Annotated in this window: 58 protein-coding genes (1 of these 58 running past the window's edge); 35 read left to right on the top strand and 23 right to left on the bottom strand. The window is 56.4% G+C overall.

Annotated elements, in window-relative coordinates; all coding sequences use genetic code 11:
• Positions 1–100: 100 nt before the first annotated feature.
• A complete protein-coding gene (locus ACYVJT_RS05690; protein WP_343955735.1) occupies positions 101–235 on the top strand; it encodes a type II toxin-antitoxin system VapB family antitoxin in 135 nt (44 codons plus the stop codon).
• Positions 236–563: 328 nt separating this feature from the next.
• A complete protein-coding gene (locus ACYVJT_RS05685; RefSeq protein ID WP_343955736.1) occupies positions 564–725 on the top strand; it encodes a PIN domain-containing protein in 162 nt (53 codons plus the stop codon).
• A 290-nt stretch (positions 726–1,015) separates the two neighbouring features.
• Here the strand turns inward: ACYVJT_RS05685 and ACYVJT_RS05680 are convergent, their stop codons facing one another.
• Positions 1,016–1,630, bottom strand: coding sequence for an LOG family protein (locus ACYVJT_RS05680; RefSeq protein WP_343955737.1), 615 nt, complete (start codon positions 1,628–1,630; stop codon positions 1,016–1,018).
• A 112-nt stretch (positions 1,631–1,742) separates the two neighbouring features.
• Between ACYVJT_RS05680 and ACYVJT_RS05675 the strand changes: the two genes are divergently transcribed.
• Genes ACYVJT_RS05675 through ACYVJT_RS05665 form a run of 3 tightly spaced genes read left to right on the top strand, consistent with a single transcriptional unit; the run spans position 1,743 to position 4,764 of the window.
• On the top strand, positions 1,743–2,756 hold the full coding sequence (locus ACYVJT_RS05675; RefSeq protein ID WP_343955738.1) for an alpha/beta hydrolase: 1,014 nt from the start codon (positions 1,743–1,745) through the stop codon (positions 2,754–2,756).
• Positions 2,753–4,102, top strand: coding sequence for an alcohol acetyltransferase (locus tag ACYVJT_RS05670; RefSeq protein WP_343955739.1), 1,350 nt, complete (start codon positions 2,753–2,755; stop codon positions 4,100–4,102). Before ACYVJT_RS05675 ends, ACYVJT_RS05670 begins: the two co-directional genes overlap by 4 nt.
• A complete protein-coding gene (locus tag ACYVJT_RS05665) occupies positions 4,099–4,764 on the top strand; it encodes a DUF6320 domain-containing protein (RefSeq protein ID WP_343955740.1) in 666 nt (221 codons plus the stop codon). The genes ACYVJT_RS05670 and ACYVJT_RS05665 overlap by 4 nt, the downstream gene beginning before the upstream one ends.
• A 274-nt stretch (positions 4,765–5,038) precedes the next feature.
• On the opposite strand, the gene ACYVJT_RS05660 is transcribed toward ACYVJT_RS05665, so the two are convergent.
• Positions 5,039–5,779 carry a TetR/AcrR family transcriptional regulator gene (locus ACYVJT_RS05660; RefSeq protein WP_343955741.1) on the bottom strand — a complete coding sequence of 247 codons (741 nt, stop codon included), beginning with the start codon at positions 5,777–5,779 and terminating at the stop codon, positions 5,039–5,041.
• Positions 5,780–5,881: 102 nt separating this feature from the next.
• Between ACYVJT_RS05660 and ACYVJT_RS05655 the strand changes: the two genes are divergently transcribed.
• The 6 genes from ACYVJT_RS05655 (at position 5,882) to ACYVJT_RS05630 (ending at position 11,681) form a co-directional block, all read left to right on the top strand.
• A complete protein-coding gene (locus ACYVJT_RS05655; protein ID WP_343955742.1) occupies positions 5,882–6,874 on the top strand; it encodes an ABC transporter ATP-binding protein in 993 nt (330 codons plus the stop codon).
• Complete coding sequence (locus ACYVJT_RS05650; protein WP_343955743.1) at positions 6,867–7,664, top strand: ABC transporter permease; 798 nt, start codon at positions 6,867–6,869, stop codon at positions 7,662–7,664. The genes ACYVJT_RS05655 and ACYVJT_RS05650 overlap by 8 nt, the downstream gene beginning before the upstream one ends.
• 114 nt (positions 7,665–7,778) lie before the next feature.
• On the top strand, positions 7,779–8,546 hold the full coding sequence (locus ACYVJT_RS05645; protein ID WP_343955744.1) for an isocitrate lyase/PEP mutase family protein: 768 nt from the start codon (positions 7,779–7,781) through the stop codon (positions 8,544–8,546).
• Between the two features lie 3 nt (positions 8,547–8,549).
• On the top strand, positions 8,550–9,452 hold the full coding sequence (locus tag ACYVJT_RS05640) for a PPK2 family polyphosphate kinase (protein ID WP_343955745.1): 903 nt from the start codon (positions 8,550–8,552) through the stop codon (positions 9,450–9,452).
• Positions 9,453–9,497: 45 nt separating this feature from the next.
• Positions 9,498–10,292, top strand: coding sequence for a hypothetical protein (locus ACYVJT_RS05635; protein WP_343955746.1), 795 nt, complete (start codon positions 9,498–9,500; stop codon positions 10,290–10,292).
• Between the two features lie 363 nt (positions 10,293–10,655).
• Positions 10,656–11,681 (top strand): phosphatase PAP2 family protein, encoded by a 1,026-nt coding sequence (locus tag ACYVJT_RS05630; protein WP_343955747.1) that lies wholly within the window; start codon positions 10,656–10,658, stop codon positions 11,679–11,681.
• A gap of 5 nt (positions 11,682–11,686) precedes the next feature.
• Here ACYVJT_RS05630 and ACYVJT_RS05625 read toward each other — a convergent pair whose 3' ends face one another.
• The 3 genes from ACYVJT_RS05625 to ACYVJT_RS05615 all read right to left on the bottom strand — a co-directional run bounded on the left by ACYVJT_RS05625 (position 11,687) and on the right by ACYVJT_RS05615 (position 14,736).
• Positions 11,687–12,787, bottom strand: a complete 1,101-nt coding sequence (locus ACYVJT_RS05625) for an NAD(P)-dependent alcohol dehydrogenase (RefSeq protein ID WP_343955748.1) — start codon at positions 12,785–12,787, stop codon at positions 11,687–11,689.
• 101 nt (positions 12,788–12,888) lie between these two features.
• The gene (locus ACYVJT_RS05620; RefSeq protein WP_343955749.1) at positions 12,889–14,154 is read right to left on the bottom strand and encodes a winged helix-turn-helix domain-containing protein; all 1,266 of its coding nucleotides are present in this window, start codon (positions 14,152–14,154) and stop codon (positions 12,889–12,891) included.
• Between the two features lie 15 nt (positions 14,155–14,169).
• The gene (locus tag ACYVJT_RS05615) at positions 14,170–14,736 is read right to left on the bottom strand and encodes a cysteine hydrolase family protein (RefSeq protein WP_343955750.1); all 567 of its coding nucleotides are present in this window, start codon (positions 14,734–14,736) and stop codon (positions 14,170–14,172) included.
• Positions 14,737–14,923: 187 nt separating this feature from the next.
• Here ACYVJT_RS05615 and ACYVJT_RS05610 point away from each other — a divergent pair, with 187 nt between their 5' ends.
• Entirely contained in the window at positions 14,924–15,475 is a 552-nt protein-coding gene (locus ACYVJT_RS05610) for an NADPH-dependent FMN reductase (protein WP_343955751.1), read from the top strand.
• A gap of 60 nt (positions 15,476–15,535) precedes the next feature.
• On the opposite strand, the gene ACYVJT_RS05605 is transcribed toward ACYVJT_RS05610, so the two are convergent.
• From ACYVJT_RS05605 to ACYVJT_RS05590, 4 genes are read right to left on the bottom strand one after another with little or no spacing between them, the layout of a single operon-like run.
• Entirely contained in the window at positions 15,536–16,243 is a 708-nt protein-coding gene (locus ACYVJT_RS05605; protein WP_343955752.1) for an MgtC/SapB family protein, read from the bottom strand.
• A gap of 51 nt (positions 16,244–16,294) precedes the next feature.
• On the bottom strand, positions 16,295–17,908 hold the full coding sequence (locus ACYVJT_RS05600) for a sulfurtransferase TusA family protein (RefSeq protein ID WP_343955753.1): 1,614 nt from the start codon (positions 17,906–17,908) through the stop codon (positions 16,295–16,297).
• A gap of 36 nt (positions 17,909–17,944) precedes the next feature.
• Positions 17,945–18,313, bottom strand: a complete 369-nt coding sequence (locus ACYVJT_RS05595; protein WP_343955754.1) for a DsrE family protein — start codon at positions 18,311–18,313, stop codon at positions 17,945–17,947.
• Positions 18,314–18,316: 3 nt separating this feature from the next.
• The gene (locus ACYVJT_RS05590) at positions 18,317–18,547 is read right to left on the bottom strand and encodes a sulfurtransferase TusA family protein (RefSeq protein WP_343955755.1); all 231 of its coding nucleotides are present in this window, start codon (positions 18,545–18,547) and stop codon (positions 18,317–18,319) included.
• Positions 18,548–18,745: 198 nt separating this feature from the next.
• On the opposite strand from ACYVJT_RS05590, the gene ACYVJT_RS05585 reads away from it, so the two are divergent.
• Both ACYVJT_RS05585 and ACYVJT_RS05580 read left to right on the top strand, forming a co-directional pair.
• On the top strand, positions 18,746–19,459 hold the full coding sequence (locus ACYVJT_RS05585; RefSeq protein ID WP_343955756.1) for a hypothetical protein: 714 nt from the start codon (positions 18,746–18,748) through the stop codon (positions 19,457–19,459).
• A complete protein-coding gene (locus tag ACYVJT_RS05580; RefSeq protein ID WP_343955757.1) occupies positions 19,459–19,977 on the top strand; it encodes a Na+/H+ antiporter subunit E in 519 nt (172 codons plus the stop codon). Before ACYVJT_RS05585 ends, ACYVJT_RS05580 begins: the two co-directional genes overlap by 1 nt.
• On the opposite strand, the gene ACYVJT_RS05575 is transcribed toward ACYVJT_RS05580, so the two are convergent.
• The gene (locus tag ACYVJT_RS05575; RefSeq protein WP_343955758.1) at positions 19,974–20,543 is read right to left on the bottom strand and encodes a hypothetical protein; all 570 of its coding nucleotides are present in this window, start codon (positions 20,541–20,543) and stop codon (positions 19,974–19,976) included. The genes ACYVJT_RS05580 and ACYVJT_RS05575 overlap by 4 nt on opposite strands.
• Here ACYVJT_RS05575 and ACYVJT_RS05570 point away from each other — a divergent pair.
• From ACYVJT_RS05570 to ACYVJT_RS05560, 3 genes are all read left to right on the top strand, one after another.
• Positions 20,542–21,177 (top strand): hypothetical protein, encoded by a 636-nt coding sequence (locus ACYVJT_RS05570; RefSeq protein ID WP_343955759.1) that lies wholly within the window; start codon positions 20,542–20,544, stop codon positions 21,175–21,177. The genes ACYVJT_RS05575 and ACYVJT_RS05570 overlap by 2 nt on opposite strands.
• Before the next feature lie 154 nt (positions 21,178–21,331).
• Entirely contained in the window at positions 21,332–22,069 is a 738-nt protein-coding gene (locus tag ACYVJT_RS05565; protein WP_343955760.1) for a DsbA family protein, read from the top strand.
• A gap of 3 nt (positions 22,070–22,072) precedes the next feature.
• Complete coding sequence (locus tag ACYVJT_RS05560; RefSeq protein WP_343955761.1) at positions 22,073–22,951, top strand: cytochrome c biogenesis CcdA family protein; 879 nt, start codon at positions 22,073–22,075, stop codon at positions 22,949–22,951.
• A gap of 86 nt (positions 22,952–23,037) precedes the next feature.
• Here ACYVJT_RS05560 and ACYVJT_RS05555 read toward each other — a convergent pair whose 3' ends face one another.
• From ACYVJT_RS05555 to betT, 3 genes are read right to left on the bottom strand one after another with little or no spacing between them, the layout of a single operon-like run.
• Entirely contained in the window at positions 23,038–24,594 is a 1,557-nt protein-coding gene (locus ACYVJT_RS05555) for a GMC family oxidoreductase (RefSeq protein ID WP_343955762.1), read from the bottom strand.
• A 24-nt stretch (positions 24,595–24,618) separates the two neighbouring features.
• Entirely contained in the window at positions 24,619–26,103 is a 1,485-nt protein-coding gene (locus ACYVJT_RS05550; protein WP_343955763.1) for an aldehyde dehydrogenase family protein, read from the bottom strand.
• Positions 26,093–28,366, bottom strand: a complete 2,274-nt coding sequence (betT, locus tag ACYVJT_RS05545) for a choline BCCT transporter BetT (RefSeq protein ID WP_343955764.1) — start codon at positions 28,364–28,366, stop codon at positions 26,093–26,095. The genes ACYVJT_RS05550 and betT overlap by 11 nt, the downstream gene beginning before the upstream one ends.
• Before the next feature lie 338 nt (positions 28,367–28,704).
• Here betT and ACYVJT_RS05540 point away from each other — a divergent pair, with 338 nt between their 5' ends.
• From ACYVJT_RS05540 to ACYVJT_RS05530, 3 genes are all read left to right on the top strand, one after another.
• Positions 28,705–30,393 carry an ABC-F family ATP-binding cassette domain-containing protein gene (locus tag ACYVJT_RS05540; RefSeq protein ID WP_343955765.1) on the top strand — a complete coding sequence of 563 codons (1,689 nt, stop codon included), beginning with the start codon at positions 28,705–28,707 and terminating at the stop codon, positions 30,391–30,393.
• A 116-nt stretch (positions 30,394–30,509) separates the two neighbouring features.
• Positions 30,510–31,307 (top strand): hypothetical protein, encoded by a 798-nt coding sequence (locus tag ACYVJT_RS05535; protein WP_343955766.1) that lies wholly within the window; start codon positions 30,510–30,512, stop codon positions 31,305–31,307.
• 99 nt (positions 31,308–31,406) lie between these two features.
• Positions 31,407–32,060, top strand: coding sequence for a hypothetical protein (locus ACYVJT_RS05530; protein ID WP_343955767.1), 654 nt, complete (start codon positions 31,407–31,409; stop codon positions 32,058–32,060).
• An 89-nt stretch (positions 32,061–32,149) separates the two neighbouring features.
• Here the strand turns inward: ACYVJT_RS05530 and ACYVJT_RS05525 are convergent, their stop codons facing one another.
• A complete protein-coding gene (locus tag ACYVJT_RS05525) occupies positions 32,150–33,493 on the bottom strand; it encodes an HNH endonuclease (protein ID WP_343955768.1) in 1,344 nt (447 codons plus the stop codon).
• Between the two features lie 202 nt (positions 33,494–33,695).
• Positions 33,696–34,829 (bottom strand): CaiB/BaiF CoA transferase family protein, encoded by a 1,134-nt coding sequence (locus ACYVJT_RS05520; protein ID WP_343955769.1) that lies wholly within the window; start codon positions 34,827–34,829, stop codon positions 33,696–33,698.
• A gap of 138 nt (positions 34,830–34,967) precedes the next feature.
• Between ACYVJT_RS05520 and ACYVJT_RS05515 the strand changes: the two genes are divergently transcribed.
• The 4 genes from ACYVJT_RS05515 (at position 34,968) to ACYVJT_RS05500 (ending at position 38,502) form a co-directional block, all read left to right on the top strand.
• Positions 34,968–35,777, top strand: a complete 810-nt coding sequence (locus tag ACYVJT_RS05515) for an alpha/beta fold hydrolase (RefSeq protein WP_343955770.1) — start codon at positions 34,968–34,970, stop codon at positions 35,775–35,777.
• A 64-nt stretch (positions 35,778–35,841) separates the two neighbouring features.
• Positions 35,842–36,366, top strand: a complete 525-nt coding sequence (locus tag ACYVJT_RS05510) for a PACE efflux transporter (protein ID WP_343955771.1) — start codon at positions 35,842–35,844, stop codon at positions 36,364–36,366.
• 87 nt (positions 36,367–36,453) lie between these two features.
• Positions 36,454–36,954 carry a thiol peroxidase gene (gene tpx / locus ACYVJT_RS05505; protein WP_343955772.1) on the top strand — a complete coding sequence of 167 codons (501 nt, stop codon included), beginning with the start codon at positions 36,454–36,456 and terminating at the stop codon, positions 36,952–36,954.
• 24 nt (positions 36,955–36,978) lie between these two features.
• Complete coding sequence (locus ACYVJT_RS05500; protein WP_343955773.1) at positions 36,979–38,502, top strand: S1C family serine protease; 1,524 nt, start codon at positions 36,979–36,981, stop codon at positions 38,500–38,502.
• Here ACYVJT_RS05500 and ACYVJT_RS05495 read toward each other — a convergent pair.
• Positions 38,499–39,728 carry an MFS transporter gene (locus tag ACYVJT_RS05495; RefSeq protein ID WP_343955774.1) on the bottom strand — a complete coding sequence of 410 codons (1,230 nt, stop codon included), beginning with the start codon at positions 39,726–39,728 and terminating at the stop codon, positions 38,499–38,501. The two genes, ACYVJT_RS05500 and ACYVJT_RS05495, sit on opposite strands and share 4 nt — an antisense overlap.
• 175 nt (positions 39,729–39,903) lie before the next feature.
• On the opposite strand from ACYVJT_RS05495, the gene typA reads away from it, so the two are divergent.
• The 5 genes from typA to ACYVJT_RS05470 all read left to right on the top strand — a co-directional run bounded on the left by typA (position 39,904) and on the right by ACYVJT_RS05470 (position 45,202).
• Entirely contained in the window at positions 39,904–41,817 is a 1,914-nt protein-coding gene (gene typA, locus ACYVJT_RS05490; protein WP_343955775.1) for a translational GTPase TypA, read from the top strand.
• The gene (locus tag ACYVJT_RS05485; RefSeq protein WP_343955776.1) at positions 41,762–42,295 is read left to right on the top strand and encodes a hypothetical protein; all 534 of its coding nucleotides are present in this window, start codon (positions 41,762–41,764) and stop codon (positions 42,293–42,295) included. Before typA ends, ACYVJT_RS05485 begins: the two co-directional genes overlap by 56 nt.
• Before the next feature lie 39 nt (positions 42,296–42,334).
• Complete coding sequence (gene fdxA / locus ACYVJT_RS05480) at positions 42,335–42,661, top strand: ferredoxin (RefSeq protein ID WP_343955777.1); 327 nt, start codon at positions 42,335–42,337, stop codon at positions 42,659–42,661.
• The gene (dapC, locus tag ACYVJT_RS05475; protein WP_343955778.1) at positions 42,661–43,794 is read left to right on the top strand and encodes a succinyldiaminopimelate transaminase; all 1,134 of its coding nucleotides are present in this window, start codon (positions 42,661–42,663) and stop codon (positions 43,792–43,794) included. Before fdxA ends, dapC begins: the two co-directional genes overlap by 1 nt.
• 133 nt (positions 43,795–43,927) lie before the next feature.
• Positions 43,928–45,202: a citrate synthase gene (locus ACYVJT_RS05470; protein ID WP_343955779.1), complete on the top strand. Its 1,275-nt coding sequence runs from the start codon at positions 43,928–43,930 to the stop codon at positions 45,200–45,202.
• A gap of 69 nt (positions 45,203–45,271) precedes the next feature.
• On the opposite strand, the gene ACYVJT_RS05465 is transcribed toward ACYVJT_RS05470, so the two are convergent.
• A complete protein-coding gene (locus ACYVJT_RS05465; protein WP_343955780.1) occupies positions 45,272–46,207 on the bottom strand; it encodes a transporter substrate-binding domain-containing protein in 936 nt (311 codons plus the stop codon).
• Positions 46,208–46,348: 141 nt separating this feature from the next.
• Here ACYVJT_RS05465 and ACYVJT_RS05460 point away from each other — a divergent pair, with 141 nt between their 5' ends.
• Together ACYVJT_RS05460 and ACYVJT_RS05455 are read left to right on the top strand one after the other, a co-directional pair.
• A complete protein-coding gene (locus ACYVJT_RS05460) occupies positions 46,349–46,681 on the top strand; it encodes a DivIVA domain-containing protein (RefSeq protein WP_343955781.1) in 333 nt (110 codons plus the stop codon).
• Positions 46,682–46,739: 58 nt separating this feature from the next.
• A complete protein-coding gene (locus ACYVJT_RS05455; protein WP_343955782.1) occupies positions 46,740–46,913 on the top strand; it encodes a DUF3117 domain-containing protein in 174 nt (57 codons plus the stop codon).
• A gap of 15 nt (positions 46,914–46,928) precedes the next feature.
• Here the strand turns inward: ACYVJT_RS05455 and ACYVJT_RS05450 are convergent, their stop codons facing one another.
• Positions 46,929–47,585, bottom strand: a complete 657-nt coding sequence (locus tag ACYVJT_RS05450) for an O-methyltransferase (protein WP_343955783.1) — start codon at positions 47,583–47,585, stop codon at positions 46,929–46,931.
• 197 nt (positions 47,586–47,782) lie between these two features.
• Between ACYVJT_RS05450 and ACYVJT_RS05445 the strand changes: the two genes are divergently transcribed.
• Complete coding sequence (locus ACYVJT_RS05445; RefSeq protein WP_343955784.1) at positions 47,783–48,763, top strand: anti-sigma factor family protein; 981 nt, start codon at positions 47,783–47,785, stop codon at positions 48,761–48,763.
• A 103-nt stretch (positions 48,764–48,866) separates the two neighbouring features.
• Positions 48,867–49,448: a twin-arginine translocase TatA/TatE family subunit gene (locus ACYVJT_RS05440; RefSeq protein WP_343955785.1), complete on the top strand. Its 582-nt coding sequence runs from the start codon at positions 48,867–48,869 to the stop codon at positions 49,446–49,448.
• Here the strand turns inward: ACYVJT_RS05440 and ACYVJT_RS05435 are convergent.
• Entirely contained in the window at positions 49,441–50,607 is a 1,167-nt protein-coding gene (locus tag ACYVJT_RS05435) for an Mrp/NBP35 family ATP-binding protein (RefSeq protein WP_343955786.1), read from the bottom strand. The two genes, ACYVJT_RS05440 and ACYVJT_RS05435, sit on opposite strands and share 8 nt — an antisense overlap.
• Positions 50,608–50,690: 83 nt before the next feature.
• Between ACYVJT_RS05435 and ACYVJT_RS05430 the strand changes: the two genes are divergently transcribed.
• Positions 50,691–51,374, top strand: a complete 684-nt coding sequence (locus ACYVJT_RS05430; RefSeq protein ID WP_343955787.1) for a YflT domain-containing protein — start codon at positions 50,691–50,693, stop codon at positions 51,372–51,374.
• Here the strand turns inward: ACYVJT_RS05430 and ACYVJT_RS05425 are convergent.
• Complete coding sequence (locus ACYVJT_RS05425; protein ID WP_343955788.1) at positions 51,371–52,927, bottom strand: aminopeptidase P family protein; 1,557 nt, start codon at positions 52,925–52,927, stop codon at positions 51,371–51,373. The two genes, ACYVJT_RS05430 and ACYVJT_RS05425, sit on opposite strands and share 4 nt — an antisense overlap.
• Before the next feature lie 143 nt (positions 52,928–53,070).
• Between ACYVJT_RS05425 and ACYVJT_RS05420 the strand changes: the two genes are divergently transcribed.
• A complete protein-coding gene (locus ACYVJT_RS05420) occupies positions 53,071–53,928 on the top strand; it encodes a PHP domain-containing protein (RefSeq protein WP_343955789.1) in 858 nt (285 codons plus the stop codon).
• Here the strand turns inward: ACYVJT_RS05420 and ACYVJT_RS05415 are convergent.
• The 3 genes from ACYVJT_RS05415 to ACYVJT_RS05405 form a co-directional block, all read right to left on the bottom strand.
• A complete protein-coding gene (locus ACYVJT_RS05415) occupies positions 53,925–54,776 on the bottom strand; it encodes a DNA-methyltransferase (protein WP_343955790.1) in 852 nt (283 codons plus the stop codon). The genes ACYVJT_RS05420 and ACYVJT_RS05415 overlap by 4 nt on opposite strands.
• A gap of 3 nt (positions 54,777–54,779) precedes the next feature.
• The gene (locus ACYVJT_RS05410) at positions 54,780–56,303 is read right to left on the bottom strand and encodes a DEAD/DEAH box helicase (protein ID WP_343955791.1); all 1,524 of its coding nucleotides are present in this window, start codon (positions 56,301–56,303) and stop codon (positions 54,780–54,782) included.
• Positions 56,304–56,483: 180 nt separating this feature from the next.
• Positions 56,484–56,533, bottom strand: the final stretch of a protein-coding gene (locus tag ACYVJT_RS05405) for a DUF3107 domain-containing protein (protein WP_343955792.1). Its footprint extends 175 nt past the window's final position; 50 of the gene's 225 nt are visible here — the last part of the coding sequence; the start codon falls outside the window, past its right edge; it ends in the stop codon at positions 56,484–56,486.

Genomic DNA, 56,533 nt, shown 5'->3' with positions numbered 1-56,533 from the left:
CCCAGTTTGGCTCAGCGTTGAAACATGCACGAAAATCTTGGACTTGCTGTCTTTTATAGGAGAAAAGTATTTATCAGTTATATAAAGGAAAGAATTCAGTATGGCAATAACAAATGTTGATTTAGACCCAAAACTCATCGAACGCGCCAGGGCATTGACCGGTGAACGGTCGAACAGGGCGGTTCTTGATTTAGCGTTGCGCAGGCTCATTGCTTCTAAACAGAAGGCGTCATGATCGATGGTATTGCGGGGCTGGAAGATTTCCCCGCAGAGCTTGGCGCTCCTGTCGAGCTACCTGCATCTAAGTCGTCGTGACCGATTATCTAGTGGACAATTCGGTTTGGGCAAGGCTGGCTACGGGCGATCCAAATATTGTCACGCGGTTGGGTCGGATCGAGCGGACGTCTGCTGATCTTTTTGTGACCTGTCCGCCCTAGGTGTTGGAATTCTGCCATAGCGCTCGTACTCCGGCGGATCATGCACACTACCGCGAACAGGTTTCTCTGGGGTTTCCACTTGAAAATGCTCCTGACGAATCTCTTGTACTCGACATACAAAGTGCAATGTGGAACTCAGGTTTGATCCGTGCAGCCGGCTCATTAGACATTCTTGTCGCAGGATATGCCATTGTAAATGACGCCACTGTGCTAACAGCCGACCACGATTTTGACCATATTGCCACCGTGATTGACCTGCGGCACGAGTATGTCACGCCGTCGAACTAGATGCCGTCATATCTGGAGCAAATCACATCTGTGCTCGAGAGGCGGGAGGAGACGCAAGCGCTGCGGGAAAGCCGAATCGAGCAGGGATAGGCCGAGTGCGACTGTTCGGTCTTCGTTCTACTTTTCTGAAAGGGGCTCCACCTTTGTGGGAGGAGGGTAAACGATCGGTCGCTAAAAAGAATACCTATCTGATCTTCGTGCCACGATTTCAACCTGGCAAGTTCAACCTCTAGCCGGACGATGCGGATGAGCGTGAAATCGATGTATGCAATGCAAAACTCGGTCGCCCACTACAAGCCCCGAGGCTCTGCGGTGGTGTCCATTGTTGCGGGCCACTTCGGTGCCTGAGGTTGCCACGCGGACATTGCGTTGAGTAGTGCTGTCGGGGTGGTTTCCACAATGAGTGTCTCGCGGAACCTGGACGAGATGAAACCTTGCTCCGTCATGTGGTCCAACATTTCGAGGAGCGGTTGCCAGAAACCATCGACATCATAGAGCGCGACGGGCTTGGCATGGAGGCCCAACTGCTGCCAGGTCCAGACTTCGAAAATTTCCTCGAGCGTCCCAGCGCCGCCCGGTAACGCCACAAAACCATCGGCGAGGTCTGCCATGCGAGTCTTGCGGATGTGCATATCTGGCACGACTTCGAGCGTTGAAAGACCGGGGTGCCCGATCTCGCCGTGCACCAGCGATTCAGGGATCACACCAATCACATCGCCACCTGCAGCAAGCGCACTATCTGCTACGACTCCCATGAGCCCGACTTTGCCGCCGCCGTAGACAATATTTGTGCCGGCCTTGACAGCAGTTCGTGCGAATTCTTCGGCTGCGGTTGTATATTCAGTAGAGGCCCCGTGGGCCGAACCGGTGAATACTGCAAGACGGTTGAGATGATGAGGTTGCATCTTGTCGAGAGTAGCATGACGGAGTGATAAGCTCACGGCGGGACAGCTCATAGCGCAGCTGAAACGCGCCGGGGTGGTACAAAGGTCATTCCGTAGGAGGAGGACGATGCACATGCCACCACAAGACGGGCAGACAGGTTCGCCGAACACCCGTCGCTCACTGGTGAATCGGCTCCTTCGAGCAATACTGGGCCTGTTTGCGGCACCACGGGTGAACATGCTCGAAGAGTACGAGAAGATCCGCCGTAGGCAACGTCGACTTGCCGCATCATTGGCACTGTCATCGCGGGCTGAGGACTGCGAGATGCCTTCTGATGACGGGAACCATCAGATTCCGGTACGGGTATTCCAACCAAAAGACCGTTTGCGTGATGACGTGTTGGTGTTCTTTCACGGTGGTGGTTGGGTCGTCGGCGACGTGGAGAGTTACACTCCGACATGTGACACGATGGCTGATCTGACCGGATGTGTGGTCGTCTCGGTGGACTACCGTCTGGCACCAGAACACCCCTTTCCTGCGGGTCTGAACGATTGTTATAGCGTGGTTCGGCACCTGCTAGACGACCCGAGTACGGTCGGCCTCGACGATGCCGACAACATTGTGTTGATCGGCGATTCTTCGGGGGCAAACCTGACCGCCGCCGTCTCGTTGCTGCTGCAAGAACGCGGCCATCGCGGCGCGACCCGACAAATTTTGCTCTACCCTGTGACCCACTGGAATCACGATCCGGCGACCTCACCGTTCGACTCGGTGCGCAAACACGGAAAAGATTACCGACTCACTAATATTGAAGTCGATGATTACTTCAAGCTCTATCTGACCGATCAACAACAACGCTCCAATCCACTCGTGTCACCATTGGAAGCCAAAGACCTCGCCGGCCAGCCCAGCACGCTGGTGATCACCGCCGAGCTGGACTTACTGGCGGATGAAGGCGAAGCGTACGGTCGAGCACTTGAACAGGCTGGTAATGCGGTTCAGATACATCGGGTGGACGGCGCGCTACACGGTTTCATCGCGTTGCCACGCGTCTCCCGATCTCTGCGGGAGGCCTACGAGGTGATCAATACTTTTCTTGGTGAACCAACCGTTGACGAACAACCCGGTTCTCAGGAGTCGGCATGACTCGACGGAACTGGGTGCGACTCGATAACGCGTCCAACATTTTCCTGGCAGCCCGTAGCGAGACGGATTCCAAGGTGTTCCGTCTCAGTGCCCAGATGGATCACGAGGTGGATCCGCAGATGTTGCAGACCGCCTTGGACAGGACATACGACCGTTATCGGCTCTATCACGCGGTTCTTCGACGTGCCGTGTTTTGGTACTACCTGCAAGACAGTGATCTTCGCCCGTATGTCACCGCCGATGACAAACCGACGTGCGCACCCATTTATGATGCGGATCGACGCGGGCTGCTGTTTCGGGTCATGCACCACGACGAACGCATCGTGTTAGAAGTCTTTCATGCACTGTCCGATGGTACCGGTGCCCTGTGGTTCCTGACGGATCTTGTCGCCGAATACCTCCGCGTGCGCTACCCGGAGCAACAACGGGCCCTGGAGAACACCGGACCCATCAACCTGGTGCCGCAATCGGGGCAGGTCGATGACGGGGCAACAGAGCACGAACTGGTCACCGACAGTTTCGCGCGCTACTTCCGGGGCCGCCGGGACAAACAACCCAACGAAACACCTACCGGCCCTCGAGCGGGGGGTGCCGCGAAGAAGGTGCACCGCGTCACCGGCACCCGCACTCCGGACTTTCGCACTCGGGCTGTTGAACTCACGATGCCCGCCAAACAAGTGCTCGAGCTGGCGCGCGCCGAAAGTATCTCGCTGACGATGTACCTGACGGCACTGTTTTTCGAATCCATTCGGGTATCCTCGGATGGTTCGGACACCACCCGTACACTCTCGGCGTCGGTTCCAGTGAACTTACGTCAGTTCTTCCCCTCAACGTCACCGCGAAATTTCTTCGCCACCGTTCGGGTCGAACACACCTACGGGCACGGAGCTGACGACGTCGGCTCCGTGGGTAGGCATTTGGATAGCCAATTTAGACCAAAAGCAACCCCCGAAGCGCTAGAAAAGAAACTCCGCAGATTCATTCGGTTCGAAAAAATGCCATTGCTGCGGATCGTGCCCCGCCCGCTTAAAGATGTCATCCTGCGCGGCATTAACTGGGCCAGTAACCGCGGGCTCACCGTGGCCATGTCGAATCTGGGCCGTGTGAATCTCGGGGAGCCGGCTGATTCACACGTCCAACGCATGGCGTTTCAAGTCTCTGCGGTGAGACCGCAGCTCTCCGTCATGTCGCATGCAGGTCTGCTCACGGCAACGTTCACCTCCCCGTTCATCGAGACCGATCACATCCGAGCATTCGTACGCTTGCTGACCGGCCAGGGGATCGATGTGCAGGTCGCGGCCGCACGGGTCACTGAGGCAGAGCTCGAACAGGAGACAGACACATGAGACGCTGCACTGAATGTGCCGCCGACATCGAGGGGACATGGACCCGCTGCCCCCTGTGTGATGCCACTGTCGTTGGGGAATCGGCTCGCAGCCCGTTTCCTGCAGTGCCCCTGACGTTTTCTCGGCGCCGCGTGTTGCGGATCCTGTTCCTCAGCTCGCTTGCCGTCATCGTTGCCTCATTTGCTGCCCAGCTTCTATTAGGGCGTGGCCCAGCGGAGTTTGGTGCCCTGCGTTCCGTGTGGCTGGGAGTTAGCGCCATGTGGCTCGTCGCGCTGACCGCTATACGTAAGCGTCATAATGTTGCCAAAAATACCGTCTACATTGTGGTGTTAGTGGGGGTGGTATGTGTCTACTGGGACTACCTGACCGGCTGGTACGGCTGGTCAATGAATTACGCTGTCCCCATCGTGTGCGCGTCGTCGGTCGTTGCCCTCCTGATCACCGTAAGAGTACTGCGGATGGAAGTCGGGGAGCACATCGTTTACAGCGGTCTGACGATTCTGCTGGGCCTGGTCCCGATCGGCTCGTTGATTTTCGGCTGGGTGACCAACCCGGTGCCTTCAGCAATTTGCGGTGGCATCAGCGTGGTCGCGCTGGTGCTGTTGCAGATCGCCCGCGGTGCAGAAGTCCGCCACGAGCTCGCAAAGCGTTTACATTTGTAACCACAAAGATCCGAGCACTTCGCCAGTAAATCCGACGCCACACCTGGTCGAGCGTTCCATTGAGTACCCGACTAACTCGAATCATCGTGTTGGTGAGATACTGCAGCTGTGCGACACGTTGTGCATCGTAGGGCCAGTCATCTTGAACGCTACTCCCAGCGTTGCTATCCACCAAGAGTCTTGGGCATCGCGTGGGTCAGTTCAGTGAGTTCCTGTCAATCGAACATCCTTGTGTAACGTTCATCTTGCTCACGGCGATCCCACAGCCGTCTTATCAGTCCTGAACGGTGGGATTTCCTAGCGCCCTCAGTAGACGATCCTGGATGTGCGAATTGGTGGTTCTGTCGGCCCCGGCTTCAGCTGGTTGGTCGGCGTGCTGCGCAGTCTTGACAGGCCCAGCCTCATCGGTGGTTGATTTTGTCGCGAGCAACCGTTGCATGCCGACTCCTAAGAGGTCGTCGTCGACCAGGTCGGTGCCACCAAGGACGAGGAGCCCCGAACCTTGATCAAGGGCCGTCAGTAATGTGCCGAGCTGTTGCGGTGTTAATTCATCGTCCACGATCTGTGAATCGTGTGCCACCTGAGTGTATTGATCAACAACATCTTGCATTCGTTGTTGAAGTTCGGCGCTGAGTTCTTCGTCTCGCGCAGCGACGGCAATGAACTCAAGCGTTGCTAAAGCAAACCCGCGAATGACCTGGTCTAGTTCGGCCTCGTCTGCTGTCTCGAACACGTCTGCGGAAGATGTGTCGGGGCGCGGCGTATCTGCCGATCCTGTCGGTTGAGACCAGACGGTTTCAAGATTTGCATCCATGACGGCTAAGAACAGCGCAGCCTTACCCGAAAAATTCGAATATACCGCGCCCTTGGAAAATCCGGCCTGACGAGCAATTCGCTCCAGATTTGCGGCGTGGTATCCCAGCTCGGCAAAAACTTCACGCGCCGCTTCGATAAGAGCAGCACGGGTCTGTTGCTGACGCTGTTGGCGAGATGGCGGTTCAGGCAAATCTGTCATGCACCGATTCTAGGACAGAACCGTATGCAGCAATGCGTTGACATCCCCACAGTATCCACGTACCGTCAGTATCTGAATACTGTTGGTATCTGAGGATGTTGTATGGATAACACGCTTACTATCTCTGGTCTCACCCGACGCTTCGGCAAGGTCGTAGCTAACGACGATATTTCTCTACGCATTCGCCCCGGTGAGGTGGTCGGCTTGCTCGGTCATAACGGGGCAGGTAAGACGACGCTTGTTTCACAGTTGGTTGGGTTGCTGCGTCCTGATGCCGGATCGATTCACCTCGGTGATATAGATGCGGTAGCCCATCCTGCGGCCGCACGCCGACAGGTGGCGGTGCAATCTCAATCCCAAGCTCCGATCGACGGGCTGACACCCCGTGCAGCGATTGAAATTGCGTGTCGACTGCGGGGACTTTCGGCTGCTGAGTCCAAGATGACCACAAAAGCCATTGCAGAAGAACTGAATATCGAGGGTTATCTGGACCGGCGCGCTTTGCCTGAGGGAGGCGGCCTGTCGGGAGGGATCCGGCGACTCACGTCATTCGCGATGGCCGCGGCTGCACCCACACCGCTACTGGTCCTTGATGAACCCACCAACGATGTGGACGCGGGGCGCCGAAGATTTCTCTGGAACGCCGTGCGGCGTCGGGCTGATGAAGGTGCCGGCGTACTGCTGGTAACACACAATGTCACCGAAGCCGAGCGGATCGTCGATGATCTCGTCATTCTTGACCGAGGAAAGGTCGTTGCCTCAGGATCACCTGCCCAGCTGCGGGGAACTGAAGATCATGATGTGCGGCTGGAGTTGCACTTGCCGTTCGCTGATGCCGATCCATTAGCATCCGAGACTCCCGCCGCAGGGATACCGCCGGTCAGATCTCAGGCACGGAGGGGCCGCCATCTCATACTGAGGCTAGCCTCGGAGTACGCAGGTCAGGCTGTTGTATGGGCCAATGCTCTGCGAGCCACCGAGCAGATTACCGGGTACGGACTGGCTCCAACCAGTCTCGAAGACGCCTACCTGGCATATACCTCGGCAACTCATAATACGTACAGCTCATCGGAACAGGGTGACGTTCATGTCTAGGACAATCCAAGGCTCGGTGCAACAAGCTCAACGTGTTCGCCAGCTGCCACGAGCGAATCTGTGGGCGAGCTTCTCCGCGCTCATGAGATGGCAGCTGTTGCAGGTTGGAACAATGCTCCCTTTGATCGTGGTCGTGCAAGGCATGCTCGCAGCGGGGATTGTGGTCGGTTTTGGGTTTATCATCCCGGATATTACTGATGCCACAGCCCTGTTTTTATCGACCGGCGCCCCAGCAATGCTGCTCTTGACCATTGGTCTGGTGTTAGTTCCGCAGGCTGTCGCTCGAATGCGGACGGATGGCACGTTTGAATTTATGCGGTCTCTTCCGGTTCCGAGGCTGCTGATGTTGGCAGTTGAGTTGACCGTCTGGTCAGCCATTGCCCTGCCCGGGGTGGCGATCGGAATTCTCGTTGCCCAATTACGCTACGACCTGAGTCTTGCTATCGATTGGGGCGTCTTGATTGCTGCTGCAGTGTTGGTGACGGTCATGGCCACTGCCATAGGCTATGCCATTGCCGTGACGCTGCAACCCATGTTGGCCCAATTGATCAGCCAGGTACTCGTCTTTTTCGTCATGTTGTTTTCCCCGATCACTTTTCCGGCGTCACAGCTACCCGAATGGTTTCAAATCCTGCATGACTATCTTCCAATTCAGGCAGGTGCTGATCTATTGCGGGCCGGATTGGCGTCGCAGGTTTATGAAGCGGGGGCCCGCGACGTCATAGTGTTATTTATTTGGTGTGTAGCAGGCGTCGCCATCACGCTCAGAGCGTTGATGCGTCGCAAGTAATGACGGCCCTGACAACGGTTCGGAGCCAAGTTGCTGCACCTCGCTGCGACGCAAGTATGGCGTCGGCTACAACGTGGAACGTAGGGTGGGCATTGCAATCCTGAGGAGGTTCAAATGTCCAACATCAGTGCACTTGCCCAATCTCTCGCTGAACAACACGAATCCGGCGATGTACTCGTGATGCCAACCGTCTGGGACACCTGGAGCGCAGCGGTCGCTGCCGATGCGGGATTTAGTAGTCTGACTGTTGGAAGTCACTCGGTAGCAGATGCTGTCGGCAGCTCAGACGGTGAGAACATGGATTTCACCCACTACATCGAGGTCGTCAAAAAGATCGTCGAGTCCGTAGATGTTCCCGTGAGCGTTGATGTGGAATCCGGGTATGGACTGGCACCGTCTGAGTTGATTCAACGCTTGCTCGAGGTCGGTGTAGTAGGCGCCAACATCGAAGATGTGGTCCACCGTGACAATGGTCGTGTCCGTGATCGTGAGGAGCATGCTGACTATATTGCTCGCGCACGCGCTGCTGCGGACGACGCCGGGGTGCAGTTCGTCATTAACGGTCGCACCGATGCAGTGAAACTCGGTACCGATGTTTTCCCTGATCCACTGGAGGAAGCAGCAGAGCGGATCACACTGATGGAACAGGCTGGAGCCCGTGCGGTTTATCCTGTAGGCCTCTCCACTGCGGAGGAAATCACACGACTCGTGGAAGAAGTCTCGGTCCCAGTAAACGTAACAGCGCATCCCGTGGATGGTCACGGTGCTGGCGACTTCGCGGTGTTGAAGGGTCTGGGCGCCCGACGCATTACGTTCGGTCCGCTGTGGCAGAAATGGCTGTCAGCAGTTTCAACCGAACAGCTGTCACAATGGAAGAGCTAGCCGGTGGCAGATACAACCAGCACAGAAGATTCATCTCGGCTTTTTCATGATGCCTTACGTACGTTCGGGTTCGACGACGGTACTTTGCGTCCGCTCACCAGATTAAATCGTCGGGCCACACCGGGTTTCGAAACGAAAAACGGTAAATCCAAGAGTAAATCTGCCGGGAAACAACGTTTCCAAAACAACACCGAGCGGCTCGAAGAGCTCCAAGAACTGTTCTTCGCCAATGCTCAAGCAGCAGGGTCGAAACGCTCAGTGCTCTTACTCTTCCAAGGTATGGATACCAGCGGCAAGGGAAGCACGATCAAGCGCATTCTGGGCTGCATGGACCCACAAGGTGTGCAGCAGGTTGGGTTCAAGAAACCTACCGATGAAGAACTTCAGCACGATTTCCTGTGGAGGATTCGCAAGCACACCCCGCAACCCGGCGAGATCGCCATATTTGATCGTTCCCATTATGAGGATGTGCTGGTGCATCGCGTGGATAAGCTTGCGTCGCCGTCCGAGCTAAAGCGCCGCTACGGTGCTATTCGACAATTCGAAAAAGACCTGGCAAACGACGAGACCACAGTCCTCAAGATCATGCTGCACATCAGCCCTGAAGAGCAATACGAACGACTTTCAGACCGGTTAGACCGCCACGATAAGCGTTGGAAATTCTCGCCAGCTGATATTGACTCCCGCGAGCAGTGGGACGAATATATGGAAGCGTATCAAATTGCCATTGAGGAAACCGATAAAAAGCACGCTCCGTGGTTTGTGATCCCGGCTGATCGGAAATGGTATGCGCGGCTTGCCGTGCAAGGGCTGCTCATTGAGACATTGGAGTCAATGACCTTGGAATGGCCAGCGGCTTCGTTTGATATAGAGGAACAACGACGTCGGCTGGACGCAAGCCGGTAGTGCCCTTGACTCGTAATCGACTAACTATTTGTGGACAATAGTGCCATGACAAACCAAAGCCACTGGCCCGGTGGGCCGCCACCACCGCCTCCAGAGACCACCAAAAAACGCAGGGGAGTCAATAGCAAAGAGACTCCCAGCTGGGGAACAGATCTCAAGCACACCGTCATTGGGGCTGTTGCGATGTCCGCGTTTTGGACGCTTCTGATGTTGCTCTCCGCGACCGGGATGATGAAAACCGGCTCTAGGCACGTTATCGAGCCGGAACCACTATGGGCCGCCTTCCTTGCAGCAGGCGGCACGGTGGCATGGGGCTTCGGGCTGGTGAGTGCTAAACGCAATGACAACGGCTTCCGGCCCACCGGGCTGCCCAGCTTTCTTTTGTCGGCGGTCGTACTAGCGACCTTGATCCAGGCCATCCTGGTGTTGCTCTGGCCGCTAGTCGTCGACGAGATCGCCTTTGCTAATACAGCTTTCATTGCTTATGCGTCGGATCCTCAAGCATTTGTGCTCATTTCGGTATTTCTTCTAGCGTTGTATGCCTGGACCACGACGTGCAGTCTCGGTTTTGCAACGGACCGTATAAGTACGAACCTCTTGGGCGTTCTTGGCATCTTTGTCGTAGGCGGCGTTGGCGTTTGGCGGGCGATCGTCATCTTTGGAAATCCACTGAATGAGTCCAGCATCGCTGTGTGGGCGGTCATCGCACTACTCGGCCTGATCCTCTTATGGGTTCTAGCTACTGTCACAATGAAGAAACAACAGGGGTCAAAACTCGGTCAGCCAAACGGGTACTTGGGTAACACCATGGTTTGGGATCGCTCGTCCAGAAAATATTAAGCCCGACCTGACACCCTTGTTGTGAGGACGATGAAAAGGAGCACGAGATGTTGAACTGGCTACTACGAGCCCGACGGATGCGCGGAGACGCCCGCGCTGCACAACGAGGTCCGAAGGCGATGGGAAAGCGTGCAGGCCGACGCGGTCTACAACGTCTTGTCCGGAACCTGTTTCGCTAGGTCGAAGCAGCTCACATATTTCGACACGCCCATTCTTGGGATATTCCCAGACCGGTGCGGTGGTGCGCTAGAAAGCTCATAATAGGGGTGTTTTGCCCCTCACGTAGATTACAAGATGCTCGATGCGGGGTATCTTACGTAGATGAATTCTGTGCGACATCGGCCTTACACTTTCATTATCATTGTGGCAATTCTTACCGGAGTTGCCGCAATTGCTGCCTCTCTACATACTGGCGTTCCGCTCCGGGACCCCGAAGGATTTTTGGGTCCCGCCTACATTCGGCTGCCGCTTCTCGCAGTCCTACTGTTCGGCGTGGGTCTCATTCCTGCCGCCATCCGTCGATGCGGTTGGCGAGCCATTCCGCGTGGCATAGTTGAAGTTGTCAAACAGGAATGGACCCTGAAGCGACTGCTCTACATTGGCACGGGTCTCTTTGCGTTTTACCTGTGTTATGTCGGGTACCGAAACCTCAAGAGCGTCTTGCCGATCTACACGGATGGCGTGCTGTGGGACACCCAGCTTGCGCAACTCGACCGATGGATGTCTGGTGGTACGAACCCTGCGTTTGTGTTGCAGGATTTCTTCGGTGTGGGATTGACCGCTGAAGTGCTCTCGCTGTTCTACCTGGCGTACATGCCACTGATACCTCTGTCCATCGGTGTAGTACTGGTCATGTGTCGAAATCTCATTACCGGTGCTTGGTTCGTGACAGCTATCAGCCTCAACTGGGTTATGGGCACGATCAGCTACTACGCATTTCCCGCAGTGGGACCGATCTATCACCAGGAGCAGTATTACCAAGCCCTGCCTGAAACCGGTACCAGTTCCCTGCAGGCTGCGCTGTGGGACAACCGGTTAGAGTTTTTGGCCGACCCCATCACGGCTGATGCGATACACGGTGTGGCCGCCTTCGCCTCACTTCACTGCTCAGTGACCTTTGCAATGGCGTTATTCGCCCAGAGAGTTGCTTCGAATACGGCATTACGCTGGGCTGCCTGGATCTTCTTTGGTACAACGTTCATCGCCACCGTCTACTTTGGATGGCACTATTCGATCGACAGTATTGTTGGCGTGGTCATTGGCTGGGCATGCGTCGCTATCGGACAACGGGTCACCAGCAAGTACCCGTCTGGGAGTCGAGCGTCGAAGCCTAGCGTCGCAGATAGTGATGAAGTTGTTCCGAGTCCAGGATCCGCAGCGGTCTCATAACGTTGTTAGAACGTCACGATTGGTTTGATCGTTTTGCCTGATGCGGAGTCGTCAAATGCCTGGTTGATCTCATCAAGCGGGTAGGTCTGGACTATTTTTTCGATCGGGAATTTGCCCTGACGCCACAAGTGCACCAGTTTGGGAATAAGATCCTGTGGAACAGCGTCCCCTTCGATGATGGTCTGGAATGACCAGCCCTTGAGCAGTGAGGCACCAACTTCGAAGCTCACCTCATCACCCATCTTGGGCGCACCCACGAGTCCGACGCGGCCGTTGATGCCAACCGAATCGGCGGCCTGGCGAGTGACTGCGGTGACACCGGTGGTATCGAGCGCGACTTCAACGCCACGGCCTCCGGTAATCTCCGCGATACGTTCAGCAAGATCCTCATCACCAGAATTGATGGTGTGGGTTGCGCCGTACCCCTTGGCAGCTTCTAACCGTGAGTCCACAAGATCAATGGCGATGATCGTGGTTGCACCGATTGCAGCTGCAGCCATGATTGCTGAGGAACCGACCGCGCCAGTGCCGAAGATCGCGATAGTTTCGCCTGCCGCAACTTTGAGCGCGTTGATGATGGAGCCAGCACCGGTCATCAAACCACAGCCGAGTGGGCCGAGGAGTTCCAGGGGCGCATCATCATCGACGGGCACCACGGAGCGCACGGAGACGTTCGCGTATGTGGCAAATGATGATTGGCCAAAGAAATTCGATGAGACTGTATTGCCGTTTTCCGACAGGGAAGTGGTCTTATTTGGCCGGACCCCCGAGAAGTTGTAGTCATAGAAATTTTTGCAGTAGGCGGGCCGACCGTTCAGACACTGGGCGCATTCACCACATGAATTGAAGCCGAGAACAACTCGGTCACCCACGTTGATGGTGTTGACGTTGTCGCCAACAGCTTCGACGATGCCGGCGCCTTCGTGACCAAGTACGGCAGGTAGCGGGGTGGGGTAGACCTGGTCTCGCACGATCGCATCGGTGTGGCATACACCGGTTGCGGTGAGCTTGACTTGAACTTCTTCGGGGCGGGGATCGTCGAGTTCTAGGGTCGTGATCTCGAACGGTTCGCCTTTGCCACGAGTAATAGCTGCAGTGATTTCCACGGGAACCTCCAGAAGATTCGTGAACGAGTATCTCGATTGCTTCAGTTAGCAACCCTGCATTTCACGTTACGCCCGTGATCGATGCGGCGTCTAGGTTGAGTTCACGTGATGAGCGTGTTGTAGCTCAACAGTTCGTGCAGGTCTGCTGAGAGATCTCCAGGAGCGGCATCTTCAACGACGACGTCGCCCGCACCGAGCCAGCTCGCCATCGTGGTCAGTTCGGCGATGAGTTCCTTGCCTCTAGTTGTACGATCCGGCCAAGTGGCTCGTGCCGCGTCGTCTGGACCTGGCGGTTCGGCATAAGCAGCACGCACTACCAGGACGCCATGTTTCCGGTCGTATTTGAGATCTACTCTGGCAACGAGATGTTCACCGAGCAGAAACGGCAGCACATAGTAGCCGTAGGTGCGTTTGTGTGCGGGCGTATAGATCTCGAGCCGGTAGTGCATGCCGAATAATTCCAGTAGCCGACGACGTTCGAAAACCAATGGGTCAAAGGGCACCAACAGCGCTCGAGCGTTTGTACGGCGCGGGACCCGGGTCTGGGAGTGCATCCAGAGTGGATGGTTCCATCCCGTCACTGTGACCGGTAAGAGTTCCCCGTGGGCCTGCAGTGCGTCAACGGCTCGACGGGTCTCTCGTTGGTTGAGGCGGAAATAATCCGCAAAACAGCGCACAGTGCCAATGCCGTGAGCACGAGACGCGATCCGGACAAGTTCAATGATGGCTTCGTCTTTGGCCGGTGGTATCTGGCTGGGAATGTCCGGTGGTAGAGCGCGCGAAGTGAGATCATAGACGCGTTCAAACTGGGCGTTGCGTCGGGCCGGTGTGAGTTCACCTGCGTCAAAAAGAATCTCTAATGCGGTTTTGACGGGACTCCACTCCCAGCCCCACTGACCATGTGGGCGTTTTGCGTGTGCGGCATCTGCAAAGGCTTCAATTTCGCGGCTTGTCAGTGGACCGTGATCCGCCACAATATCGCGTACGAGGCGAAATAGCTCGGGGTGTTCAGCTGCTAATGCTTCAGGATCCATACCTGGCCAGCGGCGTCGGTTCCAGGTCAAGAGAGGAAACGTTGTGGCAGGCACATAGGAAGCCTCATGTGCCCACGTTTCGAGGATGCGCCGTGGTGCACGAGCCGAAGCCCGTCCAACCAGCCCGATATCGTAGGGGCCAAGTCGTGCCAGTAGCGGCAGCAAATGCGCTCGGGCGACGATGTTGACGGAATCGATCTGGAGTAGTCCGATGCGTTTGATCGTGTCGGTGATGTGTCGTAGCGACACAATGTCTGGCCGCTGTCGGTCCAATCCCTGCGCTGCGATGGCAACCCGGCGGGCCTGGGCTAAACTGAGCGTGCGAACGGTCATATAGTTGCCATGAACTTACGCCTGGTTCCAGGATTCGAGGATGTCCTCTATTGTGGCGATCGAAGCCTGGCGATCCTCTTCAAGCTGTCGTAATTGGGCGTCGTGGTAGTCCTGGCGGTGGTCAGCAACGGCGTCGGTGACAATAGTGACCCGAGTATTATGCGCATAGGCATCGCGGCTTGTTTGGGCAATACAACCATGGGTCGAGACCCCGGCGATGACGATCCTCTTGATGCCAAGATTCGTCAGGCGCAACTGGAGATCGGTGCCAAACCAGGCGCTGTCACGCGTCTTTTCCACGCGAGTCGTTTCTTCCGTATTGAGCCCGGAAATGACCTGGGTGCCCTCGTCACCTGCAAAGAGAAAGCCCTCACCAGCTTCGAGCATATTCAACGTCCACGTTGATTCGTCGCGGCTGTGCACGGTGGTGATGACAAACACCGGTACGTCGGCTAGCCGCGCCGCATCACGAAGTCGATTGGCGGCCGCTTCCAGCTCGCCCTCACATTCGGCTAAGCCTTCTTCATCAAAGAAGGCCTTTTGTAAGTCCACGAGGAACAATGCGTCACGGTTAGCTTTCATGGGGTCAGTCTAAAGGAAATGCGTAGCTGCTTGTTTGCGGCGATTCAGCCATACGATTCAAATTTGAAACATGCTCTCGAATTCGGGCATATTGGTGGATTGTGTGACGAGCGGTCGGATGCGTGACAACGGCCGACGATAGAGTAAATCTTCAGATGAATCATACGTATAGAAGGAGTAAGACCATATGAAAATCGGTATCATCAACGGTTCGATTCGTGCCGAGCGTGCCACGGACCCTGTGGCCAAATTTACCCAGCAGGTTGCTGAACAACGCGACGGTGATTTCGTCTATGAGTACGTTGATCTGGCTGAATTCAATGTTCCGCTGTTGACCTGTGCGCTACATCCGATGGTCGCCAACAAAAAGCATGAGGACTCGAATGTTCAGAAATGGTCAGACACCATCGATGCTTTTGATGGTTTCGTCTTTGTCACTCCGGAGTACAATCACGGCGTGCCTGGCGGCTTCAAGAATGCCGTCGATGTGCTCGGTCCGGAGTGGGTCGGCAAACCTGTCGCATTCGTTGGTCACGGTTCAGTTGGAGGAGTTCGGGCCATTGAGCAGTGGCGTCAAATTGTCGCAAACTTCTCCATGCCGGTTGCTCGGGCTGAGCTGAACTTCAACATGTTCTTCGATTGGACCGATGGTGAGTTCACTCCGGTAGAACGCCATACAACTGAGCTGCACGGACTATTCGACCAGCTCGAAGGGCTAGTCACCACCAACCGCGGTTAAGGTTTCGGATCGAGCCGTGCTGTCTTCACGATATTCCCGAAGACAGCACGGCTTGAGTCTTTAATCGTGATCTTGATCCTCGGCGCGGACTTCCAGCACGCCTTCGACCTCACTGAGTTGCCGGAAGAGCGATTCTGGAGGCTTCTGCTTGCCGTGTGTGAACTCCATGGTGGCATCTACGACGTGGCCAGCTTCGGTTCTTTCCCGCTTGGTCTGGTTCAACGACACTTCGTAGCCGGACTCGGAGGCCACGTGGAGCACATCGCGTAAGACACCATAGCCATCGGCATAGCGAACGCTATACACTTCGGTTCGGTGCTGGGTGGGTATACGTCGGATCAGTGCCGTCAGAAGAGTCACCGCGAAAATATAGAGCACTACTGTCAGTGCAGCAATGACCGGCATACCTGCACCACAGGCCATGCCGACCGCCGCGGTCACCCAGACGGATGCTGCCGTCGTCAGCCCGGACACGATGTTGCGTCGTACGAAAATCACGCCGGCACCCAAAAAGCCGATACCGGTCACGATCTGCGCAGCAATGCGGGAGGGGTCGAGTATGACGTCATCGCCGATGACGTGGCCAAAACCATAGGACGAGACCAGCGTAAACAGCGCGGAGCCCATGCCCACCAGAATGTGTGTGCGGGTACCGGCTGATTTTTGGCGTAGTTCGCGTTCTAAGCCGATGATGCCTGACAGGACAAATGAGCACACCAGTAGAACTGCTTCGGTGCCCAGGGTGTCCGGGAGCCATTCAAAATCCATAATCTTTAGGTTACGGGGTTCGCAGATTCCTGCCGAGCCCAGGCGGACTCATCAGGCATGTACGGTATATGTTTCCCGCAAATGGTCCCGGGCCTGAGCCAGCAGACTGAGATCGCGTTCAGCCGCCCGTGCCGATTGGATCGGATTATCTGCAAAGGTCGCGAAACCGCAGTCAGTGTTGAGCAGGACACGATCGTAGCCGAAGAAATCGATGGCTTGCTCAGCACGATCAATGACGTCCTCCACCGTGTCGTTCTCCGCGTCTTTCTGATTGAGCACCCCGACACCAACACGCTGGTCGTCACGAATGCCGGTCAGAGCTGCGAGTTCTCCAGCGCGTGGCGTGGCCAGCTCCAAGACCAGAGTGCCGACGTTGATCGACCGAAATAGCGGTACCAGCGGTTCGTAACCGCCTGATAGAGCCGATGACTCATCGGTGGTCCAGTTGCCACGACAGACATGAAGGGCAAGACGTTCGGTCGGGAAACCTTCGGTGACTTGTGCTAACAGATGTTGCGCGAACGTGAGTTCCTCGTCCTGGGCGCCACGTTCACCAAGTGCACCACACATGAACGTGCGCCCGCCTTGGCCTTGCTCGCCATAGAGCACTTCGGTGAGAACTGGCTCGTCTAACTGAACCAGGGTGGCGCCTTGAGACAGGAGGTGGGCCACTTCTTCGCGCAGGATACGCACGACATCTACCGCGAGTTCGTCACGGTTGTCGTAAGCCCGGTCCGAGATGCATTCCATCCACATGGTTCGCGTCAACAAGTAGGGGCCAGGCAGGCTCACCTTGACGGGCTGTTTCGCAATGCCTTGCGCGTATTGGACTTCGTGGACGGTCAGCGGATTCTTCCGGCCGAGCGGTCCGAAAACAGCTGGATGTCGGACGTCTCCAGCCGGCACATCAAGGGCTTGCAGCTCCTGGTTGAACTGGTCTGGGTCATCGACGTACGGCAGCAGATCCGTCACGGGGATCAGCTGACAGTTTTGCAAAATCCCACCGACGAATGATGAGTAATTATCGCGACGCTGTTCGCCATCGGTCACCACATCGATGTCGGCACGTTTTTGTGCAGCGATCGCTACCTGTACCGCGTCATCGGCGTCAGCTTCGAATTGTTCGGTACTGAGACGCCCCTCGAGATGCTGATGTAGGGAAGACAAGAGCCATCGTGGCCGCGGCCAACTGCCCAAACTCAGCACAGATAAGGGCTTGATCGGTGCGACCGCGACCGGTTCTGGCAAGCTGTGTGGAATATATGGCTCAACTACTTCTTGGGTGATGGCCATTTGTGTTTTCTTCCGCAGGTTTTTCACCCTTAGCGGTTGCAGCGCGATGTCCGGCTCAGCATAAACCGGTGCGTTGACATCTGCAGGTGGCTGATCGTGATGTTCCGGTGGGGTGAAAGTCCCCTTGCTCACGAGGAAGCGCCAGATGCCCGGTTCGGTGTGGACATTGACCAAGTCATTTTTTGTCAGACGACACCACGAAGGCAGATCAACTTCGACGGTGGCATCCCGGGACACTATTTCTATAAGCTCGCCGGGGTGCAGCGGATCAATATGCTGACGAATGAGCAAGAGCAAACCGTTGCCACAATCCAAATCCCCACCGTCGAAACTGTCAGTTGGCGGGTAGGGATGCACTGTGGAAGGGGACATGTTGGAACCTTTCGACACGGCGGAATAAAACGGCGGTTAGTAGCTGACGCTCGGGGTCCCGTCTGCCAGGAACTCGACCAGTTTTGCGCCACCGACCACGGTTGCACCATCGATGAGGTTCTCCGGTTCAATGCCGCGCTTTTTCACACATGGTGCGCAGACGTATACCTGGCCGTCGGCAACTACAAAATTCGACATCAGTTCGGCAAGCGGTGCAAAGCCCTCTTCATGGATATCGTCGGCGTAGCCTTTCTCTGCGAGCCGGACTCCTTCGGTCGACAGGAACACCATGGTGTCCTGATCCGACCCCGCGGCAGCATTCGCCACAACGAAACCTACGGTTGCCTTATCCGTGTCGTTTTTGGCATGTGTAATGGAAACACAAAATTTTCCGGTTCCGGACATCAGCTATTCTCCTTTTGCTTGAATGAAATAGTCGGGGTGTTCGTGAAAGAGCAGCGTGTTGTGGGTGAGACGACACCACGCAGGAATATCGTGCGGCGCGCCCGGATCGGTCGCGGTGAGACGGATAACGAATCCGGGTTGTGCTTCGTCACGTAGTTTCAGTTTGAGCTTGACGACGAGTTCGCCACACCCCATATCACCGGCATCCCAGGCAATATCAGCTTCAGGTCTCACTACTTGTGTAACGCTCCTTGCATACGGTGGAGTCCAATGTTCCACACCGGACTCAGCCTATGCTGCATGCCACGGGTGCTCAAGAGCCCAAGGCCTAGAATTTTATCTCAAACGCGCCGAAAACGTTTCGGGCAGAATGGGATGCAACGCGCCGCGGCGCGGTTTCAACAACGATGTATCTGAAGTCTCGCCGGCATCGTGGTCACCGTCGGCATGGTGGGTGCAGGCTTGGCCGTGGCCGGTGCACCGATTACGTCTGGCGGGATCGGCAAATACGTGTCCAAGGATGCGGTCGAAGGCATCAACATTGCAGGGATTGGGCTGGAATACCTCCTGCCATTGGTAGCCACCGGTTCTGTCCTCTTGTTGCTGCGATTCCTCTGGGTGGTCCTGGCTGAAGAACGCGAGCCACAGCGAAGCGTCGATGGCGAATTGCTCTCCTGGCTGGGCGTCTGTGTGGCCGGGATCGTCGTGCCGTGGATCATCGGTGCGCAGTGGTCCCCGTTAGGAATGCCAGCATGGAACGACCCACAAACACTGTGGGATGCAGCCTGGCCCATCGGGCTGGGACTTGCTCTCGGTGGACTCTTCTGGTGGCTGGACACACGCGGTTGGCTTCCACAGCTCACACGTGACGAGGCTGCGGTTCCAGCCGGCGATCTCGTGGCAGTCGAAGAATCGATGGCGCACACCCTGCAAAACCGCGGTGGCGAAGCCTTAGACACCGCACATACATACACCGGTAAAGTACGCGCTGCTACGGCAAAGCTCTTGACCACCATGACCGAATACACCAACGCCTCACTGCAGAAAACCGAGGCTAGGCTGCGCCAGTGGCCCCGGTTTGGTGCCGGCATCGTCGTGCTTGCGACGCTGGTTTTGGTCCTGAGTTTGTGGATTGGAGGAGCATAATGCGCTGGGCTATCAGTACGTTGCTGCGCGGCATGGTCTTCGGCATTGTCTGGGTTGCACTGTCAGGGGCATCGAGTGACACGCTGGTCTACGGCATCGTTGCCGTGATCGCAGCCACCGCGCTGAGCCTGGGCCTCATGCCGCCAGGTCAACCACAACCCAAGCTATGGTTTGCGCGAAGCTGGGGCACCATCGTACTGGCTGCCTGGTTCCTCCAACAGTCCCTGCGCGGGGGACTTGATGTGGCCCGTCGTGCGCTGACTCGACGCGTTGATATTGCCCCAGAAGTTGTCGACGTCGACGTAGAGTTACCTGAAGGACCTGGACGAGAAGTCTGTTACCTGCTGATGAATCTGCTTCCCGGCTCAATGGTCCAGCGGGTGAAAACAACTGAACAACACACCGTGGCCGAAATTCACACCCTCTCAACCGACCTGAAGCCGCAAGACCAGTGGACGCGACTGCAAGACCGAGTCCAACAGGCCTTTCAAATTCAGCGTTTGGACAGCAAACACTAGTTGCGTTGCAGCGTGTGAGCTTCCCGCGTCCCTGCACCCTGTAACCACACCTCAGCTTCTTCTGGCGCGCGCTCAGGTTCGGTGATCACCACGACGTTTCTACGCACCTGGGACCAGCCCTCAGGGAGCTCATCGACGTGCGTATCGTCCGGGATGAGAAACGCCTCGACAGGTGTGTCCAACTGGACGACCATCGGTTCCAAATCGTTTGGTCCATGACATTGGGACGTGGCGTCGTCGGTTTCAGTATCCACCGCGATAAAGCATAGCCCCTGCGCTACGGTGTCGTCGTGGTCGGTTCGGGCCATATGGAACTCGGTCGAGCCGTTGACGCCGAGATACCGGAAATAGTGGTCTGCGATATTGTTCAGTGCCGGTTCGTTGAGTGCGACGTCGGGTATATCGTTCTCGCGAGGTTGCTCTGTGAACCGTAAATATTCCGAAGTCACGCTGTGCTCGGGTGTCGTATCCGTCTGACAAGCGGTGAACACGAGAACACTCGCGCAGACTCCGGTGACGATGGTGCTTCCGTGATGTCGCTTCGTTGAGGTGAGTGGGAGTGACATGTCCCTCAGCTTATCCAACCTGCAGATACAAAACGGCGCTCCCAAACACGAAGTTCGGAGCGTCGTCGGTGACGAACTCAGTAGTTACTGGTCTGCTTTGATCAGTTCAGCAGCACGTTCGCCCATGGGCATCACGATGATGTTCGGACGATTGACTTTTCAGTACTCTACAAGTGTAGAGTGCTCCTGCCATCTGCCTCCATGGCTACTACGGTCGTTACTATGGACGCGGACGAACGTGGTCATGGTCGGCGGTGGCATTAACGACTCCGTGGCACTATCGACAGCTGATCTAGGAACAGCCGTATCGCAGGGGATACAAGTATCGTTGCAATCCGCCGGTGCTGTGCTCGTACGCTCAGACCTCTTAGCCGTCCCAGAGGCAGTATTACTATCACGGCAAACATTACGTACTATCAAACAAAACCTGTTCTGGGCATTTGGCTATAACACTGCCGCCCTGCCGATTGCTGTGGCGGGACTGCTGAATCCGCCCATCTCAGCCTTTGCTATGGCCTTGTCCTCAACCCTGGTCATCACCAATAGTATGCGACTGGCCCGGTTTGATCCGCGCAAGACGATTTCGCGGGGCACTTCGAACAGACGACAAGGAACGGGTATAACCGGACTGTGACCCTAGCGTATTGCCTGCGCTTCGCAGAGCATGAGCGGCACAGACTGGTGAACTATGCTGAATAGTAACTATCTACTATAGTCGACCAGGTAATAGACTCGACGCGTCTGAAACGCGCGCCTGGTGTAACCGCTGGTATGACAAGGAACGACCTATGACCCCATCTCGCAATGCCACCTCCGCCCGTTTGTGGGTGATGCCGGTGCTCGTGACTCTCGGTATTGTCGCGGCACTGATTGCCGCCTTCTTCTGGGGCAGATCCACCGTATCACCGCAGGCGGATCCCGGTAATCAGCCTCCACAACAGCAGGGAACCGAACAAGCCCAGGCAGTACCCGATGAGGTCGTGGATCAAGTTATCAGCCGGGACTCCGATGACCCGTTGGCGATCGGTGCAGTGGATGCTCCTGTGGTCATGGTGATGTTTTCGGATTACCAGTGTCCGTTTTGCTCACGCTGGACGCACGATACTCTGCCTGAGATGCAACAGTTCGTCGATGATGGAGAGCTTCGAGTTGAGTTCCGAGACATAAATATGTATGGCGAAGATTCGCGACGTGCAGCTACGGCGTCTGTGGCCGCAGGCATGCAAGACCAATTCGAGGAATATCACGATCTGCTCTTCCCAGATGGTGAAACCCTCGAAGACTTCTCAACGGAAGCGCTTGTCGAACTCGCGGCTGATAATGGGCTAGACACTGAACAGTTCGAAGAGGATATGGAATCTGAGCAGACAGCAGACATCGTTGCTGAAAATGAAGAGCTCGGCCAAAGCATAGGCGCAACTTCCACACCGACCTTTCTCATGAACAACACCCCTATAGTCGGAGCGCAACCTTCCGAGGTGTTCATTGAGTCCTTCGAAGAAGAATTAGCGGCAGCTGAGGAGTAACCCATGGATATTGGAATTGTCACTGCACTGATCGGCGGGGCGCTCGCATTGTTGAGCCCATGTGGAGCACTATTGTTGCCCGCCTTCTTTGCTTCAACCGCAGGCTCTGGTCCGCGTCTTTGGATGCATGGCGCACTATTTTCAGTGGGACTGCTAGTGGTCCTCGTACCGCTGGGACTCGGCGCCGGAGCATTGGGCACACTCTTCGCATCGCACCGTGAAGTCATCATCATTGGTGCCTCCGTGCTCATGATCCTGCTGGGCTTGGTCCAATTGCTCGGTTTTGGTTTTGACCCATCCCGGTTTGTTCCCGGCGCAGAGCAGCTGCAAAAGCAGGCAAATAAACGCAGCGGCTGGATCAAAACCCTGTTGCTGGGTGCAGTCAGTGGGGTCGCTGGCCTCTGTGCCGGACCGATCCTGGGCGCTGTCCTCACGCTGGCGGCAGCGAAAAATGATATCTGGGCCGCCGGAACGTTGTTGGGCATCTATGGACTTGGCATGGTCGTACCGCTGATGATCCTGGCAAGTGTGTGGGGTCGACTGAGCCCACGAGGCAAGTCCAGGCTGCGGGGCAAGACCTTTACGGTCTTTGGACGCGAATTCCACGCCACGTCGGTGATCACCGGCGCGATCATTATTTTGGTCGGTATCCTATTCTGGACCACCAATGGATTGATCAATATGCCCGAACTACTCCCGGCAGGAGCATCCGCTTGGCTGCAAAATTCCACGGCGGTTTTGAGTAACCCACTCGTGGATGCAGCACTGTTGCTTGTGGTCGTGGCCATCATCTTGGGATTCTGGATTCGTGCGCGCTACCGCAAGGCCAATTCGGAAACCCAATCAGCTCAGGACACAGATACCGCAACGGAATCAGTATAGACAAAGTAGTTCCAGGTTATCCCGCGACATACAAAACGGCGCCTCGAGTACACAACTCGGGGCGCCGTTTGCAGTCCTAAGTGATGTTACCTGTCTGCTCTGATGAGTTCAGCGGCACGTTCACCCATGAGCATCACGGTGATGTTTGGGTTGACGGCCGGCAGCTGTGGCATGGCTGAAGCATCCACGACCCGCAGTCCGGTGGTACCTTTGACTCGTAGATCAGGATCCAACGGTGACATCTCATCGTCAACCGGGCCCATACGGCAGGAACCCGCGGGGTGGTAGACGGTGTTGTGGGTCTTGGAGACGTATGCGGCGATGTCTTCATCCGACTGCACATCGTCACCGGGGAACAGCTCGCGGCCGGCATATTCGGACATGGCAGGCTGGGCAACGATTTGACGGGCCAGTTTGATACCCGCGACGGCGACACGCATATCGTGACCTTCTGGGTCAGTGAAATAGCGTGGATCAACCTTGGGTTTATCAGCCCAGTCGCGCGAGCGCAGACGAACCGTGCCGCGTGATCTGGCGTGCGTCACGTTGGGCGTTAGAGCAAAGGACTCATCGGCCTGTGGGTAGCCGTGGCGGCGGGTGTGCATGCCAAACGGCACCGAACCGTAGTGCATCATCAGATCAGGCAGATCCAGGCCCTCTTCTGTGGGGGAGAAGATGCCGATTTCCCACCACTGTGTGGCTTCCCGGGTCATTTCGACATTGGACTCCCACGAGATCACAGCTTCTGGGTGGTCTTGCAAATTGGAACCGACCCCAGGAGCGTCAACGCGAAGTTCGACTCCGGTTTCTTTCAGGTGCTCGGCTGGTCCGATACCCGACAGCATCAGCAGTTTCGGAGTGTCTATGGCACCGGCCGAGACCACAACTTCGTTGTTTGCCGTCAGCGTTTTGGCACGGTCGAAGGCGTTGTCAATGTATTCGACACCGGTGGCACGATTGTTGTCATCGAACAGGATGCGGGTCACGTGGTGATCGGTGAGAATATCCAGATTTTCACGATCCATGATGGGGTGCAGGTAAGACACCGACGATGAGGAGCGAGTGCCGTCTTCCTTCGAGTTAATTTGGAAGAACCCGGCACCATTCACCACGGTTTCGCCGCTGTTGTACTGAACCTTTGGAATGCCTTGTTCTTCACACGCATTCAACAAAGCCACACCCACTGGGTCACGTGGTGGTGCATCCATCAGGTTCACTGGACCGTCGGTGCCATTGTGTTTGCCGTTGCGTTCGTTGGTCTCGAGGCGTTTGATCAACGGCAGCATCGTCTCGGCATTCCAGCCTTCGGCGCCCAGCTCTTCCCACAGGTCCATGTCTTCGGCTGGTGGGTGGAAAGCGATACAGGAGTTATGCGAGGAACAGCCGCCCAGCACCTTGGCGCGGGCGTGGCGCATGAATGAGTTCCCGTTTTCCTGCGGCTCGATTTGGTAGTCCCAGTCCATGCCGGATTCCAACAGCTCTGGCCAGCGGTTGAGCTGCAGCACTTCGTCTTTATCAATATCAGTTGGCCCTGCCTCTAACAGGGCGACTGATACGTTCGGATCCTCACTCAACCGGGCAGCTACCACAGCTCCGGCCGAGCCACCACCGATGACGAGGTAGTCGTAGTTGGATTGTTTCACGTTCTGCTCCATTCGTAATGCCGCTTATTTCTGTGGGAACCAGCCGGAGACAGCCGGTTCGGTGTTTTCGTAGATGTGTTTGGACACGGTGTACTCTTCCATGCCGGTTACTCCGAGTTCGCGGCCGATGCCGGACTGTTTGAAACCGCCCCATTCGGCCTGTGGCAAGTATGGGTGGTAGTCGTTGATCCAGATGGTACCGTGACGCAATTTGCGTGAGACACGGTTTGTCACACCCGAATCTGAGGACCAGACGGCACCGGCTAGCCCGTAGTCGGTGTCATTGGCAATCGCGATGGCTTCGTCTTCGGTCGAGAAGGTTTCTACGGTGATGACCGGCCCGAAGCCTTCTTCCACAACGGCCGGGTTGTCTGCGGTGCACTGATCCAGCACCGTTGGCGCGTAGAAGTAGCCGTTTTCGTGTTCTGGTCCGCCCCAGTGACCGCCGGTACGTAGGCGTGCACCGGCTTCGACGCCGCGGTTGACGTAGTCGGTGACTTTGTCGCGGTGCTCCGAAGAGATCAGCGGGCCAGTTTCGGCTTTCTCATCGAATGGTCCACCCATCACAATATTTCCAGCGCGACGGACCAGCTCATCGACAAACTGTTCGGCGATCGTATCTTGGATGATTAACCGGGTGCCGGCCGAGCAGACGAGCCCGGAATCAAGAAAGCCCGCATTGAGCGCATTGTCGAGTGCTGCGTCGTAGTCGGCATCGGCAAAGATCACGTTCGGGTTCTTGCCCCCGAGTTCCAACGCCACATCTTTGACGGTATGGGCAGCTGATTCGGCGATCTTGCGTCCGGTCACCACACCACCGGTGAAAGAGACCAGGTCAATGTCTTTGTGGGTGGACAGCGGTGCACCTACGGTGCCGCCGTCTCCCAAGACCACGTTGGCAACGCCTGCCGGCAGGCCGAGTTTATCCATGACATCGACGATGAGCATGGTGGTGTGCGGGGTCAGTTCTGCAGGTTTGATGACAAAGGAGTTGCCTGCAGCAAGAGCCGGGGCAATTTTCCAGGAGGCTTGTAGCAGTGGGAAATTCCACGGGGTGATCATGCCAACGACGCCGATGGGCTCGTGCACCACCCGCGAGACGACCGTGGGATCACCAGCGTCGACTAGACGGCCGGGGTAGTGGTCCGCGATTTTTCCGAAGTGGCGGAAGGCCGCAGTGATATCGTCCATATCGCCTTCGGCCTCGACCAGGCGTTTGCCGGTGTCCATGGCTTCGGTACGAGCAAACTCATCTTTGCGTTCCTGAATGCCATCGGCAACTGCCAAGAGGAAGTCGCCACGTTCAGCCGCTGGGCGATCGGCCCACACGCCTGATTCGAAAGCGCGACGAGCTGCAGCAATCGCACGCTCGGTATCTTCGGTGGTGGCCTCAGAGACCACGCCGACTTCGCTGCCATCGCCCGGGCAGTAAATGGTTCGGGTGGCGGCATTGGATGCAGGGACCCAGGCACCATCAATGAATAGGGTTTGAACTTTCTCAGCGCTCATTGCGGGTATCTCCTTGAGCAGATTGGGTGGTGTCGTCATCGGAGGTGGATGCGTTCTCTGTGGAGACCACAGGAACCGCGTTGGTCGACGTATCGAGTTGGTCGCTGTCGGCCCATTCTTCAGGAATGTTGACCTCGACCAGGCCAGATGGTGAGCCTTTATCGCCGATCATGGACATGTACATCATGTGGGCATCATATGCGTCCAGGATATCGGAAATGACCTGATCCTTGGTGTAGCCCATAATGTCTTTGCCCTGTGAGCCAGTCAGCGTGAAGATCTCAACTTTGAAGAAGATTTCTTCAACCGCTGCCAGGTTGGCGGCATAGTTTGGCACGTTGTGTGCAACGGGATATGGCTGGTATTTGAATTCATCCTGATTGTTGGGGAAGTGCACCACCAGATCCACGTACGGGATGGGGTAGTCGGGGTGGACACCTCGGTGACAATGGACGTCGGCCCCGAGATTGCGCAATTCTTCGGCAACCTCCTCGACAGCAGGAATTGCCACGTCGTTGACGAATTTTGCGGCCTGCGATTGCGTGGCAAACGACATCCGGCGTCCCAGTCGTTGACGCCACGTGGATGATGGTTTGCCGTTACTATCACGGATGCTAGATAGCACCCCGGGCATCGTGGCTCGTTTGGAATCGAAGCTTTGACGTTCCGACCTCAGGACCTTGAACAGGCTGATCATCATCAGGTAGACGACGATCGAGAATGGGAGGCCGATCATCACCGTGGCGGCCTGCAATGTGTAGACGCCGTCGATGAAAAGCATGGCTAGCGTCAGTGTACCGGTGACAACCGCCCAGAAGATTCGCAGCCACGGGGCGCCGTCGGAGTCACTGGCCGAGGGCTTGGACGTGAGGTTGGCCATGACCAAGGAACCCGAGTCTGCCGAGGTGACGTAGAAGAGCAACCCGGTCACCACTGCGAGACCGACAGTGAAAGCCGCGCCCGGATATTGGGTGAGTAGCGTAAAGAACCCGGATTCTGGCAGGTTGATGGCTTCGTTGAGGAAGGCTTCATCACCGCCACGGAAGAAGGCTAGTGCACCGTTACCGAAGATCGAAACCCACAGCAGAATGAAGCTAAATGGAATGAGCAGCACACCGAGCACAAACTGGCGCAGGGTACGGCCGCGCGAAATGCGAGCCAAGAAGAGGCCGACGAAGGCAGCCCACGCAATCCACCATGCCCAGAAGAACAGGGTCCAGTCCTGCATCCAGTCGGCGGATGAATAGTCGGGGTGGCCGTCGGTGTAGCCGAAGGTGTTCATCATCATGGATGGGAAGCGGCTGAAGAAGTCGCCGATATTTTGTACCAGCTGGTTCATCAAACGTGGTGTGTCCCCAGAGAATAAGACCCACAACATCAGCCCAACAGCCAATATGACGTTGAGTTCGGAGAGACGGCGGATGCCCTTGTCGACACCGGTGATCGTGGAGATGATCGTAATGCCGACGGCCAGCACCATGAGTGCGATTTGGACGGCAATGCTCTGCGGGATACCGAAAATGTAGGACAAACCGTAGTTGAGGAAGACCACCCCGATACCGAGTGATACGGCGATACCGAAAATCGTGCCTAGCACGGCTGCAATGTCAACCGCGTGGCCGGGGGCGCCTTTGATGCGTTTACCGAATATTGGGGCCAGGGCCGAACGAATACTCAAGGGCATATGGTACCGGTAGGCAAACAGACCGATGCCCATACCCATGAGGGCATACAGCGCCCAACCGGGAATACCGTAGTGGAACATGGTCCACAGCGGAGCCATTCGTGCAGCTTCATCCGACATGCCCTCGCCCTCTGGTGGGGTCAGGAAGTTTGTCGCCGGACCAGAAATGCCGAAGAACATCAGATCAACACCGATGCCAGCGGCAAAGAGCATGGCCGCCCACGTAAACATATTGAAACGTGGTTTGGAATGATCCGGCCCGATCTTCACGCGGCCCACTTTTGACAGTGCAACGATTAACACGAAGACCACCACGATGCTGACGGTGAGCACGTAGTACCAGCCTAGATTGGTACCAGCCCAATCCATTGCGCCAAAGATCACGGTCTCTGCTTGTCCTGGTAACAACCAGGCCCACAGAACGAATGCCACGATGAGCACCGCTGAGATGATAAAAACCGGCTTATTGACGGGGGAATATGTGGGTTTATCTTTTGGTGTGGTGTGAGTGCCGGGAACTCCCGGATCTCGCGTGGTCGCAGCGTGCGTACTATCAGGAGATTCAACAGAATCAGCCATGATATTCCTCTCGTCGGTGTTAAAAAAGAAGTCGGATCGACCGCAGAAACTAGTCAATCGAAGCCCGAGCTAAAAATACATAATCTATCGCCACCATAGAGCGTGAAATCAACTGAAATCAAGATAGAACATTTGATCCTTAGGTCAAGCACATGCGGTCGTGAGGAGGACTATATTGCGGGCTACTCGATGGTAACAAAATGTGGTGTGTGCCTCCGAGTATGGTTGCTCACGCCGCTATCGTGCGGTACTGTGTGGTGTCATGAAGAAATGATCCTTTTCCTCCCCGCGTCCGAGGCCGTTGCCCGGCGGGGTACGAATCTTTCCCAAGGATCATTTTGTCTAAAAATTCTGCGCACCTCTCCGTTGACGGCATCTCAAAAACGTTTCCCCATCGACGCGTATTCACCGATATCACATTTGCCGTCCCATATCGGGATCGCATGGGCATCATCGGGGAAAACGGCTCGGGAAAAACCACCCTGCTGCAAGTTCTCGCCGGTGAGCTCGAATCAGACGCTGGAACAGTCAACGTCTTCACCGCCCACGACACAACACACCCCGTTGGTCTGTTGCACCAGGAGCCACCATTTGACGCCACGATGACCGTGCCCCAAGTCCTGGAAGCCTCCGTTGCACACCTGCGACAGGCTGAAGCCGACGTACATACCGCAGCCGAAGCCCTGGCATATGGTCCGCACGACCAAGCGGTGGTTGACCGGTATACCAAGGCGTTAGACCGCGCCGAGCAGCTCGGTGTCTGGGACATTGATGCACGCACCGAAACGACCATCGCCGGGCTCGGACTGAAGACCGTTGACCGAGAGCACACCATCGGCGCATTGTCTGGTGGCCAACGAGCCAGACTTGCAATGGCCAGCCTGTTGCTTAGCGCACCGGAAGTCCTCTTGCTCGATGAACCCACGAATCATCTGGATGATGCCGCCATCCGATATCTGGGCACGGTCATCGCAAACTGGCACGGACCGGTCCTGATCGTCAGTCACGACCGCGCCTTTCTTGACGAGACCGTCCTCTCGATCTTGGACCTCGACCCGGCACCGCGACCCTATGCGCTCGGTGCGGCTGAAGATGAACTAACCACCCTGGGCGTGACCCGCTTTACCGGCACCTATTCTGACTACTTTCAGGCACGACATGACGCACGCCAGCGGTGGCAACACCAATATGCAGAGGAACAGGCACAATTGAAACGTCTACGAGCCGCTGTTGATGAGCATCAAGTCGTCGGGCATGAAGACTGGCAACCACGAACCGAAGTTCGAGGAGCACAAAAATTCTATGCAGACCGCAATGCGAAAGTCGTGGCACGCCGCGTCAACGATGCCCGTGCCCGGCTGGCTGAGCTCGAAGCACGCCAGATTGTGAAGCCGCCGAAACCCTTGACCTTCCAGGGTCTCACAGCCGCAATGCAGCAGGACCATCAGGCCGGTGACATCGACCAGCCGATCCTACGCGCCGATGATGTTGAGGTAGTGAACCGACTTGGGTCAACCTCGATCACGATCTCATCCAGTGACAAGGTGCTGATCACCGGAGCAAACGGGTCAGGCAAATCCACCTTGTTGCAGGTTTTCGCAGGATCCTTGAACCCGACCCGGGGCAGTCTCCATCGCGCATCAGGCGTCAGCGTCGGAATGCTTGCACAAGAAAGCCACTTTGACGACGTCGACGATGAGACTGCCAGCGCAGTATATGCGCAAGCCGTCAGACCGGACCTGACGGAGCGTGTGCCGCTGAGTACCTTCGGTCTGCTGCACCCGAGGGACGAGCACCGACCCGTCGCAACCCTGAGTGTTGGACAACAGCGACGCTTGGCACTAGCAATCTTGCTGGCTGACCCGCCAGAAGTCTTGCTGTTGGACGAGCCCACCAACCACTTATCGCTGACATTGGTGACAGAGCTGGAGGCCTCGATCGAGCATTATCCCGGCGCCGTGGTCATTGCGACGCACGATCGCTGGCTGCGCAATCATTGGCAAGGTCATCAGTTACACCTTGGGTGATGCGATGTAGTTTGGCGATGTTGTTGGAGAGGGTCTCGGTATCTGGCACACTGTATTTAGAAACTTTCATCGATCGCCGATCTGAAATCGTCGTATCTCACACTTTCGAGGAGATCATGTCTTACCCACAGTCCCCGCAAGGGCCATCGCAACCACACGGTTACTCGGGGCCGCCCGGCCCAGACAGTTCCCTGCCACCCGCGGCCCCACAGGGTAAGCTGCGCAAGAAAAGGCGCCGGGGGACTGGTCTGCTGACGGCTGGTTTGATCACGTTGGGTGTGAGCATCATCGGTGGGATTATTGCCCTGATCATGTTTGGGGGTTCGACGATGACTAGCATTGAGGATTTTTCCGAGTCAGCATACGACGTGACTGAACCCGCTGTGGTCGACGGTCTCGGCGACAACCAGTGGTACCTCTACCAGGATCCGAATGCGATCTCTCAGGCATCATGCGAGGTCACTGACCAGCAGGGTAACGACGTGACCAACGGCTCCGCCCAGATGAATATAACGAATAGTGAATACGATCTGAGCTCTGTCCAATCGTTTGAATCCACCGCTGATGGCGTCTATGAGATCCAATGCTCAAGTTATCCCGTGGTCTTGGGCGGTGCAGTGCCACTAGGCGGCATCTTCGGTGTCCTCGGTACAGTATTAGTTGCAGGGTTCCTCTTTGTCGTTGGAGCTGTCCTGACCATCATTGGACTCGTCATGCGCTCAAATTCTAAGAAGAACGACATGCCACCAATGAACCCTCCTTATGGTGCAGCGCCACAGCCCGGGTACGGTTACTCTCAGCAACAACAGCCATACTATGGCCAGCAGTCTCCACAGTACGGTGGCGGACAACAACCACCACAGTATGGCGGTGGACCAGCCGGTGGTTACCCGCCCAATCAGTCACCAAACTAACCACGTGGACATGTTCCATAATTGATCGAAAAATACCGCAGGGGCCGTCGCGTCTCTGCGGTATTTTCGTCAACGACCACATCATTGAGGAACGTACTCATGACCGACACCAACACACTCGATGTTCCTGGCCCGAGGCGACGTCACGTTGTGGGGTACATCCTGGGCAGCATGGCCGTCGCCGTGCTGGGGTTGGTGACAGCAATTGCGATGTCCGTTTCAGGAATTTTGAATACGTACACCGAAGTTTCGGAAACATACGATGACATTTTCGAGACTGGACGAGAGATCGGCCCCAGCGCTACCCCGGTCGAACTTGACGATGCGAACTACACGTTGTTGTCCTTTACAACGTCAGACGAGTTCCCTTCCCTGGGTGAACAAGCGGGCCTGTGTACGATCACCGATGAATACGGGGAACGCGTTGCAATCGAAACCTCTGCGCAGCCCGTTTCAGCGCAAGATATGCCAGCGGCAGACCACGACCTGCAACACGCAACACATGCCGTTTACGCTCATTTCGAAGCCACCGAAGGAACTTACGCATTGTCATGCCAGCAATTTGGTGTGCTCAGTGATGACGCGAACTACAGCATGGGCGGCACCGCCGTGTGGGGTGTGGTAGTCGGGCTTGGCAGCGTGGTCATTGCAGGTGTGTTGTTCTTGGTTGGTGTCATCAATCACGCACGCAATCGCAAAATGCAACCGCCGAAATCGCGGAAGCTCATCACCTACGACCTGGACTACTCCTAGTACTCCAGTTGTCCTTATGTTTGTGGGTCGACGTTGTCGGAACGGATCGGGCAGAGCTGTCCGCTATCTGGGTCGCGGATGGCGCGTTTTTAGGCGGCGGTGGGCCAGCTGATGTCGATGGTGGTGTTTTGGAGTGTGGGTGGGTCGCCGCTTTTGTGGTGGGCGATTTGGGTGATGGGCGGTTTTGTGGGCACAGTGTATTGATGCCCGGTGGGGGTGGTCACAGTCAGGTGATCAGGGGTACCGGTGTAGGTCCAGCCGCGGTTTTCTTTGCGTTGGTTACACCGTTTACATAAGCCCAGGCCGTTGGCCCAGCTGGTTGTGCCGCCTTTGGCCCAGGGGTGGCGGTGATCAATGTCTTGGGCGGGGCTGTTGCACCAGGGGGTTGCGCAGGTATCGTCGCGGAGTTTCAGCATTTTCGATAACACCGTTGGAAAGCGACGCCGCACCGAATCTAAAGCCACGAGTTGTCCGTCGGTGGCACGGGTATACAGACGCCGCAGAAACTTTGCCGCGTCTGGGTTGGCTAACCAGTCTTTGACCATACCCGCCGGTAGCGGGCCCTGGCCCAGGACCCAGCCCGGTAGGTCGTCATCACCCAATAGTGTGGAATCGTGCATGATGACCACCACTTCAGCAGTGACCGCACCAGCGGTGGTTTGACCAGTGAGTAATTCTACGAAGGCATCGGCCATGACCTGATCCCGGCCCAGCTGCTGGTCTGCGCTGTCACTTTCGGCGTCATTGGTGGTTCGGGTGGCGGCGAGGCGTTGATCAGTGGTCTTGGTGAGCGCATCCATCACGGCGACACCTTGGTGGGTGGGTAGCTCTGCGGTCAGGTACATCATGCCTTCACCGGCCGGGTCTAGACAGATTCGGCGTCGGCGGCGGGCATTGTCCGCAGCCCGCTGATTAGCTGCCTCACGATCTAACCGGTAGGCATGGCCCTGAATCAGATTGCGCAGTCGTGTGCTGGAGGCTTGGCCGAGTTTGTCGTTGATGGCTGCATCAATCTCTCGGCGGTGGGCATCACACAGGTGATTGGTCTGCTCAGCCACAATTTTAGCGTGGTACTCGCTGACTTGTCCGGTCTCTAACGCAGCAAGTGTATGCGGTAATACGGTGCATAACGCGGTAGCAGTATGCGTCAGCCCAGCGCCGACAAACGGGGACTCGCCGCGGGCTAACCCGACTTCGGCTTCGATGCCTTTGATCTGCATCGAGGTGGGAATATTACTCGCGGTCTCGTGTGTTTGGCGTTGCTCCACGAAATGATGGGTAGCTTTGGCTTGGACGGCTGATAGGGCCCGCTTAGCGCGTTCAATGCTGTGGATGCGATCAATATTGTCTGCCTCGGATCCAGCAGGTGGCAGCGAGGCCAGGAACGTTGTAAATTCCTGCACCTTCTCTGCCACCAACACCGCTGTATCCATACCCTTAACCCTACTGAGCCGGACGGACACGATAAGAAAACCGGCTCCCAGTGGATAAACCAACGCACACGCGACACTGTCGAATCGAATATAGTATTCACGACGCTTTCAGCACACAGCGGTTATTCAAGCCCGCATCAATACCAGCCCAGCAATATCACTCCAGACCACGCGGTCACACGGTACAAATACGGCTGTAGTGCTAGGCCTGCACCACTACACCGTCGCGCAGTAACTCATCAATGGCCTCGGATTCGAATCCGAGGCGTTGCAATACCGCGACTGTATTGGCACCCGGTGCCGCTTCTTCACCGATCGGTTTCAAAGGTGTGTCAGAAAATACCGGGGCGCTGCGCGGCTGATGTCCATTTTCATACGGTTCAAAGACGGCTCGTGCTTGCATGTGCCGGTGATGTGGAGCCTCCGCGAGACTCAATACCGGATAGACGCAGGCATCCTGATCTTCAAAAATTTCAGCCCATTCATCCCGAGTTTTTGTCAGAAATGCTTCGGTGAAGGCAGCGCGCATCGCTGGCCAGGCCATCTCGTCTTGCTGATCAAATTCCAAGCCAAGCTCGGTCAATAGCGTCGCGAAAAACTGTGGTTCTAGAGCCCCGACAGATACGAACTTGCCGTCCTGACATTCGTAGGTGTCATAGAATGGTGCACCACCATCGAGGAGGTTGGCCTCGCGGGCATCCTTCCAAAAGCCTTGGGCGTGTAATCCGTAGATCATGTTGCTCAGGGAGGAAGCACCATCGACCATGGCGACATCGACGACCTGACCTTGACCCGTCGTCGACCGAGCGACGAGTGCCGAGAGCACGCCGGTTAGTAAGAACATTGCACCACCGCCAAAATCAGCGCCAATGTTGAACGGCTGACGTGGCTTATCAGCCCCTCCGCTGGCGTGCAGCGCGCCGGTGAGCCCCAGATAGTTGATGTCGTGGCCTGCCCGTTGTGCAAGCGGCCCGGTTTGCCCCCACCCCGTCATCTGGGCATATACAATCTTAGGGTTGGCATCCCGACATGCCTGCGGGCCAATGCCCAGGCGATCGGCTACGCCCGGGCGATATGGATCGATGACGACATCGGAGGCTGCCACGAGTTCGAGAAACGTTCCGGCGGCTTGTGGGTGTTTCATGTTCAACACCAGGTTTTCGCGAGACCGATTCAGCGAATCTGCGTCGGTGACTCCCAGCCCTGAGCCTCCTGGGCGATCCACACGCAAAACTTCGGCACCCATTTCGGCCAATACCGAGGCTGCATACGGGGCAGGCCCAAGCCCTGCCAATTCAAGTACTCTGATTCCTGCAAGGGGTCCCTGTGTCGTCATGACGGCCTTTCCACGATGGCAATACGTTCGTATAGCAGCATAGTGAACAGATCTGTGACGCGCACAACGTCAAAGTTTATGTCGCCAAGGTGACGACCGGCTCGGGCGAAACGGCTGCAGAATTACTAAGCTGGCATCATGCAAAACTGTTCGGATCCAGCTGCCCGCATCCACACGGAACGCGTCGAGGGTGGTGCCAGACGCGTCGTGTTCCTCCATGGACTGATGGGACGCGGCAAAAATTTCACGAGCATTGCTCGGGGCCTGATTGACACCACCACGTCCCTGCTTATGGATTTGCCCAACCACGGTGCATCTTGTTGGACCAGCGATTTTGACTACATCGAAATGGCGGATCTCGTCGCCGATGAATTGCGGCGAGATTTTTGTCGAGATGAACCCGCTGTGGTGTTAGGTCACTCAATGGGCGGCAAGGTCGCGATGGTGCTCGCCCTGCGTCATCCGGATGTGCTGGCAGGCTTGATCATCGAAGATATTGCTCCACTTGATTCCAGCACCAGCGAGTTCGAGCACCTTCTTGGCACATTGCTCAAGCTTGACTTAGACAGCCTGACAGCTCGCACCGATGCCCACGCCGCACTCAAAACCGATATTAATGATGACGCCGTGCGCGGTTTTCTGCTGCAGAACCTCGTGCGCGACGGCCAGGGCGGGTTCCAATGGGAACCCAATTTGCAGATGCTCTTCGACAACCTTGGCACACTGTCAGGTTTTCCCATGATCGATGGTGTTTTTGAAGACCATCCGGTGTTGTGGATCAAGGGCGAACATTCGAATTACGTCACTGATGAAGCCGGTGAAGTGATGCGCGAACTCTTCCCGATGACACGCAAAATTCAAATCCGGGATGCTGGACACTGGATCCACGCCGAGCAGCCCAAACGCTTCATCGAAACCCTCGATTACTACGTTGCTGGACGTTACTGAGAGCACCGTTCTGCCTATGACGAGCAAGCATGGCATATTCGTACCAGTTTGATAGCCTAACGTCGTGACTACACAAGAAGACACTGCTGCACGCGTTCCTGCGATACCCGTGGGCCCCGGTGGCCGCGATGCACTCATCGGCCGCCGCATTTTTCCCTCACCGTTGGGTCGTCGCATCACCTATGCAGTGATATTCGAATTGCTCGCGATTGCCTTTACCACCGTGATCCTTGCGCTGCTGGGCAACGATTCCGGTCCGGCCTTCATTGTTGGCGTCATCTCATCGACGGTGGCGCTGACCTGGAACCTCATATTCAACTGGGCGTTCGAAGCCTTTGAACGGCGAATCGGGGTGACCGATCGTCCTTGGTACATGCGTGTTGCACACGCCCTCGTCTTTGAAGGGGGCCTTATCCTCATGCTCATCCCGGCCATTGCCTGGGTACTGGGAGTGAGTCTCTTTGAGGCATTCATGCTCGAGATCGTGTTACTGGTCTTTTTCCTGATCTATACGGCCATCTACGCGTGGATCTTTGACCGTATCTTTGGTCTACCCGAGCCTGCGGCGAACTATCCTCGAAAAGCCTAGGCACGTGCCGCGTCACCAACCAGAAAAATTGGCGTGTGCGATGGACATTCGTCGATAAAAGTTAACTTGGACGCCTAAGGTAGAGACATGACTACTACACAATTCAAAGGTAACACCGTCAATACCGTCGCTGACATACCAGCAGTCGGCTCAGCTGCCCCGGACTTCACCCTCGTGGGCACCGACATGTCTGAAATCCAACTCTCAGACTACGCAGGCAAATGGGTGCTGCTGAACATTTTTCCATCGTTGGATACCGGCGTGTGTGCCGCAAGCGTGCGTGAATTCAACGAGCGTGCGGCAAACCTCAAGGACACCGTCGTGTTAAACGTCTCTATGGACTTGCCATTCGCTCAGGCTCGTTTCTGTGGTGCAGAAGGTATCGAACGTGCCCATAGTGCCTCCGCGTTCCGTTCAAGTTTTGGCGACGACTACGGTGTGCGCCTGACAGATTCGCCGATGGCGGGACTGCTCACCCGAACCGTCATCGTCATCAACCCTCAGGGCGAAGTCACCTATACGCAGCTCGTTGATGAAATCACGACCGAGCCAAATTACGACGAAGTGATGGAACACCTCGGTTCCTAACCTCATTCAAAAAGAAATGACTCCGTGAATCAGAACAATTTTCCCGATCCCTCGTCGAATCACCACGACGAGCACGATCCTGACCGTTCTGACCAACCGCCAGCGCCCGGATCGTCACCACGCGATCCGGGTTCTGACGTCCAACAGCCCTATGGGCCATACGGTCCCCAATACCTTCGCAGGGATGCCTATCATCCCAACCCCTATGCTGCAGCCGAGGGGGAGCGGGGTGATCCGCGAAATGATCCACGCTGGGTCTATTCACAGCACGACTCGCGTGACGAAACACGAGAAATCCCATACTTCGATCATTCCGGTCACCCCGGTGTCGACGAAAGTTACTATCTGCCCTACGGCGTGACACCCCAACGACGTCGCGGACCGCTAAATTTTTTCATCACCACCGCCGCGCTGTTGGGCGTCGTGTTTCTGGCGATCACGTTGTTATCCCAAATCTTCGACTGGGATCGCGATGACAATCCGATCCAAGATCTCTTTTCTTCCCAGCCCGAAGCCCCCGAGGTGGTGCCCGAAGGCCAAGCTACCGTTGAGGGTTTGGTCTCAGAATTAGACCACGTCCACAATGGCGTTGATGTTAATTGGGAGGCTGGCGGCCAACATACGGGCTCAGGCCTTGATCCAGGCCAAGAAGTTCGCTCGGCACCAGGGGTGTTCATGGTCGATACCCAGGTGTATCAGTACCTCGGTTTCGGCACCGGCATGGTTGTCAGCTCCGACGGGTTAGCCATCACCAACTATCATGTCGTGGAATCGTCCATGTCAGTGTCCATCACCATGGCCGACACCCAAGAACAGTACTCTGCAGAAGTGCTCGGCCGAGATGCTGACCGCGACATCGCCGTCCTGAAGATCGACACTGACGAGCCCATTCAGGTCGCGTCGATCAACCCTGAAGGAGTCGATACGCGAGATACTGTTGCGGGTGTTGGCAACTCCGGGGGCCAGGGATACCTCACCTCAGTGGTCGGAGAAGTCCGAGGCCTCAACGAAACCATCCACATCGAACCGGTCGAACCGGGCTCACCCGACCAAACGCTTGAAGGACTCATCATGATGACTTCGGATATCGTGCCCGGCTATTCCGGTGGTCCTACCGTCGACTCCAATGGACAAGTCATTGGTGTATCCACCGCCGCCAGCCAGGAAGCTCAAACTTCCGAAGATACGTTCGGTTTTGCGGTGCCCATTGTCGACGCGCTCGAAGTCGTAGAACAAGTGCTAGCCGGTGACGAATCCGATGGGGTAGTCATTGGGGCCGGGGGAGCGCTTGGGATCGTCGTGACGTCCCAAGAAGGCTCTGGTGCCCGGGTGATCGAAGTATCGGACAGGTCTGCGGGTGACGCGATCGGGTTGCAGCCCGATGACGTCATCGTTGAGATCGACGGAGAAGAAGTCGTGAATTCGTCGTTTATTTCACGCTACGTCCGGGACAAAAACCCGGGCCAAGAAGTCGAGGTGGTCTGGCAAACCTCCGACGGCAATATGCAACGCGCCGTCGTCACGCTGGATGAAGCCGAAATCAACTAAAGCTCGTCATCCACATTGACATCGCGAGCCGCCAAAGCGCCCGCAATAGCCATGAGTACGCCCACGACCAACAGTGCGATCAAAGTGATCGTCCAGGTTTGGGTTGCCGCATAGAGCACGCCCACCAACATTGGCCCGAGCCCGGCTAAAATGTAGCCGACCGGTTGGACGAACCCAGATAGCCGGGCTGTCACGTCAGGCTCAACACTGCGTGCCGGGAGCAACGAGATGGCCGTAGCAAACGCCATACCGCCGATGCCCAGCAGGATGACCCACAGCCACCTGCCCTCTGCCGGCCACAGCAACAACCCCAAGTAGCCCAGCGCACTAAGCACCCCGAATGCCACCGGCCAGGTCCACAGGTGCTTCGCGCGATCCACCACGGTAGGCATGATCAAGCTGCCAACCAACCCAATAGCGGCCGTGGTCGCCAGCAACAGACCGGCTTCACCTGGTTCGACTCCGGCATCGCGAAAAATCTGCGGCAACCACCCAAATTGGACGTATACCTGGGTTGATTGCAGCCCAAAGAACGCGGTCATGGCCCAGGCGGTGGGGGAGCGGAAGATCTTTTTGGACGGACGGTCTTGTATCGGTATGTGGGGATAGTCATACCCGATGCGCCTGGTCACCAACCACCAGAGCACCACGGGGACGAGCGCCACAACACCCCACGTTGACAACGCGGCCCGCCACCCGGTGTCGGGGTTGAACACGTCGGCGAAGTATTGTGCCAGTGGCGCGGTAGCTGCGGCTCCGATTGCACCGGCTGCGACAACACACACGGAGTACACGGTCATCAGCGACACTGTGTATTGCCTGCCGTGAACTTTGATCCAGGCCGGCATCAGCACATTGGCAATGGCAATCCCGGTCAACCCGATGATCGACAACACCAGAAACGGCCACGAGTTTTCTACCCACGCACGCAACCCAATGCCAAACGCCAGCGCGAGAGCCGATAACAGCAGCGTGGTGGAAATCCCGAACCGTTTGCCAATACGAACCGCAAACAATCCGAGGACGCCGAATATGAGCCCGGGCAGCGAGGTCAGAAACCCTAGCGTCCCGCCGCCAAAATTCATCCCGTCGCCAATTTCTGCCAGCAGCGGGCCAACCGAACTGGCCGCCGCTCGCAAGTTGAGTGCCAACGCCAATACGGACACGAACATCAACCCGTAACTCAGGTATCTGGGTGTTGATGAGGGGGAAGTGCTTTGGGACATAGGCACAGTTCTACCCGCAATGTACTGTTTCGTCACGTACTACGGCGCGAGGCGGATCTTCTTGCAGTGGGTCCGCTGTGCTTTACACTGGTACCGTGGTCGTTTCGTGCACAACCCGAGGTAACTTCGGCCCAATGTAAACCCTTCATTTTCTACCTTCAAACGAGGTATGCCCATGACCAACCAGACCACCACACGTAATGATCTCCGCAACGTCGCCATTGTCGCCCACGTAGACCACGGTAAAACCACCCTGGTCAACGCCATGTTGACCCAAACCGGCGCCTTCGGCGAACACAAAGAAGTTGACGATCGTGTGATGGACTCGGGCGAGCTTGAAAAGGAAAAGGGCATCACCATCTTGGCCAAGAACACCACGGTGTTCTACTCCGGTCCATCTTCAGATGGTGAGAACGTGACGATCAATGTGATCGATACACCTGGTCACGCCGACTTCGGTGGCGAAGTGGAACGCGGGCTGTCCATGGTTGACGGGGTCGTACTCCTCGTGGACTCTTCGGAAGGGCCACTGCCACAGACTCGCTTCGTGCTACGTAAAGCGCTTGAAGCCAAAAAGCCAGTCATCCTGTTAGTCAACAAAGTGGACCGACCAGATGCACGCATTGACGGTGTGGTCTCGGATTCCATGGACCTGCTATTGGGCCTCGCCGAAGACGTTTCGGAAGATGTGCCCGACCTTGATTTGGATGCGGTGCTGAATGTGCCGGTCGTCTTTGCTTCCGGGAAGGCCGGTGTGGCTTCGACCGAGCAGCCCGCTGATGGCCAGTTGCCAAATAGCGAGGATCTCGAGCCGCTCTTTGCCACCATCATGAAACACATTCCTGCACCGACCTACAACGAGGACGAAGTGCTGCAGGCTCACGTCACCAACCTGGACTTCTCGCCGTTCTTGGGTCGTCTTGCCCTGCTGCGTATCCACAACGGCACCCTGAACAAGAACCAGACTGTTGCCTGGTCTTCGGAGAACGGCATCAAAAATGTGAAAGTCACCGAACTCTTAGAGACCAAAGGTCTGGAGCGAGTTGCCGCAGAAACAGCGCGTCCCGGTGAAATCGTTGCCGTGGCCGGTATCGAGGACATCATGATTGGTGACACGCTGACCGATGCTGAAAATCCGAAACCGCTGCCACAAATCACCATTGACGATCCAGCGATCTCGCTGACCATTGGTGTGAACACCTCACCGTTGGCCGGCAAAGTCAAAGGTGCCAAGGTCACCGCACGCCAGGTTAAAGACCGTCTGGACCGCGAGCTCATCGGCAATGTGTCGCTGCGTGTCTTGCCAACAGACCGCCCGGATACCTGGCAAGTCCAGGGCCGTGGCGAACTGGCATTGGCTATCCTGGTAGAGCAGATGCGCCGTGAAGGATTCGAACTCACCGTCGGCAAACCAGAAGTCGTCACCCGCGAAATTGATGGTGTGATCTATGAACCCATGGAGATCATGACGGTCGACATCCCGGAAGAGCATCTGGGAGCCGTCACCCAGCTGATGGCGGGCCGTCGCGGCATCATGGAAAACATGGTCAATAACGGCACCGGTTGGGTCCGCATGGACTTCAAAGTTCCAGCACGTGGCCTCATTGGATTCCGCACCCGCTTCCTCACCGAAACTCGCGGTGCAGGGATTGCCGCGTCCTATCAGACCGATTATGAACCATGGGCCGGCCATATTGTGTATCGGTCCAGTGGGTCGATCATCTCAGACCGTGCCGGTACGGCGACCCCTTATTCGATGATCAACCTTCAAGAACGGGCATCATTCTTTATCCAGCCCGGATCTGAAGTATATGAAGGCATGATCCTCGGCGAAAACTCGCGCAACGAGGACATGGACGTCAACATCGTCCGCGAAAAGAAGCAGACCAACGTGCGTGCAGCCTCCTCCGATACGTTTACGGGGCTCACCCCACCGAGTCAGTTCAGTCTGGAAGAATCCCTGGAATGGGTGCGCGACGATGAATGTGTAGAAGTCACTCCGGAGGCTATCCGGATTCGTAAGGTAGTGCTGGATGCAAATCAACGTGTCAAACTCGCCCGAGCTCGGCAGCGCGCCGAAGCCCAGTAACCGCTCCAACCGGCTTGGCATCGGTTGGATTCTGCTGGCGGTGGGTGTTGGTATCGTCACCGGTGGTCTGGGAACCATCATGCATTTGAGCTCTTTTTGGACAGGCAGTTTTGGCCTGCCCTGGGGTGTGGCATTCGCGCTGTTAATTGCGGCGCTGGGCCAATGGTGGGTCGGGCTTGGCAGCGCCAACCTGCTTGCTCCCGGTATTGCCGGCATGGCACAATACGCCACGCTTGCCGTCATGGTCGGGTTGAGTCGCGGTGACCACTTCAGCGTGCCGCTCAACGCCCAAACCTGGGAGTTCGTGCCCCACCTGGTCATCGCAAGCCTACTGTGGCACGCCGGGCTGGTGGTTCTGACCATGGTGGTGGTCGTCCTGGTGAACCGCCAGCTCAGACGCGCCCGCGACGAGATAACTGAGCTACCGACCCAGGTCGCAGATCTACACCCGCCGGTGGGTGCTGCGGATACCCGTTAGACTGACTAGACCAACAAAGTGTGAAGGAGCATCACCAAAATGACCTACGTGATCGCCTTGCCGTGCGTTGACCTCAAGGACAAATCCTGCATCGACGAATGCCCGGTTGACTGTATTTATGAAGGCGAACGCATGCTATACATCCACCCGGATGAATGCGTTGACTGCGGGGCATGTGAACCGGTCTGTCCTGTGGAAGCCATCTACTACGAAGATGACACCCCAGAAGAATGGGCGGACTACTACGATGCAAACGTCGAGTTCTTCGACGATATCGGTTCCCCGGGTGGCGCAGCCAAACTCGGCTTGATCCCCAAAGACCACCCGCTCATTGAAGCCCTGCCGTTCCAGGAGCAAAACGTCTAATGCTGGATCTGCCCGCATACCCATGGCAATTGCTGGCCCCTTATAAAGCAACGGCCAGCGCCCATGCTCAGGGGCTCGTCGATTTATCCATCGGTGCCCCGGTGGATCCCACACCACAGATGATCCAGGACGCACTTGCCTCAGCGACCAATTGGCCAGGGTATCCGAGCGCAGCAGGCACAGACGGTCTTCGTGACACGATCGCTGATTGGTACGCCCGCCGTCGCCAGGTTCCCGGTCTGACCAAAGAGCATGTGGCCGCCACGGTGGGTTCGAAAGAGTTCATCGCATGGCTGCCACTCCTCATGGGCTTGGGGCCGGGCGATATCATCGTCTACCCCAAAGTCGCCTATCCGACCTACGACATCGGCGCCAAGATTGTGGGTGCGACGTCGGTGACGGCAGATACACTCACAGAGCTCGATGCCGCAACCCGTCAACGGGTGAAACTGGTGTGGGTGAACTCGCCAGCAAATCCCACCGGTACGGTCCAAAGTGCCGAAGTCCTGGCAAAAATCGTTGCCGACGCTCGTGCGAATGGTGCGGCGGTGGCTTCCGATGAATGTTATGCCGAGCTCGGGTGGGGCACATGGGAACACCAACGGATCCCCTCCATTCTGGATACCCAGGTCTCGCAAGGAGACTTTAGCGGGCTACTGTCGGTCTACTCACTGTCGAAACAGTCCAATATGGCCGGTTACCGCGCTGCATTCGTCGCCGGCGATGCAGCGATGATTGCCGCATTGATCAACTTGCGCTCGCACACCGGCATGGTAGTCCCCGGGCCAGTCCAGGCTGCCATGGCTGCTGCACTGACCGATGATGAGCATGTGGTCGAACAGAAATCCCGCTACCGTAACCGCCGACAACGCCTCCTGGATGCCCTGGTCTCAGCGGGGCTGACGGTAGATGATTCAGCCGCGGGACTGTACCTGTGGGTACGTGACCCAAAAATTACTGAACCTACCGCGGAAGATTCCTGGGAACTGGTATCACGTTTTGCCCAGCTCGGTATTTTGGTCGGGCCAGGCGTGTTCTATTCGGCCGCTGGGAATGGGTACATACGTGTGTCCATGACCGCCAAGGATGAAGCAGTCGATCAGGCCGTGTCCCGATTGCGCACGGGCCTATAAATTACAGCGTTTGGCCATAATGTTCCAAGCATCACTAAACTTGATAAATTTGTACGGCAGAGACATAACCAACAGTGCCACCGATCCTGTGGCCGAGGTGCAAGCATCATCTTGCACAGACAAGAGGGAAAGCATGACTGAGAAACACGACGGTAAGTTGGCGCTAGGCGACATTAACGTAGACCTTCCACGTGTTGAGGCGACGGTCGGTAACGACGGTCTCGGCATCGGTTCAGTTCTGCGTGACACCCAAACCGTCACCTACGACCCCGGTTTCATGAACACCGCCAATGCGCGTTCGGCAATCACCTACATCGACGGTGAAGCGGGCATACTGCGCTACCGGGGTTACCCCATCGAAGATCTGGCAAAGAACTCTTCCTTCTTGGAAGTTGCCTACTTGCTTATCTATGGTGAACTCCCCACGGGCGACCAGCTGACCGAATGGGACGAGAACATTCGCGATCACACCATGCTGCACGAAGACATCAAAGACTTTTTCAATGGTTTTCCTCGCAACGCCCACCCAATGGCCGTGCTGTCTTCTGCCGTCTCTGCGCTGTCGACCTTCTATGCAGATTCTCTGGACCCATTCGACGAGGAACAAGTCCACATCTCCACCATTCGTCTCATGTCCAAGGTGCCAGTCCTGGCCGCCTACGCGTATAAGAAGTCGATCGGCCAGCCACTGCTGTATCCGGACAATTCGCTAAACCTGACGGAGAACTTCCTACGCCTCACCTTCGGTGTACCAACTGAAGCATATGAACTCGACCAGGATGTGGTCGATGCCCTCGATATGCTGTTGATTTTGCACGCCGACCACGAGCAAAACTGCTCCACCTCGACGGTACGTTTGGTTGGCTCATCACATGCGAACATTTTCGGATCGATCTCAGCGGGGATCAATGCACTCTTCGGGCCGCTTCATGGTGGCGCGAACGAAGCCGTGCTGAACATGCTGGACGAAATCAGAGACGAAGGTACGTCCCCGGAAGATTTCATGGAAAAGGTCAAAAACAAAGAATCGGGCGTTCGCCTGATGGGCTTTGGCCACCGCGTGTACAAGAACTACGACCCACGCGCACGCATTGTCAAAGGTACCGCTGAGAAGATTCTCAACAAGCTGGGGGCCGGTGACGAACGACTCGAGATCGCCATGCGTCTCGAAGAAAAAGCCCTGAACGACGACTACTTTGTTGAGCGCAAACTGTATCCAAACGTCGACTTTTACACCGGACTAATTTACAGTGCGATGGGCTTCCCACCGCGCATGTTCACTCCACTGTTTGCACTCGGGCGTCTACCGGGCTGGGTCGCACAGTACCGCGAAATGATTGACGACAAAGAAACGCGTATCGGGCGCCCACGCCAGGTATATGTTGGCCAGGACCTGCGCCGCTACTAAGTAACGGCGCATTGAAGATCTGCGAAAGCTCCGCACTACTGTGTGGAGCTTTCGCATTTGGGGAATTCGTTAGTTTGGACAGTACTGCGTCGACAAGTCGTCTTCGGCACTGAGTTGGGGCACATAGTCGGTGTACTCATCCCATTGGCCAAAAATGTCCTCGGGGACGCCATCGGCCACGAGCTCAGCGAACGCCTCGCCAACGACCTCACACTGAGCGGGTGTCGTGCCGATCCAGTACTGTGTTGGCTCCACCAACGCTTCGGAAACATCAGCGTCGTCATCTTCGGCGAGTTGGGACCATGGCAGGAGCTCATAGCTACCTGAATACGATGGATCGGCAAGCACCCCGACGAGTTGCAGATCATCTGCGGCAATCGCGTCATAGCGACCCGAACGTATACCGGTCTCGCATTCTGCCACCGTTTGTTGGGTCTGTGTTTCACCCACTGGTAGATCGAGGCCAGCACTCGCGGAACGCGCCACGACGCATACCGCAGCGTCTTCTAGATCGTCAAATGACGTGATACTTTCTGATGTCATCGCCTCGTTGGTCGCTTCCTCCTGATCAGAGGACTCCCCTCGGACCAGCAACGCTGGTTCGACTGTGGCATATGGCGCAACCCAGGCGATATCTTCTGTGAGGTCCGGTCCCGGGAATTGTCCGATCAAAAGATCCAACTCACCGTTTTCCAAGTGCTCAGTTGTCTGCTCAGGTGTGGTCGGCACCCATGCCACGTCATTGGGCTCGACAATTTCGCCAAGCTGCTCACCGAGCGCTACTGCAAGATCCGCCTCGGCTCCGCTCAGGCTCTCTGGATCGGTTCCCGAGATCAGGCCGGGGGAGGATAGCGAAACACCAATCGTGAGCGACTTTTGCTCACCGACAGTCGGCTCCACAGTTGGTTCCTCGGTGGTATTACAACCGCTGAGGATAAGGAGTGTGCTCAGCACAGCTGCCGACACGGGTATTGCACGAAGCTTCTGCATTCTGTTTTTGGCCACGATCAGACCTTAGTCGAAGTGGCCACACCGACGGAACATTGACGCAGCCTGGGCCGTGTTTGAAGCGGTCGTGTGATCATGATGGCGCGTACCGGATGGCTCCGACAAGCACGGTCGCAGTCTTCGTGAGACAATAGAGGTATGGGCGATGCAATATTGACGATAGAAATTCTTGTACTTGGTGTTTTGGTCATAGCTTTCTTAGCCATCGTGATAGTTCGTGGTGATCAAGGTTTGGTCAAACCACTCGCCGAGCCACTACCATCTCTACCACCCGTCGTGCTTCCCGAAGCCCGGGAGGTTGCCGCGGCAGATATTCAAGACATCCGTTTTGGCGTCGGGCTGCGCGGATACCGCACCGACCAAGTCGATCAGGTGCTGGAACGACTCACATCTGCTTTAGAAGACCGGGATCAACAGATTGATGCCTTGCGTGAGCAGGCAGAACAACACAAGCAACACTCAGCAGAGTAGCTGTAGTGGCGTGTCGCCGTTCGCGTTGCGATGAAGAAACCTCAGGAAAGGAACAATTATGGCTGCAATGAAGCCCCGTACCGGTGATGGTCCAATGGAGGTAGTACGTGAGCCGAGAAAACTCGTTATGCGTATCCCAACCGATGGTGGAGGCCGACTCGTCGTTGAACTTAACGACGACGAAGCACAAGCGCTCAAAGATGCCTTATCAGGTGTCGTTAAAGGCAACTAACACCGGCGCACCGTGCTAGACCTTCGTGGCTAACAGCAGTCCGGTGCCGGTTGGCACCATCGTTGAGGTGCTCCAGACTTTCGTGTTGTCGCGCAGTTCATTGCCGACATCGCGCAGCATGACGGTCGAAGCATCCCGCACGGCTGGACGAGGTACTCGGTCATGATCTAACGCATCGTGCAGCACAAGCATGCCACCGGAGCGGAGCAGGCGTGCTGATTCGGTTACGTGGTATTCGAGAAGCAATGGGTCAGCATCAACAAATACAAGATCATAGGCGTTTGCTGAAAGCTTGGGCAGCACCGTTCGTCCGCGTCCAGCAATTAACCGGGTAGTAGAGCTCGGGTAGCCCTCAGCTCCGAAGACTTCGCGGGCGGCACGCTGAGCTTCCGCGTCCGGGTCGAGGGTCGTCAACACCGCACCTTCCGGGGCGCCACGCATGAGCGCGAGACCGGATACACCGGCACCGCTACCGAGCTCGACCATGGTTTGTGGGCGCGTCGCAGCCGCCAAAAATGTAAGTAATGATGCCGTGCCTTCAGACACCGGGGTAATACCCAGTTCTGCCGAACGATCACGCGCCATCAACACAATTTCGTCTTCGATCGGGCGTGCTTCAGCAAAGGCCCAGCTAGCGTGCTTGCCGGTCTGTTGTGGGCTCAGCGCCTTCATAAAACTGTCTACTCCCGTGAATCGTTGTCCTGTGCACCATATATGCTCACTTCATTGTAGAGGTAGCTGGCTTGCATCGCGTGTTCATGCGAAACAACCATCGATATTTCAGAATATTCTCAGAATCATTTGCCACAATGAATGCAGTCCAGTTTTGAAAGAGATGTTTAATCGACCATGGAAGCAAGGATCTATTGATGAGTGGAAGTTCTTCAGGCTTCTCTTTTCATCCACGCTCCAAGTTCGACGCGTTTTTAGAAGGTGAACTGTCTGCATCTGCAGACAGCAAAGTGCGTGCACACTTGGCAGTGTGCTCACGTTGTGCGGAGGAAGTCGAACAGCGTTCTTCAGCCCTTTCCGTCACCCAGCAACTTGACCGGATCTCTCGCGAGCATCCAGTACCGGCCTCTTATGCAACGACTACTCCCGTGATGGAACCATCAGGCGTTGCAGGCTGGAAATTCCTTGTCGGGGCCAGTGTTGTTGGACTGGTAGTCGTGGGCATCGTGGTCAGTCTCTGGGTTTTAGGCGGCGACCAACGCACCCAAGAATCCGCCGGTACGTCCGCCCAGGAGCTCATCCCCGAAGATGTCGAAATCGTGGGGGCTGACCCGCAGGATTTGAGCCAGCCACCCCCCAGTGATGATTCCACGGAAATCCCCACCGATTTTGGCGCGGCCAGCGCACAATTGTCGTATAACAGTGCCCCGCTGGGTATCGATGGGACGCCCATCCATCTCAATTCGGTGAGCGAACTGCGACAGGCAGGCTGGACTATCCCACAATTTCATGCGCTCGGGATGGCCTTCGAATCGGCCGTAGTCGATGAACAACAGGGACAAGTGTATGTCATGTCGGTATTCAACGCGTCATCGGCAAATGCCGACGATCAAACAGTGGTGCGTGAATGCCGCGTCGAACATGATGACGGTTCAGTGACCGCCTGTAGCAGGCTGGATTTTACTGATTCGGCGGCCAACGAGGTGTCGCTGCCCGTTGCCGAAGATGTATGGCTCTACACTTACCCCGATGGTTCTTGGACCGCCTACATGGCGACAAACAAATCGCAATATCGCGTGGATTCGACCTCAGAAGCCGACTACGCCGACGGTATCATGTCCACTTTGTATGTCGAGGAGAAGTCCCGGCTGAGTTCTGGTAGCTCGAACATGCCCTGAAGGCATCAGCCAACGCTTTGAGCGTGGCGTCGATAAGCTGCTGGGCCGGTAAGCCTCCTCAAAAACCATTCATTCGAACACTTTCGGGTAAGCTGTAGCCAGTATGAACATCTTCGGTATTAATGGTGGCGAGCTCATTGTTCTCATCGTGCTTGCTCTGATGCTGTTGGGACCAGAAAAGATCCCACAATACCTTCGCACCCTGCGTGAATGGATCCATAAGGCACGTGTATTTGCCGAGGGCGCCAAGGAACAATTCAGGGAAGAAACCGGTACTGACTTTGATGATGTCGACTGGAAAAAATATGATCCTCGGCAATATGATCCACGACGAGTCATCCGGGAAGCACTCGCCGAACCCATTGATGAACTTGAAACGTCGTTCACCGACGCCAAAAATGCCGCTCAAGATGCAGCAGATACTGCCCTCTCGAAACCAGTAGACCGCCCGGCACTGACACAAGCGGAAATCGTCGCGGCCGCAGTCCCCATAGATCAACTCGAACAACAATCACAATTCCCAGACCCGGGACGACCACAACCCGAGTTGGAGCGTCCAATCGACCAGGTGGACATCACTCCTGACATAGTGCCCGATGATCAGGGAGCCTGCGAGGAAGCGCCGGACCAAGCAACTGTTGAACCGGTGGAGCTTCCCACACCGTTCGATGCAGAAGCTACTTAGGCGAAACCGGCAACTTCCGGCCGGCTAAACCACGACGAGCACTTGCGAGGGTAGCGACAATCTCACGCAGCACGCTGCCAGCAGCAGACGTCGGTGATGTAACGACTGATGGCGTGCCATGTTCACTGTCGGTGCGCAGCACGGGATCCAACGGGATGGAACCCAACAGCGGAACGTCTTGGTCTAAGACGTCCGTGAGGCGTTCGCTGACCGCTTGCCCGCCACCTGAACCAAAGACTTCGATGACCGTGCCGTCGGGCATTTGCATCGGTCCCATATTCTCAATGACCCCCGAAACAGGCTGGCTGGTTTGGGTCGAAAGTTGACCTGCACGAGCCGCTACTTGGGCAGCTGTATGTTCTGGTGTGGTGATGACTAACAGTTCGGCGTTGGGCAACAACTGCGCTGTAGAAATCGCGATGTCACCGGTACCCGGCGGCAAATCAATGAGCAGCACATCTACATCACCCCAGTACACATCTGTGACGAACTGCTCAAGAGCACGGTGCAGCATTGGACCCCGCCACGCGACAGGTTGGTCCGCATCTAAGAACATTCCGATCGACATGACTTTCACCCCGTAGGCGATAGGGGGCATGATCATATCTTCGACCTTGGTGGGCTTGGCTGTGATACCAAGTAGCCCGGGGATAGAGAAACCATGAATATCAGCATCAATGAGACCCACTGATAGCCCCCGATCAGCGAGGCCAACCGCGAGATTTGCGGTGATCGTGGATTTGCCGACACCACCCTTGCCGGATGCCACCGCATAAATTTTCGTCAAAGACTCTTTGCCAAAGGGGTTTTTCGGGCGCGAAGCGGTGAGGTTGTCCTGAAGCGCGACGCGCTGTTCGGCAGTCATCGATGTCAAATGCACTGCGATCTGACCCTCAGCGACTGGAGCCAAGGCGTTTTGTACATCGGTATGAATGGTGTCTTGCATCGGACACCCGGCGATGGTGAGGCGAATGGTCACGGTGACACCGTCGTCCCCATCAAATTCAACTGCCGAAACCATACCCAGTGTCGTGATGGGTTGGCGGATCTCGGGATCGATGACTTGAGCTAAAGCGCGCCAAGCGGAGTGTTGTTGAGGCGTTGCCGGTGCAACATCCGGGGCCAGTACACCGGAGGGGTATAGGTCGATGCTGTTCATGATGGGTCTACGATTCTCCTTGCTCACAGCTCAAAGTGGCCGGTGTGGTGGAAACTGTGTCTCTAAGGGTAGAAAATGGGACTATGAGTATGATTGGTCCTGGAGCGCAAATCGGTTCGCCACTGCCACAAGGGCAGTTGGTCGGCAACTATCGTTCGTATGAGTCCGCGATGTCAGCGGTCGATCGAGCAGTAGACGCTGGTGTCGATCCGCGGTTTCTATCTATCGTAGGACGTGATCTCCGTTCGGTCTATCGGTTGCGTCACCGGCCAAGTTACGCTGCCGTGGCAGGCCGCGGCGCGCTGCAGGGCGCATTCTTTGGTCTGTTCATCGGACTGCTCATCAGTATGATGTCGGGTGGCCAGGATATGTTCATGACCTTGGGTTCGACCGTTGCCATGGGTGCGGTCATCTGGGTGCTGTTCGGTGTGATCGGTGAGGTCATGCGCCGCAAACAGATGAAGTACGCGATGATCCCGTCAATGTCTGCGGTCAGCTTCGATCTGGTCGTTGATAATGCTGTAGCGGACCAGGTGACCTCGGTACTGGGTCCTCAACCACAGGGACAGCCCAGCCCAAACGTTTCCGCGCCAGTACCTCCAGCGACCTCATCTGAACAAGACGCTGAGAATGCTGAGCCTGAGTCCGCTCGGGGTATTCCGGATCTCCCAGACGGTCGTCCACAGTTTGGCGTCCGTGTCGATGAGGGATCCGAAGACACTGCCCCTGCTCGCGATGCGGACTCAGACAGCTCAACGTCGCGTTAGGCCTCCCAGAGTCTTGCCATCCAGGACTCAACGTCTGCCACCGTTCGCGGCAGATGAGCAGATAGTGACTCCGCGCCGTCTTTGGTGACGAGGATGTCATCTTCAATACGGACGCCGGTGCCACGGTAGGCTTCGGGGACCGCGAGATCCTCGTTCTTGAAATACAGGCCCGGCTCAATGGTGAAGACCATGCCCTCACGTAGCGGTGCATCCATATACATGTCACGGCGGGCCTGAGCACAATCGTGGACATCCAAGCCAAGATGATGCGACGTACCGTGTGGCATCCAGCGACGATGATGCTGACCTTGCGGTGACAGGGCTTCCTCCACCGAAACCGGCAAAATCTCCCAGTCAGCTAGATGTTGAGCCAAAACTTTCATGGCCGTGTGGTGAATGTCGCGGAATATGACGCCTGGTTTGGCAGCAGCCAGTGCAGCATCAGCGGCCTCCAGCACAGCGTTGTAGATCTTCGCCTGGGTTTGCGTGAATTTCCCGTTGACCGGAAGCGTTCGGGTGATGTCTGCGGTGTACAACGACTCAGCTTCCACACCGGCATCGACCAACAACAGTTCACCGTCGCTGACCGGCCCCGTATTGCGAATCCAATGTAGGACGGTCGCGTTGTTGCCAGCCGCGGCAATCGTATCGTAGCCCAGATCGTTGCCTTCCAACCGGGCGCGAGCAAAGAACGTCGTTTCGATGACGCGTTCACCACGGGTATGTGCCCTCGCGGTTGGGATAGCCCGAACAATGTCTTCGAAACCACGAATGGTGGACTCTACCGAGTCGCGCAGTTGTGTGATCTCGTAGTCATCTTTAATCAAACGCATTTCCGATAAGAATTCGGCCAGCTCGCCGTCGAGGGCATCGGAGCGTTCCAGATCGACACCGGTGTTTATACGCGAGGTGTCAACCAGCGCGTCCATGTTTTGATCGGTTTCGCGTACGAGACGAATACGCGTGCCACCGATTTCCACCACACCGGCATCGACGGTCACGGCGTATTCCAACTCCGCGAGATCTTTTGTGGGGATCCCGGTGCGCTGGTGAAGTTCTTTGAGCGTCGGCAGTGGGCCAACCCAAAATTCGCCGGTTTTGGTATTGGAATAGAACTCCTCAGAATCGCGCCCAGCCAGCGGACGGAAAAACAGGGTCGCTTCGTGATTGCTGCCATCGTCACCGGCGCCTTGATCGACAGGCTGCATGACCAGCACCGCTTCGGGCTCATGATCAACGCCCAGGCCGGTGAGATGCGCGAATGCAGAGTGCGGACGGAAGCGATAGTCAGTGTCGTTTGAACGAACCTTGGGTGCGCCAGCGGGGATGACCAAACGATCTGTTGGGTATTGGCGAGACAGTGTCACCCGTCGTTGCGCAGCGTATGCGGCTGACGTATCTGGCTGATGGTCCATGGCATCGGCCGCTTGCCAATGCGACCCCATAAACGCTTTGAAAGCATCGGAGGTTGGTCGGTGCGACCGGTTTTCTACGCGTTCTTCCAGTGGCTGCTCAGCGGCAGGATCCTGTGTGGCATCAGATGGTTGAGTCATACTCATATCTTCCCACGATTGCCACGGCAGTCTATGAGCACACCCAAAATTCGCGGCAAGCTTGGCCGAGTTATGCACGAGCTACACCGTGACCGGTGAGCTAACCTGCCGGAAATACCATCGGGCTAGTAGAATCCACATTTATGGCCTTCGACATGCATACTCATTCGGATTATTCGGATGGCACGACATCGCCAGCGGACGTTGTTGAGGCTGCAGCGCGTGCCGGACTTCCGGGTCTGGCCATCACAGACCATGACACGACGGCCGGCTGGGACCCAGCCGAACACGCGGCGTCACACCACGGCATTGCGCTGATCCGCGGTATGGAACTCTCGACGGTTTCGGATGAGGGTGTGGCCGTTCACGTGCTGTCGTATTTACATGACCCGACGAATGTGACGCTGCTAGCCGAGCTGGCGAAGTCGCGGAACGCACGGTTTAAGCGGGCCAAACGCATGACTGAGCTGCTCGCCAGAGATTTTCCTATTACCTGGGAGCTGGTCAAACAACAGACGACCGTTGAAGCCACCATCGGGCGCCCACATTTGGCCGATGCTTTGGTTCAGGTTGGTGCTGTGCCGAACCGGTCTGCGGCGTTTGACTCCATTTTGCGTGGCGGCTCGAAATACTATGTACCCCATTATGCACCCGATCCGGTCCAGGGGGTTGAACTGATCCGAGCTGCCGGTGGGGTACCGGTCTTCGCTCATCCGACCGCCAGCGTTCGCGGCCGGGTGGTCAAGGAACGGCTATTTTACGACATGTTGGATGCCGGGTTAGCGGGTCTGGAAGTGTATCACCGGGATAATAATGAGCGCGGCAAGCAGTGGCTTCTAGAGTTTGCTGCCGAACACAATTTGCTGGTCACGGGGTCTTCGGATTATCACGGTACTGGAAAACCCAATACATTAGGCGAAAACGTCACGTCCCGAGCCACGGTCGAGGCCATTGAGGCGCAAGCAACCTCGGGCTTCAAGGTGCTGTGGAATGGTCGCTAATCACTGATGAACTCGGCTTCGGGAAACCGACTGGTCATGATCTCAATGGCTTGCGGGTTCTGGTCCACCAACACATATTTTCGGCCCAGTTGCTCGGCTGCGGCCCCGAGGGTACCCGAGCCCGCAAAGAAATCGAGGACCCAATCGTCGGGGCGCGAAGACGCAGCAACCATACGGCGTACCAGACCAACGGGCTTTTGCGTTGGGTAACCGGTCTTTTCTTTCCCAGTTGGTGAGACGATGGTGTGCCACCAGACATCGGTGGGCAGCTTGCCCCGGGCACGTTTTTCGGCCGTTACTAATCCGGGAGCCATATACGGTTCCCGGTCGACTTCTTCAGTATCAAACCAGTAGTTTTTGGGGTCCTTGACGTAGACCAGAATGGTGTCGTGTTTAGCAGGCCATTTCCGTTTCGAACGGCCACCGTAGTCGTATGCCCAGATGATCTCATTGAGAAAATGGTCCCGACCGAAAATCATGTCCAGCATGACTTTGGCGTAGTGGACTTCGCGGTAGTCCAGATGTAAATATAGGGTGCCATCGTCGGCGAGTATGCGCCAGGCGTGCTCGAGCCGGGGCTCGAGGAAATCCCAGTAGTTAGTGAACGCATCATCATATGAAGCGAGGGCGCCACGTAGGGTTTCGTAGGAATGCCCGCCGAAACCCACTCGGTCCCCTTCACCATCGGCCACGCGCACCGCGGTCATAGCAGAGCGCGCTTGTGTTCTGCCGGTGTTGAAGGGTGGATCAACATAAATCATGGTGACAGAAGCATCCGGTACCGATTCCAAAAGTTGCAGATTATCGGTCCGGATGATCTTATTGGCACCCGAAAAGATCGAGGTCATAGGTTAGTTTTTCGACTCGCCCTGGTTATCACGCTGGACTACCTGGCCATTACGGCGGCGGGTACGACTGCGCTGACGACGTTGACTATGACCAGATGACTGTTTATCATCGCTGGTGGACTTGTCGGAGTTCTTTGAACGGGTCCGTTGGCATTGACGGTTTTGACCACCACGTCCACCACGGCCGCCTCGGCCGCCTCGGGAACGGCCGCCACGTGGGCCGCCCCGACGTTGGCTATCTGGGCCACCGAGTTCCTCTTGCTTCTCGGCATCGAGGCCTTCACGGGTGCGGTTCGTCTTGGGCAGTCTGCCCTTGGTACCTTCTGGAATATCAAGATCTTCATACAGGTGTGGCGAAGCCGAGTAGGTTTCGACCGGAACGACCTGTTCAATTTCTAACGCTTGGGCAATGAGCTTCCAACGTGCGACATCCTCCCAATCGACCAGTGTCACGGCGATGCCCTTGAGCCCGGCACGACCCGTGCGTCCCACACGGTGCAGGTAGGTTTTTTCATCCTCTGGTGCCTGGAAGTTGAAGACGTGTGTCACTGCTTCAACATCGATACCGCGTGCCGCAACGTCCGTCGCGACCAGGACATCGATTTTACCGTTGCGAAACGCGCGGAGCGCTTGCTCCCGTGCGCCCTGGCCAAGATCGCCGTGCAGTGCGCCAGCGGCAAAGCCACGACGTTCGAGCTCTTCGGCCACGCGCGCGGCGGTCCGTTTGGTACGAGTAAAGATAATCGTGAGTCCGCGGTCGCGCGCTTGCAGGGCACGGGCTAACAGTTCATCTTTATCCATGTGGTGCGCGCGGTAGACCAACTGGCGTATATCGCCTTTGACGAGGGACTCATCTGCTGGATCCGCGGCGCTGATGTGTGTTGGCTGGACCATATAGCGTCGCGCCATGGTGATGACGGCCCCGGGCATGGTTGCCGAGAACAACATCGTCTGGCGTTTTTCAGGCAGGGCCTGCAACAGCGTCTCAACGTCGGGGAGGAACCCGAGGTCAAGCATCTCATCGGCTTCATCAAGCACAACGGTTTCTACCTGTTTGAGACTCAGATGACGTTGCTTCATCAGGTCGATGAGACGGCCTGGCGTACCAACCACAACATCGACGCCTCGTTTGAGGTCGTCGATCTGTGGTTCGTATGCTCGTCCACCGTAAATTGAACCAATGCGAAGCGATAGTTTGCCGGCCGCGACTTCCAGGTCCTTGGAGACTTGGACCGCTAGTTCACGGGTTGGTGCGACGATGAGGGCTTGTGGCGCGCCGGGTTGTGTCAACTCGTCATAGCCCTTGTCGTCCGGTCCTATAACGTGTTGCAGTACGGGAAGACCAAAACCGAGCGTTTTACCGGTGCCGGTTTTCGCTTGGCCGATGATGTCGTGGCCATCGAGTGCGATGGGTAGCGTCATGGACTGAATGGGAAACGGTTCGTGGATTCCTTGATCGGCGAGAGCCTCAACAATGTTGGAGCTCAAGCCGAAGTCTGCAAACGTTTCTTCAGCTGGTGTTGTCACTATCGAATAATTCCTTAAAATCGGTTTTCAGCACAGTGTGGTGCTAGGGGAGCCGATCGTGGATTAATCAGAAAAGTAACAGATACGCATTCACGTACGACCGGTCATCCGGGGTGCAAGGAGATCCAAAACATATGGACCAGTTCGCCAGTCTACCTGGTGGAAGGGATGAGTGCTTGGTTAGCCAGCAACGAAGCCTACACGGCGTGCGCTCGCGTCGCCAATCTCCA

The sequence above is a fragment of the Yaniella soli genome (assembly GCF_054782375.1).
This window is presented reverse-complemented; position numbering and strand designations above follow the sequence as displayed.

Coding starts and splice junctions, on each gene's coding strand:
- ACYVJT_RS05690 (WP_343955735.1), top strand. CDS start 101: ATGGCAATAACAAATGTTGATTTAGACCCAAAACTCATCGAACGCGCC.
- ACYVJT_RS05685 (WP_343955736.1), top strand. CDS start 564: ATGTGGAACTCAGGTTTGATCCGTGCAGCCGGCTCATTAGACATTCTT.
- ACYVJT_RS05680 (WP_343955737.1), bottom strand. CDS start 1,630: ATGCAACCTCATCATCTCAACCGTCTTGCAGTATTCACCGGTTCGGCC.
- ACYVJT_RS05675 (WP_343955738.1), top strand. CDS start 1,743: ATGCCACCACAAGACGGGCAGACAGGTTCGCCGAACACCCGTCGCTCA.
- ACYVJT_RS05670 (WP_343955739.1), top strand. CDS start 2,753: ATGACTCGACGGAACTGGGTGCGACTCGATAACGCGTCCAACATTTTC.
- ACYVJT_RS05665 (WP_343955740.1), top strand. CDS start 4,099: ATGAGACGCTGCACTGAATGTGCCGCCGACATCGAGGGGACATGGACC.
- ACYVJT_RS05660 (WP_343955741.1), bottom strand. CDS start 5,779: ATGACAGATTTGCCTGAACCGCCATCTCGCCAACAGCGTCAGCAACAG.
- ACYVJT_RS05655 (WP_343955742.1), top strand. CDS start 5,882: ATGGATAACACGCTTACTATCTCTGGTCTCACCCGACGCTTCGGCAAG.
- ACYVJT_RS05650 (WP_343955743.1), top strand. CDS start 6,867: ATGTCTAGGACAATCCAAGGCTCGGTGCAACAAGCTCAACGTGTTCGC.
- ACYVJT_RS05645 (WP_343955744.1), top strand. CDS start 7,779: ATGTCCAACATCAGTGCACTTGCCCAATCTCTCGCTGAACAACACGAA.
- ACYVJT_RS05635 (WP_343955746.1), top strand. CDS start 9,498: ATGACAAACCAAAGCCACTGGCCCGGTGGGCCGCCACCACCGCCTCCA.
- ACYVJT_RS05620 (WP_343955749.1), bottom strand. CDS start 14,154: ATGACCGTTCGCACGCTCAGTTTAGCCCAGGCCCGCCGGGTTGCCATC.
- ACYVJT_RS05615 (WP_343955750.1), bottom strand. CDS start 14,736: ATGAAAGCTAACCGTGACGCATTGTTCCTCGTGGACTTACAAAAGGCC.
- ACYVJT_RS05610 (WP_343955751.1), top strand. CDS start 14,924: ATGAAAATCGGTATCATCAACGGTTCGATTCGTGCCGAGCGTGCCACG.
- ACYVJT_RS05605 (WP_343955752.1), bottom strand. CDS start 16,243: ATGGATTTTGAATGGCTCCCGGACACCCTGGGCACCGAAGCAGTTCTA.
- ACYVJT_RS05600 (WP_343955753.1), bottom strand. CDS start 17,908: ATGTCCCCTTCCACAGTGCATCCCTACCCGCCAACTGACAGTTTCGAC.
- ACYVJT_RS05595 (WP_343955754.1), bottom strand. CDS start 18,313: ATGTCCGGAACCGGAAAATTTTGTGTTTCCATTACACATGCCAAAAAC.
- ACYVJT_RS05580 (WP_343955757.1), top strand. CDS start 19,459: ATGCGCTGGGCTATCAGTACGTTGCTGCGCGGCATGGTCTTCGGCATT.
- ACYVJT_RS05570 (WP_343955759.1), top strand. CDS start 20,542: ATGTCCCTCAGCTTATCCAACCTGCAGATACAAAACGGCGCTCCCAAA.
- ACYVJT_RS05575 (WP_343955758.1), bottom strand. CDS start 20,543: ATGTCACTCCCACTCACCTCAACGAAGCGACATCACGGAAGCACCATC.
- ACYVJT_RS05565 (WP_343955760.1), top strand. CDS start 21,332: ATGACCCCATCTCGCAATGCCACCTCCGCCCGTTTGTGGGTGATGCCG.
- ACYVJT_RS05560 (WP_343955761.1), top strand. CDS start 22,073: ATGGATATTGGAATTGTCACTGCACTGATCGGCGGGGCGCTCGCATTG.
- ACYVJT_RS05550 (WP_343955763.1), bottom strand. CDS start 26,103: ATGAGCGCTGAGAAAGTTCAAACCCTATTCATTGATGGTGCCTGGGTC.
- betT (WP_343955764.1), bottom strand. CDS start 28,366: ATGGCTGATTCTGTTGAATCTCCTGATAGTACGCACGCTGCGACCACG.
- ACYVJT_RS05535 (WP_343955766.1), top strand. CDS start 30,510: ATGTCTTACCCACAGTCCCCGCAAGGGCCATCGCAACCACACGGTTAC.
- ACYVJT_RS05530 (WP_343955767.1), top strand. CDS start 31,407: ATGACCGACACCAACACACTCGATGTTCCTGGCCCGAGGCGACGTCAC.
- ACYVJT_RS05525 (WP_343955768.1), bottom strand. CDS start 33,493: ATGGATACAGCGGTGTTGGTGGCAGAGAAGGTGCAGGAATTTACAACG.
- ACYVJT_RS05520 (WP_343955769.1), bottom strand. CDS start 34,829: ATGACGACACAGGGACCCCTTGCAGGAATCAGAGTACTTGAATTGGCA.
- ACYVJT_RS05515 (WP_343955770.1), top strand. CDS start 34,968: ATGCAAAACTGTTCGGATCCAGCTGCCCGCATCCACACGGAACGCGTC.
- tpx (WP_343955772.1), top strand. CDS start 36,454: ATGACTACTACACAATTCAAAGGTAACACCGTCAATACCGTCGCTGAC.
- ACYVJT_RS05495 (WP_343955774.1), bottom strand. CDS start 39,728: ATGTCCCAAAGCACTTCCCCCTCATCAACACCCAGATACCTGAGTTAC.
- typA (WP_343955775.1), top strand. CDS start 39,904: ATGACCAACCAGACCACCACACGTAATGATCTCCGCAACGTCGCCATT.
- ACYVJT_RS05485 (WP_343955776.1), top strand. CDS start 41,762: ATGCAAATCAACGTGTCAAACTCGCCCGAGCTCGGCAGCGCGCCGAAG.
- fdxA (WP_343955777.1), top strand. CDS start 42,335: ATGACCTACGTGATCGCCTTGCCGTGCGTTGACCTCAAGGACAAATCC.
- dapC (WP_343955778.1), top strand. CDS start 42,661: ATGCTGGATCTGCCCGCATACCCATGGCAATTGCTGGCCCCTTATAAA.
- ACYVJT_RS05470 (WP_343955779.1), top strand. CDS start 43,928: ATGACTGAGAAACACGACGGTAAGTTGGCGCTAGGCGACATTAACGTA.
- ACYVJT_RS05460 (WP_343955781.1), top strand. CDS start 46,349: ATGGGCGATGCAATATTGACGATAGAAATTCTTGTACTTGGTGTTTTG.
- ACYVJT_RS05455 (WP_343955782.1), top strand. CDS start 46,740: ATGGCTGCAATGAAGCCCCGTACCGGTGATGGTCCAATGGAGGTAGTA.
- ACYVJT_RS05450 (WP_343955783.1), bottom strand. CDS start 47,585: ATGAAGGCGCTGAGCCCACAACAGACCGGCAAGCACGCTAGCTGGGCC.
- ACYVJT_RS05445 (WP_343955784.1), top strand. CDS start 47,783: ATGAGTGGAAGTTCTTCAGGCTTCTCTTTTCATCCACGCTCCAAGTTC.
- ACYVJT_RS05440 (WP_343955785.1), top strand. CDS start 48,867: ATGAACATCTTCGGTATTAATGGTGGCGAGCTCATTGTTCTCATCGTG.
- ACYVJT_RS05435 (WP_343955786.1), bottom strand. CDS start 50,607: ATGAACAGCATCGACCTATACCCCTCCGGTGTACTGGCCCCGGATGTT.
- ACYVJT_RS05430 (WP_343955787.1), top strand. CDS start 50,691: ATGAGTATGATTGGTCCTGGAGCGCAAATCGGTTCGCCACTGCCACAA.
- ACYVJT_RS05425 (WP_343955788.1), bottom strand. CDS start 52,927: ATGACTCAACCATCTGATGCCACACAGGATCCTGCCGCTGAGCAGCCA.
- ACYVJT_RS05420 (WP_343955789.1), top strand. CDS start 53,071: ATGGCCTTCGACATGCATACTCATTCGGATTATTCGGATGGCACGACA.
- ACYVJT_RS05415 (WP_343955790.1), bottom strand. CDS start 54,776: ATGACCTCGATCTTTTCGGGTGCCAATAAGATCATCCGGACCGATAAT.